The organism is Pseudomonas sp. C9-3, from assembly GCF_032392015.1.
GTDB classification, from domain to species: domain Bacteria; phylum Pseudomonadota; class Gammaproteobacteria; order Pseudomonadales; family Pseudomonadaceae; genus Pseudomonas; species Pseudomonas nitroreducens.
Genome location: NZ_CP135919.1, coordinates 2,219,008 through 2,276,678, shown reverse-complemented (window position 1 = coordinate 2,276,678; position 57,671 = coordinate 2,219,008). Strand labels below are relative to the sequence as shown.

At 66.4% G+C, this 57,671-nt stretch carries 48 protein-coding genes and 2 pseudogenes (1 of these 50 running past the window's edge); 34 read left to right on the top strand and 16 right to left on the bottom strand.

The window, feature by feature from the left end:
• Positions 1-10: 10 nt before the first annotated feature.
• From RS899_RS10265 to RS899_RS10245, 5 genes and pseudogenes are all read left to right on the top strand, one after another.
• Positions 11-1,261: pseudogene (locus RS899_RS10265) on the top strand (TolC family protein).
• Positions 1,258-2,733: an efflux RND transporter periplasmic adaptor subunit gene (locus RS899_RS10260; protein WP_315809825.1), complete on the top strand. Its 1,476-nt coding sequence runs from the start codon at positions 1,258-1,260 to the stop codon at positions 2,731-2,733. Before RS899_RS10265 ends, RS899_RS10260 begins: the two are co-directional and overlap by 4 nt.
• A complete protein-coding gene (locus tag RS899_RS10255; RefSeq protein WP_315809824.1) occupies positions 2,730-5,897 on the top strand; it encodes an efflux RND transporter permease subunit in 3,168 nt (1,055 codons plus the stop codon). The genes RS899_RS10260 and RS899_RS10255 overlap by 4 nt, the downstream gene beginning before the upstream one ends.
• Positions 5,894-6,235 (top strand): copper-binding protein, encoded by a 342-nt coding sequence (locus RS899_RS10250; RefSeq protein WP_315809823.1) that lies wholly within the window; start codon positions 5,894-5,896, stop codon positions 6,233-6,235. The genes RS899_RS10255 and RS899_RS10250 overlap by 4 nt, the downstream gene beginning before the upstream one ends.
• Positions 6,236-6,499: 264 nt before the next feature.
• Positions 6,500-7,168, top strand: a complete 669-nt coding sequence (locus tag RS899_RS10245; RefSeq protein WP_315809822.1) for a TIGR04211 family SH3 domain-containing protein — start codon at positions 6,500-6,502, stop codon at positions 7,166-7,168.
• Between the two features lie 4 nt (positions 7,169-7,172).
• Here RS899_RS10245 and RS899_RS10240 read toward each other — a convergent pair whose 3' ends face one another.
• Together RS899_RS10240 and RS899_RS10235 are read right to left on the bottom strand one after the other, a co-directional pair.
• On the bottom strand, positions 7,173-7,619 hold the full coding sequence (locus RS899_RS10240) for a GNAT family N-acetyltransferase (RefSeq protein ID WP_315809821.1): 447 nt from the start codon (positions 7,617-7,619) through the stop codon (positions 7,173-7,175).
• A gap of 80 nt (positions 7,620-7,699) precedes the next feature.
• Entirely contained in the window at positions 7,700-8,620 is a 921-nt protein-coding gene (locus tag RS899_RS10235) for a LysR family transcriptional regulator (protein ID WP_037010248.1), read from the bottom strand.
• Between the two features lie 322 nt (positions 8,621-8,942).
• Here RS899_RS10235 and RS899_RS10230 point away from each other — a divergent pair.
• From RS899_RS10230 to RS899_RS10145, 18 genes and pseudogenes are all read left to right on the top strand, one after another.
• Positions 8,943-11,310, top strand: a pseudogene (locus RS899_RS10230) (TonB-dependent receptor); the annotation flags it as partial.
• A 57-nt stretch (positions 11,311-11,367) separates the two neighbouring features.
• A complete protein-coding gene (locus RS899_RS10225) occupies positions 11,368-12,273 on the top strand; it encodes a TauD/TfdA family dioxygenase (protein WP_315809819.1) in 906 nt (301 codons plus the stop codon).
• A gap of 148 nt (positions 12,274-12,421) precedes the next feature.
• On the top strand, positions 12,422-13,312 hold the full coding sequence (locus tag RS899_RS10220) for a TauD/TfdA family dioxygenase (RefSeq protein WP_315809818.1): 891 nt from the start codon (positions 12,422-12,424) through the stop codon (positions 13,310-13,312).
• Between the two features lie 261 nt (positions 13,313-13,573).
• Positions 13,574-14,323 carry a GntR family transcriptional regulator gene (locus RS899_RS10215; protein WP_054909274.1) on the top strand — a complete coding sequence of 250 codons (750 nt, stop codon included), beginning with the start codon at positions 13,574-13,576 and terminating at the stop codon, positions 14,321-14,323.
• On the top strand, positions 14,320-16,086 hold the full coding sequence (locus RS899_RS10210; RefSeq protein WP_315809817.1) for a fumarate reductase/succinate dehydrogenase flavoprotein subunit: 1,767 nt from the start codon (positions 14,320-14,322) through the stop codon (positions 16,084-16,086). Before RS899_RS10215 ends, RS899_RS10210 begins: the two co-directional genes overlap by 4 nt.
• Positions 16,087-16,335: 249 nt before the next feature.
• A complete protein-coding gene (locus RS899_RS10205) occupies positions 16,336-16,581 on the top strand; it encodes a 4Fe-4S dicluster domain-containing protein (RefSeq protein WP_024767017.1) in 246 nt (81 codons plus the stop codon).
• A 221-nt stretch (positions 16,582-16,802) separates the two neighbouring features.
• Positions 16,803-18,209 carry an ABC transporter substrate-binding protein gene (locus RS899_RS10200; protein WP_315809816.1) on the top strand — a complete coding sequence of 469 codons (1,407 nt, stop codon included), beginning with the start codon at positions 16,803-16,805 and terminating at the stop codon, positions 18,207-18,209.
• A gap of 47 nt (positions 18,210-18,256) precedes the next feature.
• Positions 18,257-19,045, top strand: a complete 789-nt coding sequence (locus RS899_RS10195) for an ABC transporter permease (protein ID WP_315810421.1) — start codon at positions 18,257-18,259, stop codon at positions 19,043-19,045.
• The gene (locus RS899_RS10190) at positions 19,042-19,890 is read left to right on the top strand and encodes an ABC transporter ATP-binding protein (protein ID WP_315809815.1); all 849 of its coding nucleotides are present in this window, start codon (positions 19,042-19,044) and stop codon (positions 19,888-19,890) included. The genes RS899_RS10195 and RS899_RS10190 overlap by 4 nt, the downstream gene beginning before the upstream one ends.
• The gene (locus RS899_RS10185; RefSeq protein ID WP_315809814.1) at positions 19,887-20,858 is read left to right on the top strand and encodes a HEAT repeat domain-containing protein; all 972 of its coding nucleotides are present in this window, start codon (positions 19,887-19,889) and stop codon (positions 20,856-20,858) included. The genes RS899_RS10190 and RS899_RS10185 overlap by 4 nt, the downstream gene beginning before the upstream one ends.
• Positions 20,855-21,133: a DUF971 domain-containing protein gene (locus RS899_RS10180; protein ID WP_315809813.1), complete on the top strand. Its 279-nt coding sequence runs from the start codon at positions 20,855-20,857 to the stop codon at positions 21,131-21,133. Before RS899_RS10185 ends, RS899_RS10180 begins: the two co-directional genes overlap by 4 nt.
• Before the next feature lie 133 nt (positions 21,134-21,266).
• A complete protein-coding gene (locus RS899_RS10175) occupies positions 21,267-21,971 on the top strand; it encodes an SDR family NAD(P)-dependent oxidoreductase (RefSeq protein ID WP_315809812.1) in 705 nt (234 codons plus the stop codon).
• A gap of 91 nt (positions 21,972-22,062) precedes the next feature.
• Positions 22,063-23,082 (top strand): AraC family transcriptional regulator, encoded by a 1,020-nt coding sequence (locus RS899_RS10170; RefSeq protein ID WP_054909281.1) that lies wholly within the window; start codon positions 22,063-22,065, stop codon positions 23,080-23,082.
• Positions 23,083-23,339: 257 nt separating this feature from the next.
• Entirely contained in the window at positions 23,340-24,581 is a 1,242-nt protein-coding gene (locus RS899_RS10165; protein ID WP_315809811.1) for a sterol desaturase family protein, read from the top strand.
• Position 24,582: 1 nt separating this feature from the next.
• Complete coding sequence (locus tag RS899_RS10160; protein WP_315809810.1) at positions 24,583-25,140, top strand: hypothetical protein; 558 nt, start codon at positions 24,583-24,585, stop codon at positions 25,138-25,140.
• Between the two features lie 149 nt (positions 25,141-25,289).
• Complete coding sequence (locus tag RS899_RS10155) at positions 25,290-27,221, top strand: DUF1302 domain-containing protein (RefSeq protein WP_315809809.1); 1,932 nt, start codon at positions 25,290-25,292, stop codon at positions 27,219-27,221.
• A gap of 13 nt (positions 27,222-27,234) precedes the next feature.
• Entirely contained in the window at positions 27,235-28,602 is a 1,368-nt protein-coding gene (locus tag RS899_RS10150; RefSeq protein WP_315809808.1) for a DUF1329 domain-containing protein, read from the top strand.
• 55 nt (positions 28,603-28,657) lie between these two features.
• Positions 28,658-29,044, top strand: a complete 387-nt coding sequence (locus RS899_RS10145; protein WP_054911154.1) for a hypothetical protein — start codon at positions 28,658-28,660, stop codon at positions 29,042-29,044.
• Here RS899_RS10145 and RS899_RS10140 read toward each other — a convergent pair.
• Positions 29,041-29,685 carry an alpha/beta hydrolase gene (locus RS899_RS10140; RefSeq protein WP_315809807.1) on the bottom strand — a complete coding sequence of 215 codons (645 nt, stop codon included), beginning with the start codon at positions 29,683-29,685 and terminating at the stop codon, positions 29,041-29,043. The genes RS899_RS10145 and RS899_RS10140 overlap by 4 nt on opposite strands.
• A gap of 269 nt (positions 29,686-29,954) precedes the next feature.
• Positions 29,955-31,283: an OprD family porin gene (locus tag RS899_RS10135; protein ID WP_315809806.1), complete on the bottom strand. Its 1,329-nt coding sequence runs from the start codon at positions 31,281-31,283 to the stop codon at positions 29,955-29,957.
• Positions 31,284-31,918: 635 nt separating this feature from the next.
• On the opposite strand from RS899_RS10135, the gene RS899_RS10130 reads away from it, so the two are divergent.
• From RS899_RS10130 to RS899_RS10120, 3 genes are all read left to right on the top strand, one after another.
• The gene (locus RS899_RS10130; protein ID WP_315809805.1) at positions 31,919-32,398 is read left to right on the top strand and encodes a helix-turn-helix domain-containing protein; all 480 of its coding nucleotides are present in this window, start codon (positions 31,919-31,921) and stop codon (positions 32,396-32,398) included.
• 11 nt (positions 32,399-32,409) lie between these two features.
• Positions 32,410-33,537 carry an HlyD family secretion protein gene (locus RS899_RS10125; RefSeq protein WP_315809804.1) on the top strand — a complete coding sequence of 376 codons (1,128 nt, stop codon included), beginning with the start codon at positions 32,410-32,412 and terminating at the stop codon, positions 33,535-33,537.
• A gap of 71 nt (positions 33,538-33,608) precedes the next feature.
• The gene (locus RS899_RS10120; RefSeq protein ID WP_315810420.1) at positions 33,609-35,096 is read left to right on the top strand and encodes a DHA2 family efflux MFS transporter permease subunit; all 1,488 of its coding nucleotides are present in this window, start codon (positions 33,609-33,611) and stop codon (positions 35,094-35,096) included.
• 4 nt (positions 35,097-35,100) lie between these two features.
• On the opposite strand, the gene RS899_RS10115 is transcribed toward RS899_RS10120, so the two are convergent.
• Positions 35,101-36,006 carry a LysR substrate-binding domain-containing protein gene (locus tag RS899_RS10115; protein ID WP_315809803.1) on the bottom strand — a complete coding sequence of 302 codons (906 nt, stop codon included), beginning with the start codon at positions 36,004-36,006 and terminating at the stop codon, positions 35,101-35,103.
• A gap of 306 nt (positions 36,007-36,312) precedes the next feature.
• Here RS899_RS10115 and RS899_RS10110 point away from each other — a divergent pair, with 306 nt between their 5' ends.
• From RS899_RS10110 to RS899_RS10100, 3 genes are all read left to right on the top strand, one after another.
• Positions 36,313-36,570 (top strand): YjhX family toxin, encoded by a 258-nt coding sequence (locus RS899_RS10110; protein ID WP_315809802.1) that lies wholly within the window; start codon positions 36,313-36,315, stop codon positions 36,568-36,570.
• Between the two features lie 55 nt (positions 36,571-36,625).
• A complete protein-coding gene (locus RS899_RS10105) occupies positions 36,626-37,129 on the top strand; it encodes an N-acetyltransferase (protein WP_315809801.1) in 504 nt (167 codons plus the stop codon).
• 63 nt (positions 37,130-37,192) lie between these two features.
• Entirely contained in the window at positions 37,193-37,639 is a 447-nt protein-coding gene (locus tag RS899_RS10100; protein ID WP_315809800.1) for a GNAT family N-acetyltransferase, read from the top strand.
• Between the two features lie 56 nt (positions 37,640-37,695).
• Here the strand turns inward: RS899_RS10100 and RS899_RS10095 are convergent, their stop codons facing one another.
• The 8 genes from RS899_RS10095 to RS899_RS10060 all read right to left on the bottom strand — a co-directional run bounded on the left by RS899_RS10095 (position 37,696) and on the right by RS899_RS10060 (position 48,051).
• The gene (locus RS899_RS10095; protein WP_054911144.1) at positions 37,696-38,097 is read right to left on the bottom strand and encodes a DUF2501 domain-containing protein; all 402 of its coding nucleotides are present in this window, start codon (positions 38,095-38,097) and stop codon (positions 37,696-37,698) included.
• Between the two features lie 70 nt (positions 38,098-38,167).
• Positions 38,168-39,256 carry a glycerophosphodiester phosphodiesterase gene (locus RS899_RS10090; RefSeq protein ID WP_315809799.1) on the bottom strand — a complete coding sequence of 363 codons (1,089 nt, stop codon included), beginning with the start codon at positions 39,254-39,256 and terminating at the stop codon, positions 38,168-38,170.
• 129 nt (positions 39,257-39,385) lie between these two features.
• A complete protein-coding gene (katG, locus tag RS899_RS10085; RefSeq protein ID WP_064979800.1) occupies positions 39,386-41,578 on the bottom strand; it encodes a catalase/peroxidase HPI in 2,193 nt (730 codons plus the stop codon).
• Between the two features lie 330 nt (positions 41,579-41,908).
• Entirely contained in the window at positions 41,909-43,750 is a 1,842-nt protein-coding gene (locus tag RS899_RS10080; protein WP_054909337.1) for an amidohydrolase, read from the bottom strand.
• 11 nt (positions 43,751-43,761) lie between these two features.
• Complete coding sequence (locus RS899_RS10075) at positions 43,762-44,580, bottom strand: alpha/beta hydrolase (protein ID WP_315809798.1); 819 nt, start codon at positions 44,578-44,580, stop codon at positions 43,762-43,764.
• 83 nt (positions 44,581-44,663) lie between these two features.
• Entirely contained in the window at positions 44,664-45,233 is a 570-nt protein-coding gene (locus RS899_RS10070; protein WP_315809797.1) for an antibiotic biosynthesis monooxygenase, read from the bottom strand.
• Positions 45,234-45,519: 286 nt separating this feature from the next.
• Positions 45,520-46,890 (bottom strand): ATP-binding protein, encoded by a 1,371-nt coding sequence (locus RS899_RS10065; protein ID WP_315809796.1) that lies wholly within the window; start codon positions 46,888-46,890, stop codon positions 45,520-45,522.
• 204 nt (positions 46,891-47,094) lie between these two features.
• Positions 47,095-48,051, bottom strand: coding sequence for a GlxA family transcriptional regulator (locus RS899_RS10060; RefSeq protein ID WP_054909333.1), 957 nt, complete (start codon positions 48,049-48,051; stop codon positions 47,095-47,097).
• 345 nt (positions 48,052-48,396) lie between these two features.
• On the opposite strand from RS899_RS10060, the gene RS899_RS10055 reads away from it, so the two are divergent.
• From RS899_RS10055 to RS899_RS10045, 3 genes are all read left to right on the top strand, one after another.
• The gene (locus tag RS899_RS10055; RefSeq protein ID WP_315809795.1) at positions 48,397-49,053 is read left to right on the top strand and encodes a hydrolase; all 657 of its coding nucleotides are present in this window, start codon (positions 48,397-48,399) and stop codon (positions 49,051-49,053) included.
• A 61-nt stretch (positions 49,054-49,114) separates the two neighbouring features.
• Positions 49,115-49,531, top strand: coding sequence for a DoxX family protein (locus RS899_RS10050; RefSeq protein WP_315809794.1), 417 nt, complete (start codon positions 49,115-49,117; stop codon positions 49,529-49,531).
• Complete coding sequence (locus RS899_RS10045) at positions 49,528-50,793, top strand: OprD family porin (protein ID WP_409978055.1); 1,266 nt, start codon at positions 49,528-49,530, stop codon at positions 50,791-50,793. The genes RS899_RS10050 and RS899_RS10045 overlap by 4 nt, the downstream gene beginning before the upstream one ends.
• Before the next feature lie 246 nt (positions 50,794-51,039).
• Here the strand turns inward: RS899_RS10045 and RS899_RS10040 are convergent, their stop codons facing one another.
• Positions 51,040-51,951, bottom strand: a complete 912-nt coding sequence (locus RS899_RS10040; RefSeq protein ID WP_315809793.1) for a LysR substrate-binding domain-containing protein — start codon at positions 51,949-51,951, stop codon at positions 51,040-51,042.
• Positions 51,952-52,168: 217 nt separating this feature from the next.
• Between RS899_RS10040 and RS899_RS10035 the strand changes: the two genes are divergently transcribed.
• On the top strand, positions 52,169-52,720 hold the full coding sequence (locus tag RS899_RS10035) for an AraC family transcriptional regulator (protein ID WP_138525426.1): 552 nt from the start codon (positions 52,169-52,171) through the stop codon (positions 52,718-52,720).
• A gap of 412 nt (positions 52,721-53,132) precedes the next feature.
• The gene (locus RS899_RS10030) at positions 53,133-55,844 is read left to right on the top strand and encodes a cation-transporting P-type ATPase (protein ID WP_315809792.1); all 2,712 of its coding nucleotides are present in this window, start codon (positions 53,133-53,135) and stop codon (positions 55,842-55,844) included.
• Between the two features lie 234 nt (positions 55,845-56,078).
• Here the strand turns inward: RS899_RS10030 and RS899_RS10025 are convergent, their stop codons facing one another.
• The gene (locus RS899_RS10025) at positions 56,079-57,446 is read right to left on the bottom strand and encodes an OprD family porin (RefSeq protein ID WP_315809791.1); all 1,368 of its coding nucleotides are present in this window, start codon (positions 57,444-57,446) and stop codon (positions 56,079-56,081) included.
• A 161-nt stretch (positions 57,447-57,607) separates the two neighbouring features.
• Positions 57,608-57,671, bottom strand: partial view of a galactarate dehydratase gene (gene garD, locus RS899_RS10020; RefSeq protein WP_315809790.1) — the end only. 1,493 nt of this gene lie beyond the right edge of the window; the window shows 64 of its 1,557 coding nt (coding positions 1,494-1,557); its start codon lies beyond the right edge, outside the window — the gene reads right to left on this strand; the stop codon is at positions 57,608-57,610.

The following is a 57,671-nucleotide window of genomic DNA, read 5'->3' as shown; positions in this document are numbered from 1 at the left end:
AATCCCCATCGTGACCCACGTCCGACTCCACTCGGGCTGGCTGCTGCTCGCGCTGCTGTCCAGCCTGCCCGCCCAGGGTGCGTCCCTGTCGCTGGACGACGCCCTGTTGCTGGCCGAACGCAACGCCCCTTCCCTGCTCGCCGAAAGCGAAAAAGTCGCGGCGGCCAAAAACGCCGCCATTCCGGCCGGGGAATTGCCCGATCCCAAGCTCAACCTCGGCCTGCAGAACATCCCCATCGAGGGGCAGGAGCGCTGGACCACCCAGCGCGACAACATGAGCATGCAGATGGTCGGCCTAATGCAGGAGGTGCCCAATCGCGACAAGCGCAAGGCCCGCATCGAGACCGCCCAGGCCGCCGTCGAACGCGCCGACGCCGAAGCCGGCGTGGAGCGCCTGAAGGTCCGCAACGCCCTCGCGCAGGCCTGGATCGCGGCGTACACGCTGCAACGCAAGCTGGCGATGTTCGATGATTTCTACCGCGAAAACCGGCTGCTTGACGCGAGCGTCCGCGCGCGCCTGGCCAGTGGCGGCGCCAGCACCGTGGACGCAGTGCTGCCGCGCCAGGAAGCCGCGCTGCTGGACGAGCGCAAGGACGATCTGCTGAGCCAGCAGGCCCGAGCCCGCGCGACGCTCAAGCGCTGGATCGGCCAGGACGCGTCGCAGACGCTCAGCGGAGACTTCCCGCGCTGGTCGATCGAAGCCCCCCACTACCTGCAGGCGCTGCACCAGCATCCGGAACTCGCCGCCTACGGGCCGATGACCGCGAGGCCGAGGCGCTGGTCCGCGAAGCCGTGGCGGAGAAGAAGCCGGACTGGAGCTGGGAGGTGGACTACCAGCGCCGCGGCCGCGAATTCGGCGACATGATGACTCTGCAGGTCAGCTTCGACCTGCCGCTGTTCAGCGGCACCCGCCAGGACCCGAAGATCGCCGCCCGCCGCCCGCCGTGCGCAGGTTCGCCAGCTGGATGCCGAGCGCGAGGCCCTGGCCCGCGAGCATGAGCAACAACTGGAGGAGGACCTGGCCGAGTACCGGCGCCTGCAGCGCGCCGTCGAGCGCAGCAGCGGCACGCTGGTGCCGCTGGCCGAGGAGAAGGCAAGCCTGGCCACCGCCGGCTATCGCGCTGGCAAGCTCCAGCTCGACGAGGTGCTCGGTGCGCGCCAGCAACTGATCGAGGCGCGGCTCCGGCAACTCGACCTGCTGGGCTCCCTGGCGCAGGTCGCGGCACGCCTCTATTTCACCTACGAGGAGGCGCACGCATGAGCCGGCTTCCCGTGAAGACCTCCACACTGCTGCTCCTCGCACTGGCCACCGGCGCTGCTGGCGGCTACTGGTTCGCCCAGCGGTTACCGGCCCCGGCGCCAGAAACCGGCGGTGCAGCCTCGCAGCGCAAAGCGCTCTACTGGTACGACCCGATGGTCCCGCAGCAGCGCTTCGATGCGCCGGGCAAGTCGCCGTTCATGGACATGCAACTGGTGCCCCGTTACGCCGACGATGACAGCGCCAGCGGCCCGCCGGCGGTCCACCTCGAACCGGGCATCCAGCAGAACCTCGGCGTGCGCCTGGCCTCGGTGAGCCGCGGCAGGCTCGATCGAAAGCTGCAGGTCACCGGCCTGCTGACCTTCAATGACCGCGACGTGGCAGTGCTCCAGGCGCGTGCCGGCGGCTTCGTCGAACGTACCTACGCCCTGGCGCCCGGTGACGTGGTACAGGCCGGAGCGCCGGTGGCCGACATCCTGGTGCCGGAGTGGGCCGGACTGCAGGAGGAATACCTCGCCCTGCAGACCACGCCGGATCGGAGCTTGCGCGAAGCGGCGCGGCAGCGCCTGCTGCTGGCGGGAATGCCGCCCGCGCTGGTCGCCCAGGTCGCGCGCAGTGGCCGGGCACGCCCGGTGATCACGCTCGGCTCGCCCATCTCCGGGGTGATCCGCGAACTGGACGTGCGCACCGGCATGACCCTGCCCGCCGGCGCACCGCTGGCGCGGATCAACGGCCTCGGGCAGGTCTGGCTGGAAGCGGCGGTGCCGGAGACACAGGCCGCTGGCCTGAAGATCGGCCAGCCGGTCACCGCCCGCCTGCCGGCATTCCCGGATCGTCCGGTGACGGGCACCCTGGCCAGCATCCTGCCGGAGAACGACCAGCAGAGCCGCACCCTGCGCCTGCGCATCGAACTGCCCAACCCGGATGGCCAACTGCGCCCGGGGATGACCGTGGAGGTCAGCCTCGATCTCGCTGGTGAGTCCGACGTGCTGCAAATTCCCAGCGAAGCAGTGATTCGCACCGGCAAGCGCAACCTGGTGATGCTCGCCGAGGAGCAGGGTCGCTTCCGCCCGGTCGAGGTGCGCCTCGGCCAGGAGAACGCCGGCCTGGTGGCTGTGCTCCAGGGCCTGGAGGAAGGTCAGCGGGTGGTTGCTTCCGGGCAGTTCCTGATCGATTCGGAAGCCAGCCTGAAAGGCATCGAGGCCCGCACGCAAGACGTGCCCGTCACAACGGCAAGCGTGCCCGCGCTGCATGAAGCCGAAGGCCGGATCGTGGCCATCGATGCCCAGGGCATGACGATCAGCCACGGCCCCTTCAACACCCTGGGCATGCCTGGCATGACCATGACCTTCCCACTCGCCCGTGCCGGGTTGGCGGACGGGCTGAAGGTCGGCGAGCGCATCCGCTTCGGGGTCAGCCAGGGCGATTCCGGGCTGGTGATCGAACAGGTGAGCCGGCAGGAGGCGCAGCCATGATCGCGAAGCTGATCCGCTGGTCGGTGGCCAACCGCCTGCTGGTGCTGCTGGCCACCCTGTTCATCGTCGCCTGGGGCCTCTGGTCGTTGCGCAGCACGCCCATCGACGCGCTGCCGGACCTCTCCGACGTACAGGTGATCATCCGCACCAGCTATCCGGGGCAAGCGCCGCAGATCGTCGAAAACCAGGTCACCTACCCGTTGGCCACCACGATGCTGTCGGTGCCGGGAGCGAAGACCGTGCGCGGTTTTTCCTCCTTCGGCGACAGCTTCGTCTATGTGCTGTTCGACGACGGCACCGACCTCTACTGGGCCCGTTCGCGGGTGCTGGAATACCTGAACCAGGTGCAGTCGCGCCTGCCACCCACGGCAAAGGCCGCGCTTGGGCCGGACGCCACCGGCGTCGGCTGGATCTACCAGTACGCCCTGGTGGACCGTACGGGGCGGCATGACCTGGCCCAGCTTCGAGGGCTGCAGGACTGGTTCCTGAAGTACGAGCTGAAGACGGTGCCGGACGTGGCCGAAGTCGCCACCGTCGGTGGCATGGTCAAGCAGTACCAGGTGCTGCTCGACCCGGTCCGGCTGGCCAGCCTGGGCATTACCCAGGGCCAGGTGATCGAGGCCATCGGCAAGGCCAACCAGGAAACCGGCGGTGGTGTGCTGGAGCTGGGCGAGGCGGAGTTCATGGTACGCGCCTCGGGCTACCTGAAGAGCCTGGCCGACTTTCGCGCCATCCCGTTGCGCCTGTCGGGTAATGGCAGCCCGGTCACCCTGGGCGACGTCGCGAGTGTCCAGCTCGGCCCGGAAATGCGCCGCGGCATCGGCGAGCTGGACGGCGAAGGCGAAGCCGTGGGCGGAGTGATTGTCCTGCGCAGCGGCAAGAACGCCCGCGAAGCCATCACGCGGGTGAAGGACCGGCTGGAGGAACTGAAGAAGAGCCTGCCCAAAGGCGTGGAGATCGTCACCACCTATGACCGCAGCCAACTGATCGACCGCGCGGTGAGCAACCTCAGCCACAAGCTGATCGAGGAATTCCTCGTGGTAGCACTGGTGTGCGCCGCCTTCCTCTGGCATCTGCGCTCGTCACTGGTGGCCATCGTGTCGTTGCCGGTGGGTGTGCTGATCGCGCTGATCGTCATGCGTCACCAGGGGATCAACGCCAACATCATGTCGCTTGGCGGCATCGCCATCGCCATCGGTGCGATGGTCGACGCGGCGGTGGTGATGATCGAGAACGCACACAGGCGCGTCGAGGCCTGGCACCGGCAGCACCCTGGCGTTCCTCTGGTCGGCGAGCAGCACTGGAAGGTCATGACCGAGGCCGCCGTGGAAGTGGGGCCGGCGCTGTTCTTCAGCCTGCTGTTCTTCAGCCTGCTGATCATCACCCTGTCGTTCATTCCGGTGTTCACCCTGCAAGCCCAGGAGGGCCGATTGTTCGGCCCGCTGGCGTTTACCAAGACCTACGCCATGGCCGGCGCCGCCGGGCTGTCGGTGACCCTGGTGCCGGTACTGATGGGCTACTGGATTCGTGGGCGGCTGCCACCGGAGCAGCGCAACCCGCTCAATCGCTGGCTGATCCGCCTCTACCAGCCGGCCCTCGATGCGGTACTGCGCCGGCCGCGGAGCACACTGGCGGTGGCAGCGCTGGTGTTCCTCTCCGGGCTCTGGCCGCTATCCCACCTGGGCGGCGAGTTTCTCCCGCCGCTGGACGAAGGCGACCTGCTGTACATGCCCTCGGCCCTGCCCGGCCTCTCCGCGCAGAAGGCTTCGGAGTTGCTGCAGAACACCGATCGCCTGATCCGTAGCGTGCCGGAAGTCGCCAGCGTTTTCGGCAAGGCCGGGCGCGCCGAATCCGCCACCGATCCGGCGCCACTGGAGATGTTCGAAACCACCATCCGCTTCAAGCCCAGGGACCAGTGGCGCCCCGGCATGACCAGCGAAAAGCTGGTGGAGGAACTGGACCGCGTGGTGAAGGTGCCGGGCCTGACCAACATCTGGATCCCGCCGATCCGCAACCGTATCGACATGCTCGCCACCGGCATCAAGAGCCCCATCGGGGTGAAGATCGCCGGCACCGACCTGGCCGAGATCGACCGTGCGACCCAGGCCGTGGAGCGGGTGGCGAAGACGGTGCCGGGCGTCAGCTCGGCGCTGGCCGAACGCCTGACCGGCGGCCGCTACATCGACGTCGACATCGACCGCCAGGCGGCGGCGCGCTACGGCATGAACATCGCCGACGTGCAGGCCATCGTCGGCAGCGCCATCGGCGGCGAGAACATCGGTGAAACGGTGGAAGGGCTGGCCCGCTATCCGATCAACGTGCGCTACCCGCGCGAATGGCGCGACTCGGTGGATGCCCTGCGCCAGTTGCCGATCTACACCGCACAGGGCGGCCAGATCACCCTCGGCAGCGTGGCGCGGATAGGCATCAGCGAGGGGCCGCCGATGCTCAAGAGCGAGAACGCCCGGCTTTCCGGCTGGGTGTATGTCGACGTCCGCGGCCGTGACCTGGCCTCGGTCGTGGCGGACCTGCGCCAGGCGGTGGAGCGCGAGGTGAGGCTCGCTCCGGGCATGAGCCTGGGCTACTCCGGACAGTTCGAGTACCTGGAGCGCGCCAACGCCCGCCTCAAGCTGGTCGTCCCGGCGACCCTGGCGATCATCTTCGTGCTGCTCTACCTGACGTTCGGGCGCATCGACGAGGCCTTGCTGATCATGGCGACCCTGCCCTTCGCACTCACCGGCGGCGTATGGCTGCTGTACCTGATGGGTTTCAACCTGTCGGTGGCCACGGGTGTCGGTTTCATCGCCCTGGCCGGCGTGGCGGCAGAGTTCGGCGTGATCATGCTGGTCTACCTGAAGAACGCCTGGGCCGAGCATCCCCAGGCCAACCAGCCGTCCTCGCTGCTGGCGGCGATCCGCGAGGGCGCAGTCCAGCGGGTACGCCCCAAGGCCATGACCGTGGCGGTGATCGTCGCCGGCCTGCTGCCCATCCTCTGGAGCAGCGGCACCGGCAGCGAGGTCATGAGTCGCATCGCCGTGCCCATGGTCGGCGGCATGATCACCGCGCCCCTGCTTTCCCTGTTCGTCATTCCCGCCGCCTACTGGCTGATGCGTCGTCGTCAGTCGTTGGCAGCCAGCCAACCGCAACCTGGAGACATCCCATGAAAACCCCACTGATCACCCTGGGCGCCCTGTTGCTCGCCCTGTCTCATTCCGCCCTGGCCGAAGACGACGCCGGCATGAAGATGGACGGCATGAGCATGGACAGCGCCCAGCAAACGCCCATCGCGAGCGCCGAGGGCAGCGTCCGCGCCATCGACGCCGAACGCCACCTCGTCACCCTCGCCCATGGCCCGGTGGCGGCGCTGCACTGGCCACCGATGACCATGGCCTTCAAGGCCACCGCTGCACAACTCGACGGCCTGAGCGTGGGCGACAGGGTCGCCTTCGAGTTCCGCAACGCCAGTGATGGCTCCACCCTGGTCAACATCCGCAAACCTTGAAGCCAGCCCCATGGACGCCTCGCCATCACGGCGAAGCGTCCATGGGCGGCATGGGCCTTCGTATTTCCACCACTCATCCGTGCAATTTCCTACCGGTGAACTCTCGGCGTCCGACGACTGTCTGTGTGCTGTCGGCCCACCGGGTGGAGCCCCTGGCCATTGGCCACCCGGCTAGTTCTGAACCCTTCGTTTCAAATAAAACGCCCGGCCGGCGTTTTCACTCCCGCAAGGCGGGTTTCGTTTCAAGTCATGTGAAGATTGCCCATGTCCCTATCGCGTCGTTTCCCTGCACGAGTTTCTCCCCTCCAGACCCGCGCCCTCGGCGCCTGCCTGTTTGCCGGCCTGCTGGCAGCCGGCGCCCCGGCCCAGGCCGAGGAGCCCGCCAGCAACGCGCGCTGGGTGAACGACAGCCTGAGCACCTATGTGCGCAGCGGCCCCACCGATGGTTACCGCATCGTTGGCACCCTCACGTCCGGGCAGCAGGTCCAGTTGCTCAGCACTTCCGGCGACTACAGCCAGGTACGCAGCGACAGCGGCAACAGCGTGTGGATCGCCAGCAAGGACCTGCAGGAAAAACCCGGCCAGGCCGAACGTCTGCCGGCGCTGGAGCAGAAGGTCACCGAGCTGACCACGCAATTGCAGACCATCGACGACAGCTGGAAGAACCGTGTCCAGGGCATGCAGGAAACCCTGGATGCGCGCAAGAAGCTCATCGACGAACTTCAGGCCGCGCGCACCGCGCTGGATAGCGAGCTGAACGAAGCCCGCTCGCAACTGCGCGATGCCCAGGCGCAACTGGGCGACGAGAACAAGCAGGTGCTGATGCGCTACATGGCCTACGGCGGCAGCATCGCCGGCGCCGGCCTGCTCGCCGGGCTGATCCTGCCGACCATGCTGCGCGTGCGGCGCAAGCGCAGCACCGAGTGGGTCTGACGCCTCAGTCGATCAGCAATTCGTACTGCCGATAGCCCAGGGCGTCGCTGCCCCGTGGCTGGAACCCGGCGCGCTCATACAGGCGCCGCGCCGGGTTGTCGGGGCGCACACTGAGCTTGAGTCGCGTGTAGCCTTCCTGCCGGGCGTCCTCGATGTAGCGCTGCAACAACGCTGTACCGACGCCCCTGCCCCGCCACGCCGTGCTGACGCCCAGGGTGCACAGTTCCGCGCTGCCATCTTCCGGCATCCAAAAGCTATAGCCCACGCTTTCGCCGGCGTGCTCGGCAATGGTCAGACGCTCGAAGTGATCGAGCCAGCGCGCCAGATGCCGGTCGAAGCCTTCCCGCCAGCGCGCCTCATGGGCAGGCTCCCACTGACGGATATAGGCCTCTTCGCCGCGCTGGACGTAGGGGACATCGGTGATCCGGGCGGGACGGAAGGAGAAGTTCATTGCAGGCAGCCATGGACAGCGCGGTCAGCCTATCTTAGCTGCTGGCCCTACCGGTTCGCTTTGCTCCCATGCAACCCGCATCACGCCACCGCGCTCTCCACCCCAGCGTCGAGGTCCACCAGCAATTCGATCATTGCCCGCGCCGCTGCCGAGAGGCGGTCGCCGCTGCGGGTGACGATGCCGCAACGGGCCTGGAGGATGTCGACGTTGTTGGGCAGGTTGCGGAAGTGCAGGCGCACCAGTTCGCCGCGCGCCATGGGCTCGCTCAGCGCCTCCTCCACGGCGATGCCGATGGCGTCGGTCTGGCTGACGATGCGCACCAGCGAGGCCATGTCCTCGCACTGCACATTGGTGGTGATGTCGATCTTGCCGCTGAGGTTGGCGAGCATCTTCCGCGCGCTGGGGGGGATCAGCGTGGCGGCCAGCGGGTAGGCGAACATGTCGTTGGTGGAGAGGCTCTCCTTGGCCAGTAGCGGATGCCCCTGGCGGCAGAAGAACAGGCCGCTGCGCGGCTTCAACGCGCGGGTCTGGAAGTTCGGGTCGGCTTCGAAATGGCGGATGTCGGCGACGAAGAATTCGATCTCCTCGCGGCTCAGGCTGCGCGCCAGGCGCTCCCAGTTGTCCACGCCGAACTGGATGTGGATGCGCGGGTAGCGCTGGACGAAGCGCGACACCGCGTCGGACACCAGCTTCTGCGCCGGGGCCGGCCCGCTGCCGAAGCGCAACTCACCCGAATCCAGCTTGTTCAGTCTCGCGACCGCATGGCTCAGGTTGTTCGCGCCCTGCACCAGGCTCAGCGCGTGCTGCAGCACCACCTGGCCCTCGGGAGTCGGCCGCAGGTCCTTGCTGCCTCGGTCCACCAGGCGGCAGCCCAGCTCCTGCTCCAGGCCCTGGATGCTGCGGCTGAACGCCGGCTGGGTAATGCCCATGGCGTCGGCCGCGCGAACGAAGCTGCGGTGTTCGTTGAGGGCGATGAAGTAGCGGAGTTGGCGCAGATCCATGATGCATTTCCGGCATTGAAAATAGTGGGCAAAGGCATTTGCCGCTCGTTATGCGCTGGTTTTAAATGCAAGCTCTTATTCCGTCAATGAAGAATAAAACAAACATCTATTCTTTTATGAACTAAGAATATAGCTCAGACCAGGAGTCGCCCGATGCCAGCCTTGTCCCTCCTTTCCTCGCGAATGTGTCAGCCGCGCTGTCGCTGACAGCAAACGCCGCAGACCCCATAGAGAAAACGTCGCTCGCCACTTTCGTGTGGCGCGGCCCCCTTTTGCCCGCGATCGGCGCGGACAGACAAGGACACAGCATGATTTCGAGACATTCGCCCTTCCCCTTCGCCCCGCGCCGGCTGCGCGCTCCGGACTACGCAGTGGTCCTGCTGTTGGCACTGGGCGGCGCCCTGCCGGTGCTCGCCGAGGAAAGCGAGGACAGCACGACTGCCGCTCAGACCGATAAGGCCGTAAGCGCCGCGCCGGCCAAGGCCGATGCCACCCTGGGCAAGGTCACCGTCACCGCCCGCCGCCGCGAGGAGGATTCGCAAAAGGTACCCACGCCGATCACCGTGGTCGGCGGCGAAACTCTGGAAACCCAGCGCGTCTACAAGGTGCAGGACCTGCAGCAGATCCTGCCCAGCGTGAACGTCGCCTTCATCCACGCGCGGCAGTCGAGCATCGCCGTGCGCGGCATCGGCAACAACCCGGCCAGCGACGGCCTGGAAGGCAGCGCCGGGGTCTACCTGGACAACGTCTACCTGGGCCGCCCAGGCATGGCAGTGTTCGACCTGCTGGACATCGAGCAGCTGGAACTGCTGCGCGGCCCGCAAGGCACGCTGTTCGGCAAGAACACCACGGCCGGCGTGCTGAACATCAGCACCCGCGCACCGACCTTCAGCCCCGAGCGCAGCGTCGAGGTCTCCGGTGGCCAGGACGGCTACTTCCAGGGCAAGGGCACCGTCTCCGGCGCGCTGACCGACACCCTGGCCGGGCGCGTGTCCGCCTACCGCACCCGCGACGACGGCTACATCAAGAACGTCCATGACGACAACTACCTGAACGGCGGCGAGCGCCAGGGCATCCGCGGGCAATTGCTGTTCAAACCCAACGAGGACTTCGACCTGCGCTGGATCAACGACTACAACGAGGAGGATTCGAGCAACGGCAGCATGGTGGTCTATGGCGCCGCCGACCGCTTCTGGCAGCGCGCCGCCGCAGTAGGCGCTTCGCCGATCCGCGATCCGGACCGGCACAAGGTCAACATCAACAGCCGCCAGCACGTCAGCGTGCACCAGGGCGGCAGCTCGGTGGAGGCCAACTGGAACCTCAACGGCGGCTACAAGCTGACCTCCATCAGCGCCTATCGCTACTGGCACTTCACCCCGGCCAACGACGAGCAACTCAACGTCTCGGCGATCAACAACACCGGAGTGGAAGTCCACGACCGCCAGTTCTCCCAGGAAATCCGCCTGGCCTCGCCCACCGGCGGCTTCTTCGACTACGTGCTGGGCGCCTATGCGTTCAACCAGAACCTGGGCAACAAGACCTTCACCGACTACGGCCCGCTGGCCGACCCGTACCTGCTGGGGGCGAACCTCAACGCCCTGAACAACACCTACTCCAAGGCCAACGGCAAGATCGAAACCGACAGCTTCGCGCTGTTCGCCCAGGGCACCTGGCACCTCACCGACAAGCTGGACTTCACCGCCGGCCTGCGCGGCACCTACGAGGAGAAGGACGCCAAGGTCGAGCGCTTCGCTCCGATCGGCGGTGCGCCGGTCAGTGGCGTCGGCGCAGTGGTCCGCAACAACCAGCTGGGCGCCTACGACTCGGGCGACCTCAGCCTCTACAGCTTCGCGCCCTCGGCCCTGCTGAGCCTGAGCTACCAGTTCACCGATGACCTGCTCGGTTATGCCTCGCTGTCCCACGGCGAGAAGTCCGGCGGCGTGAACCTGGCCGTGGCCAGTGCGCCAACGGCCGGCGCCGACTCCCTGCTGGTCGGCCCGGAGCGCGCCAACGACGCCGAACTGGGGATCAAGACCACCCTGTTCGACAACCGCCTGCAACTCAACACCAACCTCTTCTGGACCGGCATCCACGGCTACCAGGCAACCACGCTGTACCAGCCGCCGGGTTCGACCCAGCTGGTCTCGGTGCTCTCCAACGCCGGCAGCGTGCGCTCGCGCGGCCTGGAGTTCGAGGCCACCGCGCTGCCCATTCGCGGCCTGACGCTGAACTTCAACGGCTCCTACAACGACGTCACCTACCTGTCGTTCAAGGACGCCCCATGCCCGGCGGAAATCTCTACCCAGCCCGGCGCGCCCGCCACTTGCGACCTCACCGGGCAACGCGTGGTCGGCGCCTCGAAATGGATCGCCAACCTCAATGGCGAATACGCCTGGAACCTCGACGACGGCATCCGCCCCTACGTGACCGGCAGCTACTCCTACCGCTCCGAGGCCGAGGGCACGCTGGACAACTCCGACCTCTCGAAGATCGACGGCTACGGCCTGGCGAACTTCTCCGTCGGCCTGCGCAAGGACCTCGGCGACGGCCAGCTGGACGCCTCGGTCTGGCTGAAGAACGCCTTCGACAAGGACTACTACCTGGCCGCCTTCGCCAGCATCAACGGCTCCTACACCGCCTCGGTGGGGCAGCCGCGAACCCTGGGCGCGTCGGTCCGTTACGACTTCTGATCCCCATCCGCCGCGCTCCCGGGCGCGGCGCTATTGCCACAGCAAGAGGACGATGAGATGAGCACTGCAGCACAAGCCATTCAGCAAGACCTGGTACACCTGGACATCCACCCGGTAGCCGGCCGCATCGGCGCGGAAATTCGCGGCGTGACGCTTTCCGGCGATCTCGACGCCGCCACCATCGAGGCCATCCAGGCTGCGCTGGTGCAGCACAAAGTGATCTTCTTCCGTGGCCAGACCCAGCTCGACGACCAGGACCAGGAAGCCTTCGCCAAGCTGCTCGGCGAGCCGGTGGCGCACCCCACCGTGCCGGTGCAGGAAGGCACCCATTACCTGCTGGAACTGGACGGCGCCCAGGGCCGCCGCGCCAACTCCTGGCACACCGACGTGACCTTCGTCGACGCCTATCCCAAGGCCTCGATCCTGCGCAACGTGGTAGCACCGGAGTCTGGCGGCGATACCGTCTGGGCCAATACCGCCACCGCCTACGACGACCTGACGCCGGAGCTGAAGGCACTGGCCGAGTCGCTCTGGGCCGTGCACAGCAACGAATACGACTATGCCAGCGTGCGCCCGAACGTCGACCCGGCGCGCCTGGAGGAATACCGCAAGGTGTTCACCTCCACCGTCTACGAGACCGAGCACCCGGTGGTGCGCGTGCATCCCATCAGCGGCGAGAAGACGCTGCTGCTCGGACACTTCGTCAAGCGCCTGAAGGGCCTCTCGCAGCACGACTCGGCGCACCTGTTCGCCGTGCTGCAGAGCCACGTCACCCGCCTGGAAAACACCGTGCGCTGGCGCTGGCAGCCGGGCGACGTGGCCATCTGGGACAACCGCGCGACCCAGCACTACGCCGTCGACGACTACGGCACCCAGCCGCGCATCGTGCGCCGCGTGACGCTCAGCGGCGAAGTGCCGGTGGGTATCGACGGGCAGCGCAGCCGGACGATCAAGAAGGTTTGAGCCTTTCCCCAAAGCCCCTCACCCCCGCCCTCTCCCAGGGGGAGAGGGAGTAGATCGGCGCAACGGGATGACCCGCTGCATCGGACTGCCCCCTCTCCCTCCGGGAGAGGGTTGGGGTGAGGGAAGCCCCAAACGCAGGATTCTCGAGATGACCCAATCCAACGCCGTACAACAACCCACCCCCGAACCCTTCGCCATCGTCCCCCTCGACGCCCCGCTGGGCGCCGAAGTTCACGGCCTCGACGCCCGCGAGCCGCTGACCCCGGAACAGATCCTGGCAATCAAGCAGGCCCACCGCGAACACCACATCCTGATCTTCAAGAACCAGGACCTGGACGACCAGCAGTACCTGCGCTTCGCCACGCTGTTCGGCGCGGTGTTCCAGCCGCCGGCAGATGTGCCCGTGCTGTCCTCCGGCGCCGACGGCAAGGCCCCCGAAATCGTCAAGGTGGCCAACACCGAGGACGGTGAACTGGGCAACTTCGCTCTGCCGGCCCACGTTGACCATCAATGGACGCCAGTGCCCTCTTCCGGCTCCTTCCTCTATGCCCTGGAGGTGCCCAGGACCGGTGGCGAAACCCAGTTCACCAACCTCGCCCGCGCCTACGAGACACTGGATGAGGCGACCCGCGCCGAGATCGACCCATTGCGCCTGATCAACTACAACCCGTTCATCCGCCTGAAGAGCGGTGGCTACAACGGCACATTCGTGCGCTACCGCACCCCGGACATCGAGCCCATCCAGGGCACCGAGCATCCACTGGTGCGCACCCATCCGGAAAACGGCAAGCGCGTGCTCTTCCTCTCCGTGCACACCGAGGTGGAAATCCCCGGTGCAGATCCTGTGCAAGGGGCCGCACTGATCGAGCGGCTGCGCGAACACCTGCAGAAGCCCGAGCTGATCTACAGCCACAAATGGTCGGTGGGCGACATCGTCTGGTGGGACAACCAGGCCGTGCTGCATGGGCGCAACGCCTTCCCGGCCAGCGAGAAGCGGCGCTTGAAGCGCATCAGCCTGTCTGGCAGCCGGCCGTTCTGAGGTGATGTCCGCCCTATGGGGCGGAAATCTCCGCGCGAGGGCTTTTGACCCTGTAGGAGCGAGCTTGCTCGCGAACGGATTACCCGGGCGCTCTGGCATCAGGCGGTTCGCGAGCAAGGACTGGGCGTCCCCCTCGCTCCTACAAAAAACCTGAGATACCCCTGCTGACGGCGCTTTCTATGCTTATGCGAAATCGTTTCTTGTCCTGAATCAGCTATTCCTTTTATAGTTTCGGCAACTCGTCATAACAAGTTATGAACTATGGTCGAACTACTCCCCCTCTCCCCCGTTCCCCTGTACAGCCAGCTGAAGGAAATCCTCCGCACGCGCATCCTCGACGGCACCTATCCGCCGCTCAGCCGCATGCCGTCCGAGGCCGAGCTGGGCAAGGCCTTCGAGGTCAGCCGGATTACCGTGCGCCAGGCGCTGGGCGACCTGCAGAAGGAAGGGCTGATCTTCAAGATTCACGGCAAGGGCACCTTCGTCGCCAAGCCCAAGGCCTTCCAGAACGTCAGCACCCTGCAGGGCCTGGGCGAATCCATGACCCAGCGCGGCTACGAAGTGATCAACCGCCTGCGCAGCTTCAAGACCGTGCCCGCCAACGCCCAGGTTGCCGCCCGTCTGCAAGTCGCCGAGGGCGAGAACGTGGTGCAGATCAAGCGTGCCCGCCTGGTCAACCGCGAGCTGGTGTCGCTGGAGATCACCTGGCTGCCGGAGGCCGTTGGCAAGCGGCTGGAAAAGGCCGACCTGGTCAGCCGCGACATCTTCCTGATCCTGGAGAACGACTGCGCCCTGCCCCTGGGCCATGCCGATCTCGCCATCGACGCCATCCTCGCCGATGCTGAACTGGCCCGCGCGCTGGAGGTGGAAGAAGGTTCGCCGGTGATGCGCATCGAACGCCTGACCCACACTGCCGACGGCGCGCCGCTGGACTACGAACACCTCTACTACCGCGGCGACGCCTTCCAGTACCGCCTGCGCATCGACCGCCACAAGGGACAGCACCAATGACCCAGTTCGATCTCTCCCAGATCCCCGAGGACAAGGAACTCGCCTACGACATCGTGGTGATCGGCGGCGGCACCGCCGGCCCCATGGCGGCGATCAAGGCCAAGGAAGCCAACCGCGAGCTGCGCGTGCTGCTGGTGGACAAGGCCAACGTCAAGCGCAGCGGCGCCATCAGCATGGGCATGGACGGGCTGAACAACGCCATCATTCCCGGCCACGCCACGCCCGAGCAGTACACCAAGGAAATCACCGTCGCCAACGACGGCATCGTCAACCAGGCGGCGGTCTACGCCTACGCCACCCACAGCTTCGAGACCCTGCAGCAACTGGACCGCTGGGGCGTGAAATTCGAGAAGGACGAGGTCGGCGACTACGCGGTGAAGAAGGTCCACCACATGGGCGCCTACGTGCTGCCCATGCCCGAGGGCCACGACATCAAGAAGGTGCTGTACCGCCAGCTCAAGCGCGCGCGCATCGAGATCACCAACCGCTTGGTGGTGACCCGCCTGCTCACCGATGAAGAAGGCGCGGTCAACGGCCTGCTCGGCTTCGACTGCCGTACCGCGCAGTTCCAGGTGATCCGCGCCAAGGCGGTGGTCCTCGCCTGCGGCGCCGCCGGCCGCCTGGGCCTGCCCTCGTCCGGCTACCTGATGGGCACCTACGAGAACCCCACCAATGCCGGCGACGGCTACGCCATGGCCTACCACGCGGGCGCGGAGCTCTCGAACCTTGAGTGCTTCCAGATCAACCCGCTGATCAAGGACTACAACGGCCCGGCCTGCGCCTACGTCACCGGCCCGCTGGGCGGCTACACCGCCAACAGCAAGGGCGAGCGCTTCATCGAGTGCGACTACTGGAGCGGCCAGATGATGTGGGAGTTCCACCAGGAACTCGAAGGCGGCAACGGCCCGGTGTTCCTCAAGCTCGACCACCTGGCCGAGGAAACCATCCAGACCATCGAGGAAATCCTCCACAGCAACGAACGCCCCAGCCGCGGCCAGTTCCACGCCAACCGCGGCACCGACTACCGCCAGCAGATGGTCGAGATGCACATCTCCGAGATCGGTTTCTGCTCCGGCCATTCGGCCTCGGGCGTGTGGGTCAACGAGAAGGCCGAGACCAGCGTCAAGGGCCTGTACTCGGCCGGCGACATGGCTGCCGTGCCGCACAACTACATGCTTGGTGCCTTCACCTACGGCTGGTTCGCCGGGGCCAATGCCGCGCAATACGTGGCCGGCCGCGAGTTCAGCGAGGTCGATAGCGCCCAGGTGGAGCGTGAGCGTGAACGCGTCTTCGCCCCTTTGAAACGCGAGCACGGCCTGCCGCCAGCACAGGTGGAGTACAAGCTGCGGCGCATGGTCAACGACTACCTGCAGCCGCCCAAGGTGACCAGGAAGATGGAGATCGGCCTGCAGCGCTTCGCCGAGATCACCCGCGACCTCGACCAGCTCAAGGCCAACAACCCCCACGAGCTGATGCGCGCCATGGAAGTCAGCGTGATCCGCGACTGCGCCGAAATGGCCGCCCGCGCCTCGCTGTTCCGTACCGAGAGCCGCTGGGGCCTGTACCACCATCGCGTCGACTACCCGCTGCGCAACGACGCCGACTGGTTCTGCCATGCGCACCTGAAGAAGGGCGACGACGGCGAGATGACCAGCTTCAAGAAGCCCATCGAGCCCTATGTGATCGCGCTCGATGAAGACGAGCAGCAGGCTTACGAAAAACTGCGGGTAAAGAGCGAGGCGGCTTTAATTCTTGCGCCCTGAAGAGCCCCTCACCCTAACCCTGGCTACGCGCCCCGCTCCTGATGGAGAGGCGACTGTCCTGAGCGGCGAATGAATCGGCGCTCGCCGGCTGACTCGGTGCTTTCCAGACCCACCGAACGGCCCCCTCTCCCCCTGGGAGAGGGCTGGGGTGAGGGATGGGCCCTAGCACCAGTACCACCCCGGAACCACCGAACAGAATCAGCCCGCCGCCACGACGGCCGGCAAGCAACACGATGAGGACCGCGTGCAATGGCCTACCAACCCCAGGAAATCTTCTTCCGCTCCAGCGCCCCGGTGACGGTGGACGAGGACAAGTGCATCGCCGACAAGGGCTGCACCGTCTGCGTCGAGGTCTGCCCGATGGACCTGCTGGCGATCAACCCCGCCACCCAGAAGGCCTACATGGCCTTCGACGAATGCTGGTACTGCATGCCCTGCGAGAAGGACTGCCCGACCGGTGCGGTGCGCGTGGAGATTCCGTACCTCCTGCGCTGAGCTCCCGCAACGAAGTTCCCCTGTAGGAGCGAGCTTGCTCGCGAACCAACTCCTGCAGCAGGGCTGTTCGCGAGCAAGCTCGCTCCTACGAAAAGCCCGAACAAGCCATAAGAAACGCCATCCGGCCCCACCGCCGGACGCCTGATGCACCGCCCCTCGTTTCCCACCGCAAGGCCTGCGGCGGAGACGATTCCAACACTCATGATTCGAGGGGAACACCCATGACCTTGCGCACCACCCTGGCCGGCCTCGCGCTCGCCATTGCCAGTATCACCGCCCACGGCGAGACCATCCGCGTCGCCATCGGCACCCAGGACACCACCATCAACTGCGCCGCCGGCGGCCTGTTGATCCGCGAACTCGGCCTGCTCGACAAGTACCTGCCGCACGACGGCAAGTACAAGGACGCGCAGTACGACGTGCAGTGGAAGAACTTCACCAGCGGCGCGCCGCTGACCAACGAGATGCTCGCCGGCAAGCTCGACTTCGGCGCCATGGCCGACTTCCCCGGCTCGCTCAACGGCGTCGCCCACGAGGCGGCCGGCAAGCGCAGCCTGTTCATCAGCGTGCTCTCGGGGAGCATCGAGGGCAGCGGTAACGGCATCGTCGTGCCCGCCTCGTCCAAGGTGCAGTCGCTGGCCGAACTCAAGGGCCAGACCATCTCCGTGCCCTTCGCCTCCACCGCCCACGGCCTGCTGCTGCGCGCCATCGCCGCGCAGGGCTGGGACCCGGAGAAGGACGTCACCATCATCGCGCAACCGCCGGAAGTCGCCGGCTCCGCGCTGCAGGCCAACAAGATCGCCGCCCATGCCGACTTCGTGCCCTTCGCCGAGTTGTTCGAGAGCCGTGGCATCGCCCGCAAGATCTACGACGGCTCCCAGGCCAAGGCACCGACCTTCCACGGCGCGCTGGTGGAAGCCGACTACGCGCAGCAGTACCCGGAAATCGTCGAGGCCTACCTGCGCGCCACCTACGAAGCCAACCAACTGCTGGCGAAAGACCCGGAGAAATACAGCGAGCTGATCGAGAAGGTCGCCGGCATTCCCGCCGAAGTGAACTACCTGTTCCACGGCCCGCTCGGCCTGCAGACCCGCGACCTGACCTGGAAGCCCGAATACCGCCAGGCCGTCACCACCGCCATCGACACCCTGAAGCTGCTGAAGAAGGCCGACCGCGGCCTGAACGTCGAGCAGTTCGTCGACGACCGCTACATCCGCGCCGCCTTCAAGGCCTCCGACGCCGACTACGACGCCGCGCTGAAGAACTACGCGCAGCAGCCACTGCTGGGTAACGACATTCTGACCAACAAGCCGATCAGCGATACGCGCAAGGTCGCGCAGATCTGGGTGCGCGGCGAACCGAAGGTGCGCAGCTACGCGACCGCCAGTGAAGCGCTGGGGCAACTCGCCGAGCTGAAGAAGCAGGGCAAGGACATCCGCGCCGTCTACGCCCAGGCCAGCGACAGCGGCATCAAGCTGCTGGCCAGCCAGGCCTGGTTCGTGCGTGGCAAGGACGGCGCGCTGGACGCCTTCCTGCTGCGCGAACAGGCCGACGCCTTCGCCCGCCAGCACGGCGGGGAAGTCGCCGACTTCGCCGCTGCCAGCCAGCAGGCGGTCGCCAGCCGCTGAGGTGCAGCCCCGGTGCCGCGCGCACCGGGGCTCGACGGAGAACGATGATGAACACCACCACCCTCACCCGCTGGAGCCTGCGCCTGGCCTCGCTGCTGGTCTGCCTGGCGCTGTGGCAGGTGCTCAGCGCACGGCACGTGAACCTCGGCGTGGTCACCTTCGCCAACGTGCCCGGCCCGCATGATGTGCTGGAAGCGGCCTGGAACCTGGCGCAATCGAGCAAGCTCGGCCGCCACCTCGGCAGCAGCCTGCTGCGGGTACTCGCCGGCTACCTGCTGGCGGCCTTCGCCGGCATCGCCCTGGGGTTGCTCATCGGCCGTGGCCGCTGGGCCCGCGACAGCCTGCTGCCGCCGCTGGAAGTGCTGCGGCCGATCCCGGCGGTGGCGTGGATTCCGCTGGCGATCCTGATGTTCCCCAGCTCCGAGCTGTCGATGATTTTCATCACCTTCACCGGCGCGCTGTTCCCCATCCTGCTCAACACCATCCACGGCGTGGAAGCGGTGGACCCGCGCCTGCTCGCCTCCGCCCGCAGCCTCGGGGCCGGGCGCCTGGCGCTGCTGCGCGAGGTGGTGCTGCCGGGTGCCGCGCCGAGCATCGTCACCGGTCTTGCCATCGGCATGGGCACCTCGTGGTTCTGCCTGGTGACCGCCGAAATGATCTCCGGCCAATGGGGCATCGGCTACTACACCTGGGAGTCCTACACCTTGCAGAACTACCCCGACATCGTCGTCGGCATGCTGCTGATCGGCGTGCTCGGCATGGCCAGCAGCCTGCTGGTGCGCCAGCTCGGCAGCCTCGTCACACCCTGGCAGCGCCAGGCCGGAGGCAAGCCATGAGCCTGCCCGCCAGCGCACCGGGGCGCGTGCGCGTCGACGGCCTGTCCATCCACCTTGGCAGCGGCCGCGACGCCTTCGAGGCCGTGCAGTCCCTGAGCTTCTCCATCGAGCCCGGCGAATTCGTCTGCGTGCTCGGCCCGTCCGGCTGCGGCAAGTCCACCCTGCTCGGTGCCCTTGCCGGCCACCTGGCGCCCAGTGCCGGCAAGCTGGAAGTGGACGGTGGTCCTGTCGCCGGCCCCTCGCCCGAGCGCGGCATGGTGTTCCAGCACCACACCCTGCTGCCCTGGCGGCGCGTGCGCGACAACGTCGCCTTCGGCCTGAAGATGCGCGGCGTGCCCTGCGCAGAACGCCATCGTCAGGCCGACGAGATGCTCCAGTTGGTCGGTCTGAACGGCTTCGCCAATCGCTGGCCGTCGCAGCTCTCCGGCGGCATGCAGCAACGCGTGGAAATCGCCCGCGTGCTGATCAACCAGCCACGCCTGCTGCTGATGGACGAACCCTTCGGCGCCCTCGACGCGCAGACGCGGATGATGATGCAGGAACTGCTGCTGGACATCTGGACGCGCCTGCGCACCAGCGTGCTGTTCATAACCCACGACATCGACGAGGCGCTGTTCCTTGCCGACCGCATCCTGGTGATGAGCCCGCGCCCCGGGCGCATCCTCGAAGACATTCGCCTCGACTTCCCGCGCCCACGCCACACCGACCTGCTCACCAGCCCGGAATTCTCCCGCCTCAAGCGCCACTGCCTGGAACTGCTGCGCCACGAAGACGGCCGCCAGCTGCCGCGCCTGACGCCGCTGGGGCTGCCCACTCCACAACGGATACCGCGATTCGCCATATGACCGACTTCAGCCTGACTACCGATAATCCTGACATCCTCGACCTGCAACCGCGTCTGCAGGACGCCGACGCCGGCGTGCGCCGCATCGCCCTGATCGAACTGGCCGACCTTGAAGACCCTGACGGCCTCCCCTGGCTCGCCCACGCGCTGACCCATGATGACGCCGCCAGCGTGCGTGCCGAAGCCGCACGCCTGCTGGAAGCCTGGGAAGAGCCCGACGTGGTGGACGCGCTCTGCCAGGCCCTTGCCGACCACGCCGAGGACGTGCGCGAAGCCGCCGCCCAGAGCCTCAGCGAGCTGAAGACCGCCGAGGCCGGCGTACGCCTGCTGCCCTGGGCTGCGCACAGCGATATCTTCGTCCGCCGCAGCGCCCTGCGCGCCTTGCGCGAACTGCGCCTGGAAGCCGCCGCCGAACCGGCGCTCACCGCGCTGCAGGACACCGATGCCGGCGTGCGCCGCGAAGCCGTGGGCATCCTCGGTTGGCTCAAACGCACCGACGCCCTGCCACACCTGGCTCGGCTGACCCGCGATGATCCGGACGCCGAAGTCCGCCGCGCCGCCGCCGGCGCGCTGGGCCTGGCCATCGACGCCAGCGTGCTGCCGGCCTTGCAGGCCGCCCTGGCCGATCCGGCCTGGCAAGTGCGCGAGGAAGCCGCCGGTACCCTCGGCAAACTGGCCCTGCCCGAAGCCGGCGAAGCGCTGGTGCAGGCGCTGGAAGACGACTTCTGGCAGGTTCGCCTGCGCGCCGCCCGTTCGCTGGGCAAGCTGCGCTACCTGCCGGCGCTGGAGGGGTTGACGGTCGTGCTCGGGCACGGCATCAGCAACCTGCGCAAGGAAGCCGCGCTGGCCCTGGGCGAACTGGGCAGCGGCGATGCCATCGAGGCACTGCGCAACGCCGAGCAGGACGGCGATCCGGAAGTCCGCAAGGCCGTGCGCATCGCCCTGAATCAGTTGGGCCAGTCGACATGAACACGCCGGTCGCGCTGCATCGCTCCAGCACAGACGGCGAACTGCGCATCCGCTGGGACGACGGCGTCGAGCAGTGCATTGCCTTCACCCGCCTGCGCGGCGCCTGCCCCTGTTCGCAATGCCGGGCAGCGCGGCTGCAAGGTCGCATCGAGCTGGTGAAGGCCGGCGTAGTCGTGCAACAGCTGAACCTGCAGGGCTACGGCGTGCAATTGGTGTTCGACGACGGCCATGACCGCGGGATCTATCCCTGGGACTACCTCCGCAACCTGGCCTGAACCTGCAATGCCCGGCAAGCAGATGACGCGCTGCCGCATCCAATCTGGCGCGCAGGAACATGCCGCGCGGCGGCAGGGTGATTAGCGTTCGCAGCATACCCACAAGAACGTCAACCACCGAGCGCCATTCATCATGCCTTCATCGCTTTCCCAACACGTCATCGCCATCACCGGAGCCTTCGGCAACCTCGGTGCGGCGCTGGCCATCCAGGCCGCCGAAGCCGGCGCACTGCTTGTTCTGATCGACCGGGCCGAAGCGCCGCCCGCGGACTTCCATACGCCCGAGGGCGCCCTGCTGCTGACCGGTATCGACCTCGCCTCGCTGGCCGACGCCCAGGCCGCAGCGCGCCGGATCGACGAACGCTTCGGCCGGCTCGACGCGCTGGTGAACGTCGCCGGCGGCTTTGCCTGGCAGACCCTGGCCGAAGGCGAGGTCGAGTGCTGGGACCGCCTCTACACCCTCAACCTGCGCACGGCCCTGTGCGCCTGCCAGGCGCTGCTGCCGCTGATTCGCCAGTCCGCCACCGGGCGCATCGTCAACCTGGGCGCCGGCGCAGCCAGCCGGGCCGGCTTCGGCATGGGCGCCTACGCCGCCTCCAAGGCCGGCGTGCTGCGCCTGACCGAAAGCCTCGCCGAGGAGCTCAAGGACCAGGGCGTCACGGTCAACGCGGTGCTGCCGAGCATCATCGACACGCCGCAGAACCGCGCGGCCATGCCGGAGGCGGACTTCGGCCGCTGGGTCACGGCCGAACAGCTGGCGGGGGTGATTCTCTTCCTGCTCGGTGATGCGGCCGCCGCCATCACCGGCGCCGGGATTCCGGTCAGCGGCCGCGTCTGAACGTGCCGACGGACGCCGCTGGCCTCGGCGGCGCCCGACTTGCTAGATTGCACCCGCTCTCCAACCGGACCACCGGATCGCCCCACACGCCATGCACCCCGCCACCGCCAGCGCCGCCTTCGTCAACCACGTGCTGAACACCGCCGAGCAATACGGCTGTGACGGCGAACTGTTGCTGAACGAAATCGGCCTGCAGCGCGAGCGCCTCGCCGACCCGATCCTGCGTATCCCCATGCACCAGCTGCGGGCCCTGCTGGAGCTGGCGGTACGCATGAGCGGCCTGCCGCACTTCGGCCTGCTGGTGGGCGCGGCGGTACGCCCCGGCAGCTACGGCGTGCTGGGGGCGGTGTCGATGACCAGCGCCACGCTGGGCGAGTCCATGAGCATGATCCGGCGCTTCGGCAAGATCGTCTTCGACAGCCCGTCGAGCCAGACGCACATCGTCATCGGGGACGGCCGGGTACTGCTCGAAGACCAGCGCATCACCGAGCTGGAGCCCTACTGCGCCTGCCAGCAGGACGCCGTGCTGGCGGGCTGGACGGCTTTCGGCCGCTGGCTGATCGGCAGCAGCGCGCCGCTGCTGGAAGTGCAGATGATTCACGCCGCGCAGGGCGACGCCGCACTCTACGACGAGTTCTTCGGCTGCCCCGTCCAGTTCAACGCCCCGCGCAACGCACTGGTTTTCCCCGAGGCGATGCTCGCCGCGCGAATCCAGGGCGCCGACCCGCGCACCCACAAGAGCCTGCTACTGGAGGCGGACCTGCAGCTGGGTCGCTCCTACGCGCCGCTCTCGGTGATCGGGCGGCTGCGGGCACTGCTGATCGAGCACATGCCCGGCGGCGAAGTCAGCCTGGATGGGCTGGCCAGCGAACTGGCCATGTCACCGCGCACCCTGCAGCGCAAGCTGGCCGCCGAAGGCGAAAGTTTCTCCCAGGTGCTGGAAACCATGCGCATGGAACTGGCCGACCACTACCTGCGGCGTACCGACTCCAGCGTCATGGAGATAGCCCTGATGCTCGGTTTTTCCCAGGCCAGCGCCTTCAGCCATGCCTTCCGCCAGTCACGCGGCATCTCCCCGGCAGATTTCCGCAAGACCCTGCGCAGCGCCTGACCTCCGGCGCGGGGGCCCTTGTAGGAGCGAGCTTGCTCGCGAACCGCATTCCCCCGAAATGTCCGCGTCAGGCTGGCCTTGTTCGCGAGCAAGCTCGCTCCTACAGGTAATGCCGCTCCTGGCGTCTATGGGTCGCCATCACCCAATCGAATGCGCCGCCGATTGACGTCGCGCGACATGCGCACTGGCGCCCTGCATCACGCCCGCCCTGGCGCATCGCGTTAGCCTCCGTGCAACAAAAAAAAGGAGGCAGAAACATGCCCAACATGATCGTCTACGCCGTGCCGGCATTCCTCGTGCTGCTGCTGGTCGAACTGCTCTGGAGCTTCTGGCGGCGGCGCCAGACCTTCGCCCTCTCCGACAGCCTGTCGAGCGCGTCACTGGGGCTCAGCGGCCAGGTGATCAACCTGTTCGTCCGCGCCCTGAACTTCGGCGTCTACCTGCTGGCCTACCAGTACCTGGCGCTGTTCGACCTCTCGACCTCGCATTGGTGGGTCTGGGTCATCGGCCTGCTCGGCTACGACTTCTGCTACTACTGGCACCACCGCATGGGCCATGAAGTGAACCTGGTCTGGGCGTCCCACGTGGTGCACCACTCCAGCGAGGAATTCAACTACTCCACGGCGCTGCGGCAGACCAGCACGGGCTTCCTCACCAACTGGTTCTTCTATTGGCCGCTGGCGCTGATCGGCATTCCGCCGACCGTGTTCATCGTCGCCGGGGCGGTGATCCTCGGTTACCAGTTCTGGATTCACACCCGCCACATCGGCAGCCTGGGCTGGTTCGACTACTGCTTCGCCTCGCCGTCCAACCACCGCGTGCACCACGGCCAGAATGCCTACTGCGTGGACAAGAATTACGGCGGCGTGCTGATGCTCTGGGACCACCTGTTCGGCACCTTCGCCAAGGAGCGCCCGGCGTCGGAAGAGCCGATCATCTACGGCATCCACGGCCAGCTGAAGACCTTCGATCCGCTCAAGGCGAACTTCCACAAGTACCGCGACCTGCTTGCCGACGCCCGCCTGGCCGACAGCTGGGGGGACAGAATTCGCGTCTGGTTCGCCCGCCCCGGCTGGCGCCCGGCCGCCGCCGAGCGGCTCGATCCGAAACCGCCCCACGACATCACCGCGTTCCGTATCTACCGCCCACGCATTTCCGCCGCAACGGCCTTCTACTGCCTGCTGCAGATGCTCCTGCTGATGGTGCTGGGCATGGGCTTCCTGGCCTTCGCCTACCAGCTGCCGCTGGCCTGGAAGGTGGTCGGAGCGCTGTGGATCATAGCCTCGCTGTGGGTACTCGGCCGCAGCCTGGAAGGCGCGCCCGGCAATGGCCGCTGGCAGTTGCTGTGGCTGTGTTCGCTGGCGATTCCGGCGGCCATCGGCCACCTGCAATGGGGCCTGCCGGTAGCCTGGGCAGTAGCACTGTTCTTCGCCGCGACACTGACCCTGTTCGGCATGCTGCTGCGTTCGCTGCGCCAGCCGCAATCGCTGGAGGTCTGAGATGAATTCCAGCGTGCTCTGCGAACTGTTGCTGTGCGCCGCGAGCGTCTGGGCAGCGGCGGACAGCCTGAAGAATGGGCAAGGCTGGCGCGTGGCCGGATTCGCCCTGATCACCTTCACTGCGTTGCTCGGCGCGCTGGTCTATGGCGGCCTGGAGACGGCGCGACCGGCGCACCAGACCATGACTGGCATCTCCGGGCGCATCAGCCTGCTGCTGATCGCCGTCGGCAGCCTGCACGGTGCCACCCGCCATCTGCTGCTCGCCGCCCTCGCCGCGCTGATGCTCTGGTTGCCGAACAACCTGGCGCTGGCCGGCAACCTGCTGGCGCTGATCGCCATCGCCTGGCCCGGCCGCTCGCAGCGCTGGCCGCTGGCAATCGCCGGCGCCTTGTTGTTCGTCCTCGCCGGGCTGGGTATCGCCGGGCGAGGCGACTGGTGGGGCATCCCGCGCGTGGACCTCTACCACCTCACGCTGATGCTGGCGACGCTGTGCTGGACGCTGGCACGGCTGCGCGGCACGCGCTGGCTGCTTGGCACGCCAGCTTCCCTCGCCCGCTGAATGCGGGCGCCACCGACCACCGGAGACCAGCACCCGGCGTGAACCCAACACGTCCGTTTGCCTTCGCAGAGCACTATCCGAAGGGGCGCCGCCACGCGGCCCCATCTGATGACACACACAATAAGAACCAGTCGTTGGAGTAGCCTCACATGACCACCAGATCCCGCAAGCGTCGCTTGCAGACCGGGTCCGCCTTTGCCTGCGTTTTACCCCTGATGCTCAGCGGCCAGTCGAAGGCCGTCGAATTCAGTTTCCTCGACAACCAGCTCAGCGGTTCGCTGGACACCACCGTGTCCTACGGCGCGCTGTGGCGCGTGCAAGGTCAGGACAAGACCAACAACGACGTCAACAGCAACGACGGCAACCGCAACTTCAGCACGGGCCTGGCCTCGGAGGTGTACAAGATCACCTCGGACCTGGAGGCGACCTACCAGAATTACGGCCTGTTCATGCGCGGCTCGGCGTTCTACGACACGCAGATCATGGACAAGCGCAACGACTACTACGACCACAACGACCCGCCGCAGCCCAGCCAGAGCTACCCGCACAACGACCACTTCACCGACGCCACCCGCGACACCGCCGGGCACCGCGCGGAAATCCTCGACGCCTACCTCTACGGTAACTGGGATATCGCCGACCATCCGCTGAGCGCGCGCCTGGGCAACCAGGTCTTCAACTGGGGCGAAGGCGTGTTCTACCGGGGCGGCATCAACACCACCAACCCGGTGGATGCTGCCAAATTCCGCCTGCCCGGCTCGGAGCTCAAGGAAGTGCTGATGCCGGTGGAGGCGGTCAGCTTCAACGTCGGCCTCACCGACAACCTGTCGATGGACGCCTTCTACCAGTGGAACTGGAAGGAAACCCGCCTCGACCCGGCCGGCACCTTCTTCTCCGAAACCGACCTTTTCGCCGATGGCGGCAACACTGGCTACACGCGGGTGAAGGCGCTGTCCGACCCGCTGTTCCAGACCCTCTACCCGCAGCTCTCGGCCAGCCACTTTGCCGGCCTGCAGGGCACCGACTACCTGGACAGCAACGGCTACTTCAAGGTGTCGCACATCGGCCAGGACATCAACGCGAAGAACGACGGCCAGTTCGGCGTGGCCTTCCACTATATCGCCGAGCAGCTCAACTCCACCGAATTCGGCTTCTACTTCGTCAACTACCACGCCAAGGACCCGGTGATCTATGCCGACCTGAACAAGAGCTACGCCGGGCTGGACATGGATCAGCTGGCACAGCTGGTCGGCTCGCCGTCCTACGATGCGCTGGTGCAGAGCGGTGGGCAGATGCTCGGCCTGGTCAACGCCGCCGCGGCGGTGGACATGGCCAACCAGGCCAACGCCCGCCGCGAGTACGTCGAGAACATCCGCATGTACGGCCTGAGCTTCAACACCACGCTGGGCGACGCCTCGCTGTTCGGCGAGATCGCCTACCGGCCCAACCTGCCAATCGGCGTGGCGACCACCAACGACCTGCTCGGCGACATGCTCGCCCAGGCCGGCAAGATCGCCGACGGGCAGAAGGTCAATGTCGGCGGGCAGATGGTCGGCCTGGGCGGTGCGGTGCATGACTACGAGCGCGTCGAGTCCTTCAACAGCTCGCTGGGGACGATCTACAACTTCGGCCCGTCGCTGTCCTTCGACTCCTTCATGGGCGTGTTCGAAGTGGCCGCCGAACAACTGCGCGGCAGCAGCCTGCAATACACCGCCTATGACGGCAGCACCCGCTACTACTCCGGCCGCAGCAACGGCGCGTACGTCTCCGGCTTCGACCGCGGGGACCAGGTCAACCGCAATGCCTACGGCGCCACCCTGCTGCTGACCGGTACCTGGAACGACGTGTTCGCCGGGGTCAACCTCTCGCCCTACGGCGTCTACAAGGACGACTTCAGCGGCAACTCGCAGCAGGCCGGCAACTTCATCGCCGGGCGCAAGGCCTACACCCTGGGCCTCAAGGCCACCTACCTGAACAGCCTGGAAGCCGAGCTGCAGTACACCGAGTTCTACGGCGCGGGGCAGGAAAACGCCGCCCGCGACCGCGACAACGTCGGCTTCAACGTCAAGTACTCCTTCTGAGCGGAGATTCACCATGGGCAACATCCGTACCCTGATCAGCGCCGCTGTCGCGCTGGCCCTGTCTGCCGGCAGTGCGCTGGCGGCGGTTTCCCCGCAGGACGCAGCCAGGCTGCAATCCACCCTCACGCCGCTGGGCGCGGAAAAGGCCGGCAACGCCGCCGGCACCATCCCCGCCTGGACCGGTGGCATCACCCAGGCCCCGGCCGGCTTCAAACCCGGCCAGCACCCCATCGACCCTTACGCGGCGGACAAGCCGCTGTTCACCATCACCAAGGCCAACCTCGACCAGTACAAGGCCAACCTCACGCCCGGCCAACTGGCGATGTTCAACAACAACCCGGACACCTTCCAGATTCCGGTCTACCCGACCCGGCGCAGCGGCTCGGCGCCGCAGTGGGTCTACGACAACACCTTGAAGAACGCCACCACGGCGAAACTGGCGGAGAACGGCAATGGCTTCGTCGATGCCTTCGGCGGCATTCCCTTCCCGATTCCGCAGAGCGGCGTGGAAGCGGTGTGGAACCACATCGCCCGTTACCGTGGCACCTTCATCGTGCGCCGCTCCGCCGAGGCTGCCGTGCAGCGCAACGGCGACTACTCGCCGGTGGTCACTCAGCAGGAAGCGCTGTTCAAGTACTACCAGCCGGGCGGCAATTTCGAAGGTCTGGGCAACCGCATGTTCTACTTCCTCGCCTTCACCAAGAGCCCGGCGCGCCTGGCCGGCAGCGCCGCGCTGGTGCACGAGACGCTGGACCAGGTGAAGGAGCCGCGCCAGGCCTGGGCCTACAACGCCGGCCAGCGCCGCGTGCGTCGTGCGCCAAGCCTGGCGTATGACACGCCCATCGCCTCCTCCGATGGCCTGCGCACCGCCGACGACACCGATCTGTACAACGGCGCGCCGAACCGCTACGACTGGAAGCTGCTGGGCAAGAAGGAGATCTACATCCCTTACAACAACTTCCGCCTGGCCAGCGCCGAGGTGAAGTACAAGGACCTGCTCACGCCCAACCACCTCAACCCGCAGTACACCCGTTACGAACTGCACCGCGTGTGGGTGGTGGAAGGCACGCTGAAGCCGGGCGCGCGGCATATCTACTCCAAGCGCGTGCTGTTCCTCGACGAGGACAGCTGGGGCGCCGCCGAAGTCGACCAGTACGACGGCCGTGGCGAACTGTGGCGCGTATCGATGGCCTACCTGCGCAGCTACTACGAGCTGCCCACCACCTGGACCTCCATCGACGTCTTCCACGACCTGCAGGCGCGCCGCTACGTGGCGATGAACCTGGACAACGAAGAGCCGGCCAGCATCGACTTCACCCAGGCGCTGCCGGACGGCGAGTACTTCAGCCCGTCGGCCCTGCGTCGGCGCGGCACCCGCTGACCCTCAGCCCATCGCGGGGCGCTCGGCCCCGCTTCCCCGCAAGGAAACCTGCACGATGTCCAGACCCGCCCTCACCCTCAAATGGTTCGGTTGCTACCTGATGCTGCTGGGCCTGGCGCTGATGCTGGTGCCCAACCTGCTGCTCGGCCTGTTCCACGTCGCCACCACGTCGGAGGTGTGGATACGGGTCGTCGGCGTGCTGGCGTTCAACATCGGCGTCTACTACCTCGCCGCCGCCCGCAGCGAATCCCGGCCGCTGTTCCTCGCCTCGGTGTATACCCGCGCCCTGGTGCTGGCCAGCTTCGCCGCCTTTGCCCTGCTGCAATTGTGCGAACCGATAGTGGTGCTGTTCGGCGCCGTGGACTTCTGCGGCGGCCTCTGGACGCTGCACGCCCTGCGTGCGGAGAACAGCGCTCACGCCATCAGCAACCAGTCTTGCTAGGACACTGTGCGCTGCAGGTGCTGGAGCACCCTCTCCACTGCCTGTTCCAGGCAGCCCTTGAAGAAGTGGTCGGCGCCGGTATAGAGCACCACTTCGCGCTGCTGCGGCCGCGCCCAGTCCAGCAGGTTGGCCAGCGGCGCCATTTCGTCCGCCTCGCCGTGCAACAGCAGGCAGTCGGCCGGCACCGCCTGTGCTTCGTAGTCGCGGCCGCCGGGGACCGTTCCCACCGGCAAGCCCATCAGCGCCACCGCATCCGCCACTGGTGACAGCTCGCTGGCAACGCGGGCGAACACATAGGCGCCGAAGGAAAAGCCCACCAGCGCCAACGGCAGATCGGGATACTCGCTACGCAGATGCTCGATCACCGCCAGCATGTCCTGCGCCTCGCCGATACCTTCGGCGTAGTCGCCTTCACTGCCATCCACGCCACGGAAGCTCGGCCGCACGGTCAGCCAGCCGGCGCCGCAGAGCTTGCGCGAAAGGGTCAGCGGCACGCGGTGCCTCGGGCTGCCACCGAGCAAAGGCTGCGGATGGCTGATCAGCGCAATGCCCTGCGGCGGCACACCCGGCCGGTCGATCAGCAATTGCAGCTTGCCCACCGGGCCATCGATCAGTTGCGTGCGGCGCTCTTCTTCGGACATCGACTCTTCTCGCGGGACGGGAACGGAGCGCCGATTGTAGCGCCCCGCCCGCACTCCAGGCTCGCAGAAGACCGCCCTCGCCGGGCGGATGACGCTGGCGCGTTATGCGCCCTGCGAACCGGGAATATCTGCGCGTGACGTCGGGTCCTGTAGGAGCGAGCTTGCTCGCGAACCGCTTGACGCTGGAGCGGCCGGGTAATCCATTCGCGAGCAAGCTCGCTCCTACGAAGAGCCCCCACTGCAGCACCCAGCAAGGTGCTGCAGTGGCGTTACAGGATCGACAGCGGGTAGTCGACGATCAGGCGGAACTCGTTGACGTCACCCTCGGCCTGGTCGGCATTGCCGCGGTGGATCGCCTCGCGCAGGCGCAAGGACAGGTCCTTCGCCGGCCCGGACTGCACCACGTACTTGGCTTCCAGGTTGGTCTCGTGGTGCTTGCCGTCATCGCCGTAACCGTAGCCGCGGTAGGGGCTGTCGGCGGCCATCTTGCTGCCGTCGATGCCATGGCCGTTGACATAGCGGGCCATGAAGCTCAGGCCGGGAATGCCGTAGGTCGCCATCGCCAGGTCATAGCGCAACTGCCAGGACTTCTCTTCCGGGCCGTTGAAGTCCGAGTACTGGATGGAGTTGGCGAGGAAGATCGAGTCGCCGGTGTCGCCGGGGCCGTTGACGCCGAACGCCACGTAGTCGAACGGCGTGTCGCCGTGGACCTTCTGGTAGGCCAGCGTCAGGGTGTGGGCGGTGAGGAAGGTGTACGCGGCGGCGGCCGACCACGTGGTGTTGCTGATCTCGCCGGCCTTGGCGCTGCCGTCGTCGTTGGTGCGGTAGATATTGAAATCGAAGTTCAGCGACTGGTCGTCCGCCAGCGGCAGCGTGTAGTTGGCGTTGCCGTAGTACTGGCGCCACACGTCCTCCAGCTTGGAGGCGTAGAGCGAGAAATTCAGCGCGTCGTTGACCGCGTACTTGCCGCCCACGTAGTCGATGCTGCTTGCCTCGACGTTGGCGTAGGAGGCCCAGATGCCATGGTCGCCGTTGGTGGTCACCGGGCCATTGCCGCCGGTGAAGTGACCGCCGTCCAGGTCCAACCCCTCGATCTCGCTGCTGAGCACGTTGAAGCCGGTGGCGGTCTGCGGGAACAGCCGCGTGCCGCCGGCGGCAAATACCGGCGCGGTGGGCTGCAGGTCGCCCCAGCGCAGCTCGGTTCTGGAGACGCGCAGCTTCACGGCGCCGCCGGCACGGCCGTATTCGCTTTCCGGCGAGCCATCGTCACGCACTGGCAGGTTGCCGGTGCCGGAGGTTCCGGCGCCGCCATCCAGGCGGATACCCCAGTTGCCGAAGGCTTCCACGCCGAAGCCGACGGTGCCCTGGGTGAAGCCGGAGCTGTAGTTCAGCGTGAAACCCTGGGTCCAGTCCTTGCGGTCCCCGGCGCCGGACTTGCGGTCGCTGTTGTAGTAGTAGTTGCGCATCAGCAGCGAAGCCGTGCTGCCTTCGATGAAGCCGGTGGCTTCGGACTGATCGGCAACGACGGCGGCATGCGCCAGCTGGAACGGAATGCCGGCGACGATCGCCCCCAGCATGGAAAGACGGAAAACAGACATCTTCTACCCCTTTGTTGGACTTGTCTTGGCAGGCGTATCGATTGAATCCTGAATAACTTTCTTATGTTTCCCCGCCATAGGCAGAGCGAGCGAAGAGATAACAATCCGCCGCCTCGCCCTCCAACCAGCCTTGTCGATAGTCGATATCGAGACGAATGATTAAGCATTTGTCGCTATCGCCATTAAGCTTGCGCCCCGATGAAGAACATGAGTCCCGGATGCCCGCTCCAGAGCGTCCGGAGGATTGCTCCACTTCATCATCCTTTGGTTTGGCCGCCTCCCCAGGCGGCCTTTTTTTGCCTGCAGGAAAGTTATGGAACAAGTGTTCCAGGCCATTCCCGGATAATTCTCCTGGCCAATTTTCAATTCATCCAAAGATGGTTTCAGGGCAACTTCCCAGAACTTCTCCAGTCAACTTCCGCAGAATTGGGCAACTCTTTGCGCAGCGGTGATATCACCTCGGTATACCGCTCATCCCCACGCCCGTTTCCCCTTCGATGAGTCACTTGCGCAAAGCAAGCGACCCAATTAGATTACAACCATAATCTTTCCAGCCGCCTTTGGCCTGACGCCCTGCCAGGCCCGTAGCAAGGCGGCCTTATTAGATGACGACATTCATGTAAAGAGAGGCCGCCATGCGCAGATCCAACTTCGAAAACCTCCCCTGCCCCGTGGCCCAGGCGCTGGACCTGATCGGTGACAGCTGGAACGTGCTGATCCTTCGCGAAGCCTTCTACGGCTCCACGCGCTTCGACCAGTTCCTCGCACGATTGGGCATCGCCAGCAACGTCCTCACCCGTCGGCTGCGCGCACTGGTGGACAGCGGCCTGCTGCAACGCCGCCAGTACAACGACCATCCGCCGCGCTTCGAATACCTGCTCACCGATCGCGGCCGAGACCTGCGCCCGGTTCTGCTCACGCTGTTGCAGTGGGGCAAGCGCCACGCCGGCATGGCCAGCGCCGCCGAACTGGTGGACACCCGCACGGGCCAGCCAGTGCGTATCGCCCTGGTGGACGCCGACAGCGGCGAAACCATCGGCCCGCAGCACCAGATCCATCGCCGCGAGGGCGACCAGCTCGTCCCCGTCCACATCCCACAAGCCGATCACGCCTGAGCGAGGCCGCCATGAACCAGCCCGTCACCCTTCCAGCCACGCCAGCCGTCGACACGGCAAAACCGAAGTCGCGCAAGGCCCTCAAGCTCGCTGTCGCAGCGGCAGCCGTTCTCGGCGCGGGCGCTTACGCCGGGCACTGGTGGCTCGACGGTCGCTTCCTGGAGAAGACCGACGATGCCTACGTTGGCGGCGACGTGACGGTGATCAGCCCGCGCGTGGCCGGCTATATCGCCGAATTGAAGGTGAGCGACAACCAGCTGGTGCATGCCGGCGACCTGTTGGCGCGCATCGATGACCGCGATTACCGCGCCGCGCTGGCCAAGGCGGACGGCGCCGTGCATGCCGAGGAAGCGGCGCTGACCAATGTCGATGCCCAGGCCTCGCTGCAGGATGCGCTGATTCGCCAGAGCCAGGCGGAGATCGACGCGGCGGCCGCCGAAGAAGTACGCACCCGCGACGACCAGCACCGCTACGCCACCCTGGTGCGGACCAACGCCGTTTCCGTGGAAGCCGCGCAGCGCGCCGACGCCAGCTTCAAATCCGCCCGCGCCAACAGCGACAAGGCTCGCGCCAGCCTGCTCGCCGCGCGGCGCCAGCTCGACGTGATCCAGAGCCAGCGGCAACAGGCCCAGGCCGCGCTGGAGCAGGCCATCGCCGCCCGCGACCTGGCACGCCTGGACCTCGGCTACACCGAGCTGCGTGCCCCGGTAGACGGCTACATCGGCAACCGCCGCGCACGGGTCGGCAGCTACGTCGCCGCCGGCACCCAATTGCTGGCCGTGGTCCCCGCACAAGGCCTGTGGGTGGACGCCAACTTCAAGGAAGACCAACTGGCCCGCATGCAACCTGGCCAGGCGGTGACCATCGAGGCCGACATCCTTCCCGGCAAGGTCTTCCACGGCCACCTGGACAGCCTCGCCCCGGCCACCGGCGCGCAGTTCAGCATCCTGCCGCCGGAGAACGCCACCGGCAACTTCACCAAGATCGTCCAGCGCGTGCCGGTGCGCGTGCACCTGGACGACGCCGACGGTCGCCTCGGCAACCTGCGCCCCGGCCTGTCCGTGCTGGTGGAAGTGGACACCCGCGCCCATGACCATGGCGATGCCGACCAGCGCGTCGCCCAGGGCAGCCGGCCGTGAACTTCTGGAGCAACGAGGTGGTGCCGGTGGAAAGCCTTTCCACCGGGCGCAAGGTGATCTCATTCGCCTGCATGTGCCTGGGAATGTTCATCGCCCTGCTGGACATCCAGATCGTCTCCGCCTCGCTGCGCGACATCGGTGGTGGACTATCGGCCGGCGCCGATGAACTCGCCTGGGTGCAGACCAGCTACCTGATCACCGAGATCATCGTCATCCCGCTCTCGGGCTGGCTGTCCAAGGTGCTCTCGACACGCTGGCTGTTCGCCGCCTCGGCGCTGGGTTTCACCCTTACCAGCCTGCTCTGCGCCATGGCCTGGAATATCCAGAGCATGATCGCCTTCCGCGCGCTGCAGGGCTTTCTCGGCGGCTCGATGATCCCCATGGTGTTCACCACCGGCTTTCTCTACTTCGACGGCAAGCAGCGGGTGATTGTCGCCGCCACCATCGGCGCCATCGCCTCCCTCGCGCCGACCCTCGGCCCGGTGGTCGGCGGCTGGATCACCGATATTTCCTCCTGGCCCTGGCTGTTCTACATCAACCTGGTGCCGGGGTTGTTCGTCGCCATCGTAGTGCCGATCATGGTGCGCATCGACAAGCCCGACCTGTCGCTGCTCAAGGGCGCCGACTACCCGGCGATCCTGCTGATGGCGCTGTTCCTCGGCTGCCTGGAGTACACCATGGAGGAAGGCCCGCGCTGGAACTGGTTCAGCGACGACACCATCCTCGCCACCGCCTGGATTTCCGCGCTGTGCGGCGTCGCCTTCATCTACCGCAGCCTGACCGCGGCGCACCCCATCGTCGACCTGCGCGCCCTGAAGGAACGCAACTTCGCCCTCGGCTGCCTGTTCAGCTTCGTCACCGGCATCGGCATCTTCGCCACCATCTACCTGACCCCGCTGTTCCTTGGCCGTGTGCGCGGCTATGGCGCGCTGGACATCGGCCTGGCGATCTTCTCCACCGGCATCTTCCAGATCATGAGCATCCCGCTCTACGCCGCGCTAGCCCGGCGCGTCGACCTGCGCTGGATCCTGCTGCTGGGCATGGTGATGTTCACCCTGTCGATGGTTGAGTTCGCCCCGCTGACCCACGACTGGGGCGCCGCGCAGCTGATGTTCCCGCAGGCCCTGCGTGGCATGGCCCAGCAGTTCTGCGTAGCACCCACCGTGACGCTTGCGCTCGGCTCGCTGCCGCCCGAGCGCCTGAAGCTCGCCTCCGGGCTGTTCAACCTGATGCGCAACCTCGGTGGCGCCATCGGCATCGCCGCCTGCGCCACGGTGCTCAACGACCGCGCCAACCTGCACTTCCTGCGCCTGGCGGAGCACCTGAACAGCAGCAACGAGGCGCTTAACCAATGGCTGGCGCCGTCACTGGAGTTCAATGGCGAACCGAGCCAGCAGGCGCTCAGGCACCTGTGGGACCTGACCTGGCGCGAGGCGCAGACGCTGACCTTCGCCGACGCCTTCCTGCTGGTCGGTGCGTGCTTCGCGGTGACGCTGCTGCTGGTGCCGCTGATGAAGAAGATCGCGCCGCCCGCGCAACCCAGCGCGGACAGCCACTGAGCCATCAGACCATGTCGCTTTCACCGAACTCCTCGGCGAGGAAATCGATCAGCGTGCGTACCGAGGGCAGCAGGCCGCGGCGTGACGGGAAGATCGCGTGGACGATGCCGCACTTGGGCGACCAGCCCGGCAGCAATTCCACCACCCGGCCGGCGGCCAGGTCCTCGCGTACCGCCACGCGGGGCAAGTGGGCGATGCCGACGCCGGCCAGCACGGCGTTGCGCAGGGCCAGCAGGTCGTCGGTCACCATGCGCGGCTTGTGCGAGATCAGCAGGCGCTCGCCTTCTTCGTTGAACAGCTCCCACTGGTATTCGCGCTGCATGCCGCCCCAGTGCAGGCTGGGCAGCTGGCCCAGGCCCATGGGGGAACTGTCGCCGGGCATGCGCTCCAGCAATTGCGGGCTGCCCACCAGGCACTGGGTGCTGTTGGCCAGCACCTTCATCACCATGTCGGTGTTTTCCAGCGGCGGGAAGCGCACCCGCAGGGCAATGTCGAAGCCCTCGTGGAGCAGGTCGACACGGCGGTTGGTGCTCTCGATGAACAGCTCCACCAGCGGGTACTTGAGCAGGTAGCGGGTGAGCATCGGCCCGACCCAGGAGTTGAGCAGCGTCGTCGGACAGGCCAGCCGCACCAGGCCGCGCGGTTCGGCGCGGTTGCGCTCGATCACCTCGGAAGCGCCTTCCGCCTCGATGCGCATGGCGACGCAACGCTGGTAGTACTCCTGGCCGATCTCGGTCAGCGAGCAGTGCCGGCTGGTGCGGTGCAGCAGGCGCACGCCCAGGCGCTCCTCCAGTTGGGCGATGCGCCGGCTGAGCTTGGACTTGGGGATGTCCAGCGCGCGGCCGGCAGCGGCGAAACCACCCTGCTCCACCACCTGGGTGAAGTAATAGAGGGTGTTGAGGTCTTCCATGGATCGTTCTCCGGATGGAACGCTGGGCAAGGCCTGGCAGCTTACCGTATCGGCCGGGAGCAGACGAAAGACACGGCAACAACCTGCGGGTTGATCGCCCTCCTGCCTGGCGCCTAGAATTGCCGCGCCCACTTCCGGGCATTCTCACTGATCCGTTGAGACAGGTTTCATGTTGGAGATAGCAGTAGTCCGATAACCCTCCGGCGCCTTGCCACGAGGCGGGACGGTTATCGATGCGCACAAACGCTGGCGGACACAACCTTGTGTCTGCGGTTTTTTCGCACCTACTGCATACAGGTTTCCACCGTGAACATTTCCAGACCGGAACAACGGACCCTGCACGTCCTGGCCAAGGGCGGCCGCATTTCCTTCCAGCGCGACGACTCCGGGCGCGTCGTCTTCGTCGAGTGCTATACCCGTGACGGGTACGTACTGGCCGACTGCACCCTGGCAGTCTTCAAAAAGCTCAGGAACAAGCGCCTGATCGTCTCTCGCGGCGGTGCGCCCTATCGCATCAACCCCACCGGGCTGGGCGCCGTGCGCCCACAACTGGACAACCGCTGACGCTCGCCGGCCGGGTCGCCGTTGCGCCCCGGCCGCACACCAGAGGAATTGCAGCATGCATTACGACATCGAACCCGAACGGCCTGGGGACGCGGGCAGCATCCGCCAGGTAACCGAAGCGGCCTTCGCCGTGGCTGAACACAGCGACGGCACCGAAGGCGCCATTGTCGACGCCTTGCGTGCCGCCGGCGCGCTGAGCGTGTCGCTGGTCGCCCGGCGTGGCGACGAACTGGTTGGCCATGCGGCCTTCTCGCCCATCACGCTCGACGGCGAAGCCCTCGGCTGGTACGGCCTGGGCCCGGTTTCCGTGCGCCCTGACCTGCATGCCCAGGGCGTAGGCGCAGCACTGATCCGCACCGGACTGGAACAGCTGAAGGCGCTCGGCGCCCAGGGCTGCGTGGTACTCGGCGACCCGCGCTACTACCGCCGCTTCGGCTTTGTCGTGGACCCGGCGATCCGCTACGAAGGCATTCCGCCGGAGTACTTCATGGCACTTCAATTGGGCGACATTCCGGCAACCGGCAAGGTCGCCTACCACCCGGCCTTTTCCGCATCCTGATGCGGAAGCGGCGGCACCGCCCGAAAGGTGTCGCCGCTGTGGCCACCGATGCAAGGAAGACACATGACACCCAGGATTCGTCGCGCGACTGTCGCCGACACCGACACCCTCTTCGACATCCGCACCAGCGTGCGGCAGAACCACCTGAGCCGTGAGCAGATGGCCGAATTGGGCATTACACCGGCAGTGCTGGAGGAGGCGCTGGAGGCAGGCCCCTGCGCCTGGATTGCCGAAGTGGACGGCAGCGCCGGGGGCTTCGCCATGGTGGATAGGGCATCGGCAGAAGTCTTCGCCCTGTTCGTGCGGCCCGAATGGGAAGGCCGCGGGCTGGGCAGCGTGCTACTGAGGGCTGCAGAGGCCGAGCTCTTCCGCGAACACGAGCGGATCTGTCTGCTGACGGATGGCGGCGACGAGATTCGCGCCAACGGGTTCTACCTGAAACAGGGCTGGGAACTGGTCACGCGCGTGGACGAGCGCGACGTGCGTTATGAAAAATCTCGGCCCGCGTAGAAAGAAGCGATCGCGGACGAAGTCCGCGATGATTTCCGTGCAGTGCGCAGGCCTTGTCAGAGCAGCGACTTGCCCTGGCTGAGGACCTTGTCGCACACCTGCTTGGTGACCTTCTCCTTGATGCCGCTGCCAGAGAGGTCGAGGCTCTTGCCGTCGCTACCGGTGAGGATACCCTTGGCACCGTCCTTGTAGCCGCTGTCGCTGGTGGTGGTGTTGCCCGGCAGCTTGCCCAGCAGCTTGTCCTTCACCTGGGTCGCCGCATCGGCATTGAGGTAATTGTTCTTCGCGCAGTACTCCAGCAGGCCGGCAACGTTGCCACTGCTACTGGAGGAAACCGACGACAGGTTGCCGAGGCCGCCCAGGCTACCGGCAACATCGCCGAGGGACGCAGCCTGCACCAGCGGCCAGGGCAGCAAGGCGACAGTAAGGACGGCGGGGATCAGTTTGCGGGCGTTCATGGAGTACTCCTTGATACGAACCAGACGTGAAGGACCACTGCGAGTGTAGCCCTCGACTGCTCATCGCTATTCAATAACCGACCGATTTCAGTACCTCATCCACATCCTGGCTCGGCGGGCGCCCGAGGAACTTCAGCAACTGGTCGGTGCGGTTGGTGAAGAAGCCGTCCACCCCGGCCTTGCTGAACTTGTCGAAGTCCACCGAGTCGTCGACGGTGTAGGCATGCACGAACAGGCCTCGTTCATGGGCGGCCTGGTTCATCCAGGGCTGGACGAGGTCCATGTAGCTCTGGTCGCCTCGCGCGGTCAGGGTCGCCGATGGCCCGGTGCCCAGCGCACCGTGGGCCTTGGCCCAGTCGAGCCAGGCGAAGAGCTCCTCCTTGGATTTCACTTCCTGCTGCGCATAGAAGTCCGCCTTGATCTTCTCGCCGGACTGCGCAAATGAGGTTGGCTTCTTCGCCGCCATATAGCCATCACCGACCCACAGCAGCAGGACCTTGGGCACCTTCGGCATGCTCTTGTGCAACAGCTCCAGGCTGCTCTTCTCGAAGGTCTGCAGCACGATTCGGCCCTGGGGCTCACCGTCTGCATTGAGCCAGCCGCGATTTTCCAGGACCTTGCGCAGGTCTTCCTCGATACCGGGGAACTGCCCCGGTGCCTTGGTTTCCAGGTACAGGCCGGGCGTCTCGCCGCCGCCTTCGGCGATATCGATCAGCTCGTCGAGCGTGAGAATGCGCGCACCCGCGTACTTGGAGCGGGCGCGCTCGGGATAGGTGGTGTTGAACCAGCTGCCGGCGTCCAGGCGCTTGAGCTCGGCCAGGGTGAACTGGCTCACCGGAGCCTTTTCGCGGCCGGGGAAGACCTTGGCGACATCGGTGGTGCGCTCCAGGGTGTCATCGTGCACCGCCACCAGCACGCCATCCTTGGTCCGCTGCAGGTCCGCTTCCAGATAGTCCGCGCCCAGGTCACGGGCGGCGAGATAGGCCGGCGCCGTTTCCTCCGGGGCATCGTGGGAGGCGCCGCGGTGGGCGATCACCGTCGGCCAGGGAACGCCGGCGGCCTCGCTCAGGGCGCGGCCGGGCGACTCCTCGGCGCTGGCGGTGAAGCTGGCGACAGCCAGCGCGAAGGTGCCCAATACAGCGATGAGTCGACGGCGCATAGGCGAAAGCCCCCCTTTCCCGGTTAAGCGGCCCAGTCTGCCGGCGGCCTGTGAACATCCTGCGACGGCTGGAACGACAAGGCCCGCGGACGATCGCTCGTCCGCGGGCCTTTGCTCTTCCCTGCCCGATCAGCGCGGCAGGTCGAAGCGGTCGAGGTTCATCACCTTGGTCCAGGCCTTGACGAAGTCATTGACGAACCTGCGTTCGCCATCCGAGCAACCATAGACCTCCGACAACGCCCGCAGCTGGGAGTTTGATCCCAGTAGCAGGTCGATACGGCTGCCGGTCCACTTCGCTTCGCCGGTCTTGCGATCGCGGCCCTCGAACTGGTCATTGGCGTCCGACGTCGGTTTCCACACCGTGCCCATGTCCAGCAGGTTGACGAAGAAGTCATTGCTCAAGGTGCCGGGACGCGAGGTGAACACGCCGTTCTGCGAGCCACCGGTGTTGGCGCCCAGCACGCGCAGGCCGCCGATCAGCGCGGTGACCTCCGGCGCGGTCAGGGTCAGCAGTTGCGCCTTGTCGATCAGCAGCGCTTCGGCCGGAACCGAGAACTTCGACTTCTGGAAGTTGCGGAAGCCGTCAGCCGCCGGCTCCAGCATGCCCACCGAGTGCACGTCGGTCTGCTCCTGGCTGGCGTCCATGCGGCCGGGCGCGAACGGTACGCTGACGCTGTGGCCACCCTTGCGCGCGGCCTCTTCCACAGCGGCATCGCCGGCGAGGACGATCAGGTCCGCCAGGGAAATCTTCTTGCCGCCACCGGCCGAGGCGTTGAACTCGGACTGGATTTCACCCAGCACGCCCAGCACTTTGGCCAGCTGTTCCGGCTGGTTCACCGGCCAGTCCTTCTGCGGTGCCAGGCGAATGCGCGCGCCGTTGGCACCGCCGCGCTTGTCGGAGCCACGGAAGGTGGAGGCCGACGCCCAGGCAGTGGACACCAGTTCGGAGACCGACAGGCCCGAGGCCAGTACCTTGGCCTTGAGCGCGGTGATGTCCTTCTCGTCCACCAGCGGGTGGTCGACCGCCGGAATCGGATCCTGCCAGATCAGCTCCTCTTTCGGCACTTCCGGCCCCAGGTAGCGGGCCAGCGGGCCCATGTCGCGGTGGGTCAGCTTGAACCAGGCGCGGGCGAAAGCGTCGGCGAATGCCTCGGGATCTTCGTAGAAACGACGGGAAATCTTCTCGTAGGCCGGGTCTACGCGCAGGGAAATGTCGGTGGTGAGCATCGACGGTGCACGGCGCTTGGACTTGTCGTGCGCATCGGGAATGCTGCCGGCACCGGCGCCGTTCTTCGGCTGCCACTGGTGCGCGCCGGCCGGGCTCTTGGTCAGTTCCCACTCGTAGCCGAACAGGTTCCAGAAGAAGTTGTTGCTCCAGCGCGTCGGCGTCGACGTCCAGGTGACCTCCAGGCCGCTGGTGATGGCATCGCCACCGGAGCCGCTGCCGAACTTGCTGACCCAGCCCAGGCCCTGGTTCTCCAGGCCGCCGGCTTCCGGGTCGACCCCGACGTTATCCGCCGGGCCCGCGCCGTGGGTCTTGCCGAAAGTGTGGCCGCCGGCGATCAGGGCGACAGTTTCCTCGTCGTCCATGGCCATGCGGGCGAAGGTCTCGCGGATGTCGCGGGCGGCAGCCACCGGGTCGGGGTTGCCGTTGGGGCCTTCCGGGTTCACGTAGATCAGGCCCATCTGTACCGCGGCCAGCGGGTTCTCCAGGTCGCGGTCGCCGGTGTAGCGCTTGTCGCCACCCAGCCAGGTGGTCTCTTCGCCCCAGTACACGTCCATGTCCGGTTCCCAGACATCCTCGCGGCCGCCGGCGAAGCCGAAGGTCTTGAAGCCCATGGACTCCAGGGCGACGTTGCCGGTGAGGACGATCAGGTCGGCCCAGGACAGCTTGGCGCCGTACTTCTGCTTGATCGGCCAGATCAGCCGACGGGCCTTGTCCAGGCTGACGTTGTCCGGCCAGCTGTTGAGCGGAGCGAAGCGTTGCTGGCCACGGCCGGCACCGCCACGGCCATCGCCGATGCGGTAGGTACCGGCGGCGTGCCAGGCCATGCGGATGAACAGTGGGCCGTAGTGGCCGAAGTCGGCGGGCCACCAGTCCTGGGAGTCGGTCATCACGGCGCGCAGGTCGGCCTTCACCGCTTCCAGGTCGAGGGTCTTGAAGGCCTCGGCATAGTTGAAGTCCTCGCCCATGGGGTTGGACTTGGAAGAATGCTGGTGCAGCAGGTCCAGCCTCAGCTGGTTGGGCCACCAGTCACGGTTGGAAGTACCACCACCAGCGGTCTGGTGGAACGGGCAGCTACCTTTCTTTTCTTCACTCATTGCAGGCTCCTTGGGGGCGCCTATCGTTGGCGCCTTGTATTCGCACAACCCATCAGAAGATAGATCAAACGGGGCGGGCTGCTATTGCAGTTTTCGATTGGCTGAAGCGGTAAAAGGCTATCGATGGCGGGTGGCCAAAGGCCTCATCGCGGGAGACGGCAACGGACGCAGTTGTCATCGATGGTGCAGGAGCGAGCTTGCTCGCGAACCCGCTTCACGTCGGCTTGATCCGGTACAGGGCGGTTCGCGGGCAAGCTCGCTCCTACAAGGAACCTCGCCCATTGGATGAACGATTACAATCCGGCCCTCGCGGGCCGGACTCTCACACCGTCAGAATGCGAAGCAGGAACAGCCGAACGCGCCCCAGAAGCCGGCGAAGTCGCTCACCGGCACGTCCTTCGTCCGCGCACGCTCATGGCCGTGCCCATGCACGCCGCAGGAACCAACGCACTGGTGCACGGCCTGCTGCAACGGTGCCTGCGGGCGCCAGTGGCCGGGGACCATGGCCACCGGGGACCACTCCGGCACCACCGGGATGCTCGGCGGGGCCAGCTTGTCGAACTCGCGGTCGCCATGGACGATCTTGCCGCCGACGACGGTGAGCACAGACTCGATGGTCTTGATCGCCTCTTCCTCGACGCTGAAGAAGTCCTCCGACAGCACTGCCAGGTCAGCCAGCTGGCCGGCCTTGAGCATGCCCTTCTTGCCCTGCTCGCTGGAGAACCAGGCGCTGCCGTGGGTGAACAGCTGGATCGCCACTTCGCGCGACAGCCCTTCCGGATAAAGGCTCAGGCCGCCCACGGTCTTGCCGCTGACCATCCAGTACAGCGAGGTCCAGGGGTTGTAGCTGGAGACACGGGTGGCGTCGGTGCCGGCGCCAACGGGAACGCCTTCGGCCAGCATGCGCTTGATCGGCGGCGTGGCCTCGGCGGCCTGCCTGCCATAACGGTCGACGAAATACTCGCCCTGGAAGGCCATGCGGTCCTGGATGGCGATGCCGCCACCCAGCGCCCTCACCCGCTCGATGTTCTTCGGCGTGATGGTCTCGGCATGGTCGAAGAACCACGGCAGGCCATTGAACGGGATATCGCGGTCGACCTTCTCGAACACGTCGAGCATGCGCGAAATGGACTCGTCGTAGGTGGCATGCAGGCGGAACGGCCAGCGTTGCTCAACCAGGTGGCGCACCACCGGTTCCAGCTCGGCTTCCATGGTGCCGGGCAGGTCCGGGCGCGGTTCGAGGAAGTCCTCGAAGTCGGCCGCCGAGAACACCAGCATCTCGCCCGCACCGTTATGGCGCAGGAAGTCGGTGCCCTGGCCGTAGGTCACGCTGGAGGTCCAGTTCCGGAAGTCCGCCAGCTCTTCCTTGGGCTTCTGGGTGAACAGGTTGTAGGCGATGCGCACGGTCAGCTGGTCGGCGTCGGCCAGTTGCTGGATCACCTGGTAGTCGTCCGGGTAGTTCTGGAAGCCGCCGCCGGCATCGATCACGCTGGTCAGGCCCAGGCGGTTCAGCTCGCGCATGAACTGGCGGGTGGAGTTGACCTGGTATTCCAGCGGCAGCTTCGGCCCCTTGGCCAGGGTCGCGTAGAGGATCATCGCGTTGGGGCGGGCAATCAGCATGCCGGTGGGCTCGCCGTTGCTGTCACGGACGATCTCGCCGCCGGGCGGATTCGGCGTGTCCTTCGTATAGCCGACGACGCGCAGCGCGGCGCGGTTGAGCAGCGCGCGGTCATAGAGGTGCAGGACGAACACCGGGGTATCCGGCGCCGCCTGGTTCAGCTCCGAGAGGGTCGGCATGCGCTTCTCGGCGAACTGGAACTCGTTCCAGCCGCCGACCACCCTCACCCACTGCGGCGACGGCGTGCGCTGGGCCTGCAGACGCAGCATTTCCAGGGCGTCGTGCAGCGACGGCACGCCTTCCCAGCGCAGCTCCAGGTTGTAGTTCAGGCCGCCGCGGATCAGGTGCAGGTGCGAGTCGTTGAGGCCGGGGATGACGGTGCGGCGATTGAGGTCGACCAGCTTCGTCGAGGCGTCACGGTAGGCCATCGCCTGGGCGTCAGTGCCCACGACGAGAAACTTGCCATCGGCAATGGCCACGGCGGTGGCGTGCGGGCGCTCAGGGTCGACGGTGTGCAGTTTGCCGTTGAACAGGATCAGCTCTGCGTTGCTCATGTTCGGCTACCTCAGCGTTGCAGGAAGGCCAGCAGGTCTTCGTTGAGTTGCTGCGTGTGGGTGACGGCAAAACCGTGGGGCGCACCGGCATAGACCTTCAATTCGGCGCCCGGAATCTGCTCGGCAGCCAGCTTGCCGGTGGTCTCGAACGGCACGATCTGGTCGTCATCGCCGTGGATCACCAGGGTCGGCACGTCGACCTTGGCGAGGTCCGCGCGGAAGTCGGTCTCGGAGAAGGCAGTGACGCAGTCCACGGTGCCCTTGAGCGACGCCAGCAGGGCGATGTTGAGGGTCTGGGTCAGCACGCCCTCGGAGACCTTCTGGCCATGGTTGGTGCCATAGAACGGCGCGGTGAAGTCCGCGATGAACTGTGCGCGATCCTGCAGCAGGCCGGCCTTGATGCCGTCGAACACGCCCTTCTCCACCCCCTGGGGGAAGTCCGCGGACTGGCCGAAGATCGGGGTGACGGCGCCCAGCAGCACCAGACCGGCGACGCGTGAGGTGCCGTGGCGGCCGATGTAGCGACTGACGTCGCCGCCGCCCATGGAGAAGCCCACCAGCGTCACCTCGCGCAGGTCCAGGTGCTCGATCAGGCCGGCGATGTCATCGGCGAAGGTGTCGTAGTCGTAGCCGCTCCACGGCTGGCTGGAACGACCGAAACCACGGCGGTCGAAGGCGATGGTGCGATAGCCGCGGCTGCTCAGGTACTGCATCTGGTATTCCCACATGTCGCCGTCCAGCGGCCAGCCGTGGCTGAACAGCACGGGTTTGCCGCTGCCCCAGTCCTTGTAATAGATCTCGGTGCCGTCGCGGGTGACGAAAGTGCTCATGGAAACTCCTCTGCCTGCCATGCAGGACAATGTGGGGACGGGCACCACGCGGGCGCCGCGGGAGGGAAAAGTCAGGGGAAAGCTCAGTCGGCGTTGAGCCAGCCGGCGCAACGCCGGGTCACCCAGGGCATGATCAGGTAGACCACCAGAAGGACGATGCACAGGGTCACCAGCAGGTTGCTCGGCACCACGCCGGCCAGCAGCGGAAAGCGCTCGAACGCGGGCGCCCAGAGCGGTGGAATGACCATGGTCAGCGGGCTGATCACCAGATAGGTGAGCAACGCCTGCTTCCATTTCGGTGGCTGGCGCACGCTGCCGTGCTCGGGGGTGAACCAGAACTCGGCGTCGTTGTGGATCAGCGGGTGGTCACCCTCTTCCAGCAGCGGCAGGACCTCGGCGACCAGCTCGGCGCGCTCGCGGGAGTCGATCCAGGCCTGCAGCTGGCCGGCGCGGGCGAAGCGCACCACGGTGGTGAACATCGCGCCCTCGCCGTCCGGGCGGATCACGTTGACGCCCAGGTGCCCCGGCTGCCGCCGCGCGGCGGCGACGGTGCGGCGCAACCAGGCCTCGTAGCTGGGCAGCGCTTCGCAACGCACCTTGTGGTGAACCACCAGCGTCACCACGCTGTTCAGATCGATGGCATCGGCGCTCATGGGTGTTCCGGGTTCGGGGTTGAGGTCCGGTCACTATGGCCTCGGCCGCAGCTGGCCTATTGGACGCATGTGCTGGGTTGGCGCTTTTGCTTTCGCAGGACACATAACCCGGCACGGGTCATCCGCCCAACAGTGGTGATGGGGCGACCTGTAGGAGCGAGCTTGCTCGCGAACGCTCTTCCTGGCCGTTCCGGCGCTGGGCGGTTCGCGAGCAAGCTCGCTCCTACGAAAAGCGTCAACGTGCGCGACGTGAAGAACGGGATGGCGGGCTTTTGCAGGAGCGCGTTCAGGCCGCAGTACTGGCCATGTCGACCTGCCGCATGTAAGCCCGCGCCGTGTTAGGCACGCGGTAGCGCACTTCACACTCACCTTGTTCGACCCACAGCAGCGACTTGTCCGCCAGTTGGCGGACGGTCGCGAACGCGCAGTCGCGGCACAGGCGGTCGCCGTCGAGCGAAGCCACCGCCGTGTCAAGGGTGAAGTCCTCGCCCAGTTGCGCGAGCAGACGCAGGCAGCGCTGCTCGGCAACGTCCAGCAGGCCGTAGCTCCAGTCATAGGTCGCACGCAGGCTCTGCTGCCGCGCCGGCGCGGTGCGGCGGCCGGGCATCAGCAGCTGCATCGGGGTATCCAGCAGGGCCGGCAGCCCGGCGAGACCGAGGATGCCCACCTGCCGCGCCGCCATCTCGATAGCCAGGGGAATGCCGTCCAGGCGCCGGCAGACGTCGATGATCGCGCGCACCTGGCCCGGCTTGAGTTCGAAGCGGTCGCAGACTTCCCGCGCGCGCATCACGAACAGCTGCACCGCCGAACTGCACATGGCCAGTGCCAGCGGCGCGTCGTCCTGCGCGGGCACCTCCAGCGGCGGCAGGCGCAACACGTGTTCGCCCTCGGCGCGCAACGGCTCGCGGCTGGTGGCGAGAATGCTCAGCGCCGGATGCAGGCGCAACAGGTGCTCCACCGCCTCGGCGCAGCGCTCGGCGAGGTGCTCGCAGTTGTCCAGCAACAGCAGGGTCGGCTCCTGCGCCGGCTCGCGCAGGAGGACGGCGAGGTTCTGGCTGAGGGAGATGCCGTCCGGGTCGATGGACAGGTCGAGGAAGCGCACCTGGCTGAAATGCTTGTGCAGCAACTCGGCGCAATGGATCGCCAGCGAGGTCTTGCCCATGCCGCCAGGGCCGACCAGGGTCAGCAGGCGCGTCGCGGGCAACTGCTTCACCACCCGTTCGAGCAGCGCCTGGCGGCCGACCAGGCCCATCAGCAGCACCGGCAGGTTGCTGGCGCGCACCTCGCACGGCAGTGCAGCGGCCTGCAGCGGAGCGATGACGGTTTCCACCACGCCGACGAAGCCATAGCCGCGCAGTGGCACGTTGGCGATGTAGCGTTCGCCGGTGCGGCCTTCGCCGAGGGCGCGACGCAGGGCGGCGATGTGTACGCGCAGGTTGATCTCTTCGACCACGGTATCGCCCCAGACCTGGGCGATGATCCTGTCCTTGCCGATGATCTCGCCGGGCTGGCGGATCAGCACCTGGAGAATGTCCAGCGCCCGGCTGCCGATGCGTACCGGGCGATCCCCCTGCAGCAGCTGGCGCTTGTAGGGGTGGAACTGGAAGCGACCGAACTGCAGGACGGTCTCGGTGCGGTTTTCCGTGCTTGCGCTCATGTCCTGCTCACGTCTGCGGATCTGACGGATCGCTCTACTACGGGTCCTCCAGGCGATCTGGCCAGTACCGAGGTGACGCGCCCCTGATTGATGGTCAGGGTATTTTCCCGTCCTCGTGTGACAGCGCAATTCCCGCAGGGGGAAGGATTCGGCCAATCAGGGTGCGCCGGACGGTCAACCGGCGTGAAATGCGGCGTACTGCCATCAGGCGAAGCCGAACTGCTCGCGGTACTGGCTCGGCGTCATGCCGATGCGTTCGCCGAAGACCGTGCGCATGTGCCGGGGGCTGCCGAACCCGCTGCGGCAGGCCACCTGCTTGAGCGGCAGGTCGCTGCTTTCCAGCAGCTTGCGCGCGTGGTCGATGCGCGCGCTCTGCACGTACTGCATGGGCGTCATGCTGGTCTCGCGCTGGAAGGCGCGGGCGAAGTTGCGCGGGCTCATGGCCACCTGCTCGGCCAGGCGATTCACCGTCAGTGGCTCGTCGATGTGGTCCACCACGTAGGCCTGTGCGCGGGCGATCACCGAGCCGTCGCGCACCACCGACACCAGCAGCGGGCCGAACGGCGTCTGCCCGCCCTGGCGCTTGAGCACCACCAGCAACACCTTGGCGACTTCCAGTGCGACATCCTTGCCGTGGTCCTCGGCGACGACCGCCAGTGCCATGTCGATGCCGGCGGTGACACCACCAGAGGTAATCAGGTTGCGGTCGATGACGTAGATACGCTCGGCCTGCACCTGGGTGCGCGGGTACAGCTGTGCCAGGCGCTCCAGGTAATTCCAGTGGGTGGTGCAGCGGTAGCCGTCAAGCAACCCGGCCGCGCCGAGCAGGAAGGCTCCGGTGCACACCGCGCCATAGCGTTTCGCCGCGCGCGCCGCTGCCGGCAGCCAGGCAGTCAGCGCGTCGTTGCGACCGTTGTAGGCGCCCGGCCCGCCGGGCACCAGCAGCAGGTCGACGCCCGCGAGCAGCGCTTCCAGCGGCAGGTCGGCGCTCATCTTCAGGCCGCTGGAGGCGCGCACGCCCTCGGGCTTCGCCGCCACCGTCAGTAACCGGTAGTGCTGCTCCGGCGGCAGGTAGCGGTTGGCCATGGAGAACACCTCCATCGGCCCCGTTACATCCAGCGCCAGCACATCGTCGTACAGCACCATGGCCACTGTTTTCATTCTTCTACTCGCACGCAAACGGGGCTTGGCGGTCTCGCGTGCCCCGGTATGGAAAAAACCACTGTACCGATTCGCCACGACGGCGAATCGCACGTTTGCATCATTCTCCGCCAGGCGGGCCGAGCACACAGGTCCAATAATTGGCGGGTCGGCGGAACCATAGTCTGCCCATCAACGCCCTCGGGCGGGCCTTGCAGAACTGCAAAGTGGCCGTGCAAGGCTGTCTGTTCCGCGCCTTTCGCCGATCGGCAAAGATGCGTCCACGGTTCGGCACTGGCTACGGCAGTCCGGGCCCACCGACCACTCGAACCTCATCCACCCACGCCATCCACAAGGACCATCGCCATGACCGCCATCGCCAAAGCCGTTCCCGGCAAGACCCTGCTCAACCCCTCCGATCACACCCTGATCATGATCGACCACCAGTCGCAGATGGCTTTCGCCACCAAGTCCATCGACGCAGTGACCCTGCGCAACAACGCAGCCCTGGTGTCCAAGGCGGCCAAGGAATTCGGCGTCTCCACCATCCTCACCACCGTCGCCGAGAAGAGCTTCTCCGGCCCGATGTTCGACGAGATCAAGTCGGTCTTCCCCGACCACAACGTCATCGACCGCACCAGCATGAACACCTGGGAAGACCCGCGCATCGCCGTGGAAGTGAACAAGTTCGGCAAGCAGAAGATCGTCCTCGCCGGCCTCTGGACCTCCGTGTGCATCGTCGGCCCAGCCCTGTCGGCCATTGACCAGGGCTTCGAGGTCTACGTGATCGCCGACGCCTGCGGCGATGTCTCCACCGAGGCCCACGAGATGGCGATGCAACGAATGATCCAACTGGGCGCCCGCCCCATGACCTCCGTGCAATACCTGCTGGAACTGCAACGCGACTGGGCCCGCGGCGAGACCTACGATGCCACCGTGAAGACCTCCATCGAGCATGGCGGCGCCTACGGCCTGGGCCTGATCTACGCCAAGACCATGTTCAACGCCAGCGAAGGCCACTGAGCCCGGGCACCGGAAAGGGGCGGCAGTGCCGCCCCTTTTCATTCGCAGGATTGAAGACACCATGCCGACCTACGACCGCTCCGGCGCGCTAGCGCTACTGTTCATGCGCATTGCTGCCGCCCTGCTGCTGCTCCAGGTACACGGGCTGCCCAAGCTGCTGCACTGGCACAGCGAGCTGCAGCGCATCGAAGACCCCTTCGGCCTCGGCGCTGTGCCAACCCTGGCGCTGGCGGTGTTCGCCGAAGTGCTCTGCCCGATCCTGCTGATCCTCGGCGTGTTCGCCCGCCTCGCCTGCCTGCCGGTGATCGCCGTGCTGCTGGTGGCACTGGTGTTCGTGCACCCGCAGTGGTCGCTGGAAGAAGGCCAGTTCGCCTGGTGGATGCTGATTCTCTTCGCCGGCCTGGCGATCGCCGGCCCCGGCGCTTATCGCCTTCCCCTGCCCCGTTTCGTGACAGCCCTGATGGAGCCGCGCCCGTGAAAAGCCCACTGATACCCTGCCTCCTGGCGCTGGCCTGCACCCAGGCCCAGGCCGCCGACTGGTCGCTGCTGTCGCGCAACTACTTCCTCGACAACGACTACCGCAGCCCCGGCCCCAACGGCCAGAGCCTGCGGCGCGAATGGGCGCAGGGTTTCATCGGCAGTTTCAGCAGCGATGTCACGCCCGGCACCATCGGCCTGGGCGTCGATGCCCACGCCTTCCTTGGCCTGAAGCTCGACGGTGGCCGAGGTCACGCCGGCACCGGTTTGCTGCCGCTGGACAGCGACGGCCGCAGCGAGAGCGAGTACTCCGATGCCGGCGGCGCGCTGCGCCTGGTGCACGAGAAAACCAGCCTCGCCTGGGGTGAGATGGAAGTGGCAACCCCGGTGTTCGACACCGGTGACAAGCGCCTGCAACCCGAATACGCCACCGGCTGGTTTCTCGACGACCGGAGCCTGCCGGGCCTGCGCCTGCAAGCCGGGCGCTTCACCGCCTTCAAGAACCAGAATTCCAGCTCCAGCCACGGCGAGTTCGAAGGCTACGGCGCCAGCACCCGCTTCGGCGGCCTGAGCCTGGCCGGCGCCACCTGGAGCGCGCCGGATGCCACCTGGGGCGGCGCGCTCTACGCCAGCCAGCTGGACGACGTCTGGCACCAGGCCTATGCCAACCTCAACGGCCGCTTCGGTCGCTGGTCGGTGGACGCCAACCTCTACAAGACCGGCGACACCGGCAGCGCCCGTGCCGGGGACATCGACACCCTGGCCTGGAGCCTGCTGGGCAAGGTCGCACTGGGTAGTCACGCGTTGAGCCTGGGCTACCAGCAGATCGACGGCGACACACCCTTCGACTTCGTCGGCAGCGACTCCATCTACCTCGCTAACTCCATCAAGTACGCCGACTTCAACGGCCCCGGCGAGCGCTCCTGGCAGGCCCGCTACCAGTGGGACGGCGCCAGCTCCGGCCTTGCCGGGCTGACCCTCTCGGCGCGCTATGTGCGCGGCAGTGACATCGACGGCACCCATGCCCCTTGCGGCGGCGCCTACAACCCCATGGAAGGCGCCGCCTGCCAGCCCGCCTACGGTGATGGCGGTAAGCACTGGGAGCGCGACCTGGATGTGCGCTACGTAGTGCAGTCCGGCCCGGCCAAGGACCTGGCGCTGAGCGTCGCGCAAGTCTCCCACCGCGCCAACGACGCCCAGGGTGGCGCGGATATCGATCGTATCTACGTTATCATCGAGTACCCGATCAAGGGCGTGTTCTGAGCCTGCGGCCCCACCTGCGCAGGGCGGATAACGCGCCAGCGTTACTCGCCACAACTGAACCGGCGAATAACCTGTTCCAGGTTATTCGCCTCACGATTCTGAGCCGTTTACGGGTAAGGCCCGCTCGAGGATTCCACTGGAAAAGCACGTCGCAGGATGGAGTGGAGCGATACCCATCATTACCCTGCTCCATCGGCATGGGTATCGCTGCGCTCCACCCATCCTACAAATGCCGATGAATTCCGTTCACGGCACCGGCGCGCTCATGTACTCGACCATCCGTTCGCGCAGCCAGCGTTCGGCCGGGTCGTTGTCGTGGGCGGCGCTCCAGACCAGGGAGAGCTCAGCCGGCTTGATCTCCAGCGGCGGGTCTTCGGCGCGCAGGCAGCTGTCTTCCACCAGCGCGCAGGCCGCGTAGTCAGGGACGGTGGCGATCATCTCGGTGTTGCGCAGCAGCGCGCGCAGGCTGCCGAACTGCGGCACGGCGAGCGCCACGCGACGACGGCGATCGATGCGCTCCAGGTCCAGATCGATGGCGCCGTTCAGGTCGCCGGAGAACGACACCATCACGTGCGGCCGCGAGCAGTATTCGTCCAGGCTCAGCGGGCCGGGTCGGCTGTCACCGCGCAGCACCTTCACGCCGATATCGCGCAGCTTGCGACGCTTGGCGTTGGCCGGCAGATCAGTGGTGTAGCTGACTCCGGCAGTGATCTCGCCGGAAGACAGCAGCGCCGGCATCAACAGGAAGTTGGCGCGGCGCACCACCACCGTGATGTTCGGCGCATCCTGCTGCAGGCGCGCCAGCAGCGCGGGGAACAGGCCGAATTCGGCATCGTCGGAGAGGCCCAGGCGGAAGACGTTGCAGCTGCTCTCAGGCTCGAAGGTCTTGGCGCGGCTGACCGCAGCGGAGATCACATCCATCGCCGGGCGCAGTTCCTCGAAGATGTGCAGCGCCCGACTGGTAGGCTCCATGGCGCGGCCGGCGCGCACCAGCAGCGGGTCGTCGAACAGGTCGCGCAGGCGCGCCAGGGCGGCGCTGACGGTGGACTGGGTGATGAACAGCTTCTCGCCGACGCGGGTGAGGTTCCGCTCCAGCATCAGGGATTCGAAGATCACCAGCAGGTTCATGTCCAGGCGGCGCAGGTCGTTTCGGTTCATGGCTGGTCGCTCGGGGCTGTGGGAGTGGGCATCTTTGCACAAGACGAGGGCCTCGCCAGTCGACCACGTAACACAGCGATCTTATTGGACGCATGTGCTTGATGGCGGCCTCTGAGCGCAATTCGATTGAGCATCGGATCACCTTGATTTACCTTGTGTTTTTCCTTAATCGAAGCCGCTTTACGCCGCCGCTGGAAGCTAACAGAAGAGAGACGCCATGCCCGCACCTGCCCACCAGGTAGCGACCATGCTCGCCCCCCAGACCCACCGCCTGGTCCGGCAGCTCATGGAGGAGCTGGAAAGCCAGGGAGACGGCCTCCACCAGGCCAGCCAGCGCCTTTGCCAGCACCTGCTGGAACACTACCGGCTGCCTGAGCCCCGCAACGATGGAGCAGATACCGGCGAACGCCTCGCCCTGGCCCCCTGGCAGGAGCGCAAGGCCAAGGACATCCTCGCCGGCAGCCTGCTCAGCCGCCTGTACATTGCCGATGTCGCCGAGCAGTGCGGCCTGTCGCGCAGCCACTTTTCCCGCGCCTTCAAACAGGCCACCGGGCTCGCGCCACGGGAATGGGCGCTGCGCCTGCGCATCGACCGTGCCCGCGAGTTGCTGGCCAGCGGCGACGCGCCAATCTCCCAGGTCGGCCAGGAATGCGGCTTCGCCGATCAGTCCCACTTCTGCCGCAGCTTTCGCAAGCTGGCGGGCTGTACGCCGAACCGCTGGCGGCAGGCCAGTCGGGTGGGCGGGACACAGGAATTGGCCTCTTCGTAGGAGCGGACTCCGTCCGCGATGTTTTCATCCAACTCCGGATGGGTCCGAGCGGACATGAGTTTCGTAGGGTGCATAACCTGGAACAGGTTATCCGCCAGACGCGCCACCGGCGGATAACGCTGGCGCGTTATGCGCCCTATCATCTGTTCGCGAGCAAGCTCGCTCCTACAGGGTTGGCATGAAGGGATAACCCTGAGCTCGCCGATGCGCTCTTCGTAGGAGCGGGCCACTCCCGCGATCGCGGACAAGGTCCGCATCTTCAGATGCAAATCTTCCATTCAGCTTCGTTCAGCCATGGTTCAGCGAGGATCGGCCGAATCTTGAGGTATGACAGTCCTACAGCGATTTCCTAGGTCTACGCTTCCCTGCAGTTAATCACCTTTCCCACTTGGCAGGAGCCGGGAGTCAGAGCATGACTGCACAGCAAACCACCGACGGCAAACCACAAACCACCGACTGGTACCGCAAGAGCGTCGACCAGACCCTGGCCGATCTGCAGACCAGCGCGGAAGGCCTCTCCCCCGACGAAGCCGAGGCGAGGCTGCTGCGCGTCGGCCCCAACGCTTTGCCGGCCAAGGACGTCGACCCACTCTGGCTGCGCTTCGCCCGGCACTTCAACGACGTGCTGATCTACATCCTCCTGGCCGCCGCCGTGGCCACCGCGCTGATGGGCCACTGGACCGACACCATCGTCATCCTGCTGGTGGCAGTGATCAACGCCGGCATCGGCTTCTTCCAGGAGAACAAGGCGGAGAAATCCCTCGCTGCCCTGCGCGGCATGCTCAGCAGCACCGCCCACGTGGTGCGCAACGGCAAGAAGATCGAACTGGACGCCAGCCAGCTGGTACCCGGCGACATCGTCATCCTGCGCCCCGGAGACAAGATTCCCGCCGACGTGCGCCTGTTCGACGTGCACCACCTGCAGGTCGAAGAGTCCATGCTCACCGGCGAATCACTCACCGTCGGCAAGCAGGCCGACGCGCTGGACACCGAAGCGCTGCTGGCCGACCGCCTGAACCTCGGCTTCTCCGGCACCAACGTCAGCGCCGGCAACGCCCGCGGCGTGGTGATCGAGACCGGCGGCAATACCGAACTGGGCCGCATCAACAAGCTGATCGCCAACGTCGACGAAAGCGAAACCCCGCTGCTGCGGCAGATCGCCGAGCTGGGCAAACGCATCTTCCAGCTGATCATCGGCATGATGGTGGCGCTGTTCATCATTGGCTTCTTCTGGCACGACTACCCGTTCGGCGAACTGCTGCTGTCGCTGATCAGCCTGGCCGTGGCCTCGGTCCCCGAGGGCCTGCCGGCCATCGTCTCGATCATCCTGTCGCTGGGCGTGCAACGCATGGCGCAGAACAAGGCGATCATCCGCAAGCTGCCGACCGTGGAAACCCTGGGCGCCATGAGCGTGATCTGCTCGGACAAGACCGGCACCCTGACCATGAACGAGATGACCGTGAAGAGCGTGCTGCTCGCCAACGGTCTCTACAGCGTCGAAGGCCAGAGCTACGAGCCCAAGGGCCGCATCACCTTCGGCGGTACCAGCGACGAGCTCGACTGGTCGCAGCACGGTGCGCTGGATGCCTTCATCCGCGCGGTGGACATCTGCAACGACAGCAGCCTGCAACTCAATGACGAAGGGCGCTGGGGCGTGGTCGGCGGCCCCACCGAGGGCGCGCTGAAAGTCCTGGCGCGCAAGGCGGACCTGCCGGAGATCGAGTTCCAGAAGTTCGGCAAGATTCCCTTCGACTCCGCCTACAAGTACATGGCGCGCCGTTGCGACGTTGCCGGCCAGAGCCTGATCTACCTCAAGGGCGCGCCCGACGTGCTGCTGCGCATGTGCCAACAGCAACTCGGTGCCAACGGCGTGGAGCCGCTGGACCGCGAGTACTGGGAGCGCGAGATGAGCTTCATCGCCGGGCAAGGCCTGCGCATGCTCGCCGCCGCCTACAAGCCGGTACAGCCCGATGACGGCGTGATCGACCACGAGGACGTGCAGGACGGCATGATCTTCCTCGGCGTTGCCGGCCTGCTCGACCCGCCGCGCCCGGAAGCCATCGAGGCCATCGCGCTGTGCAAGCGCGCCGGCATCCAGGTGAAGATGATCACTGGCGACCACCCGGACACCGCCGTGGCCATCGCCGGCATGCTCGGCATGGGCAACGACCTGCGCGCCATGACCGGCCAGGAGCTGGAACAGGCCGATGATACCCAGCTGAAATCCCTCGCCATGCAGTACTCGGTGTTCGCCCGCACCAGCCCCGAGCACAAGCTGCGCCTGGTGCGTGCACTGCAGGCCAACGAGGAAGTGGTCGGCATGACCGGCGACGGGGTCAACGACGCCCCGGCGCTGAAACAGGCCGACGTCGGCATCGCCATGGGCATCAAGGGCACCGAGGTGACCAAGGAAGCCGCCGACATGGTGCTCACCGACGACAACTTCTCCACCATCGCCGGCGCCGTGCGCGAGGGCCGCCGGGTCTACGACAACCTGAAGAAGACCGTGCTGTTCATCCTGCCGACCAACATGGCCCAGGGCCTGCTGATCGTCATGGCGATCCTCGCCGGCGCGGTGATCCCGCTGGCGCCGCTGCAGATTCTCTGGATGAACATGGCGACCTCCACCACCTTGTCCTTCGCCCTGGCCTTCGAGCCCGGCGAGCCGGGGATGATGCGTCGGCCGCCGCGCAACGCGAAGGAATCGATCCTCAACGGCTTCGCGGTCTGGCGGGTGCTCTATGTGGGCGGCCTGCTCACCGCCGCGGCCTTCCTGCTGGAAGCCTGGATGGTCAGCAACGGCCAGGACACCGACCACATCCGCACCATGATCCTGCACACCCTGGTCACCGCGCAGTGGGCCTACCTGTTCAACTGCCGGCTGCAGGAAGAGTTCTCGCTGAACACGGCGCTGCTGCGTAACGGCGCGCTGCTCACCGTGACCCTGGCGCTGATCCTGCTGCAGTGCTTCGTGATCTACGTGCCCTTCATGCAGACCGCCTTCCACACCGTCGCCCTGCCCTTCAGCGGCTGGCTGATCTCGCTGGGCATCGGCATCGCGGTGTTCTTCGCGGTGGAACTGGAGAAACTGGTGATCCGCCGCTGGAAAGCCTCGCGCGGTTGACATGCTTCTCGTAGGAGCGAGCTTGCTCGCGAACAGCCCCAAGCCCCTCCCTCGCCGGAGGGGCTTTTTTTGGCCAGCGCTTACTGCCCCGCGCGATCCTGCAGGCATACCCGGCGTCAGGCCGTTCGCGAGCAAGCTCGCTCCTGCAGATCGGCGCCAGTGTGTGAGTCCATCTTCCGCCCCGTAGGGTGCATAACGCGCCAGCGTTATCCGCCCTACGGTCTGTAGGAGCGGTCAGAACAACGGCAAGGTGTAGCTGACGATCAGGCGATTCTCGTCCTGGTCGCGCTGGGTCGGCGTGCCGGAGCCGCTGGCGGGCAGGCCGCTGCGCAGCATGGCGTTGCGCCAGGAGAAGCCCAGTCCCTTGAAGCTGCCCTCGGGGATCACATAGGACAGCGTCAGGTCGCGCTCCCACTCGCCCTCGTCGCCGCTGGCGGTCTTCACGTCGTCGCCCTTGAGGTAGATCGCCGCGAAGGTCAGGCCCGGCAGGCCGGCCTGGGCGAAGTCGTAGCCGTAGCGCGCCACCCAGGTTCGCTCGCCGGCATGCAGGAACTTGCCGATCTGCACGTCGGTGATCAGGTAGGCGCTGCCGCTGGCACCGTCGCCCCGGTTCAGGTACGGGAAATCGCTGTCACCGTTCATGACCTGATAGCCGGCACCGAAGCTGTGGCCGGACAGGCTGTAGGTGAACATTCCGCTGTAGGTGCGATTGTCCACCTCGCCCTTGGTCACCCGGTTACCGTAGTAGCCGCTGGAGAGGTAGCCGTCGGCTCGCCCTGAGGTGCTGCCGTTCTTGCCATCGGAATCGCTGTCGAAGGCGCGCAGGTCGGTCTTCAGCACACCGGGGCCGAGGTTCAGGCTGTGTTGCAGGCCGAGGAAGTGCTGCTGGTAGAACTCGCTGAGCTGGCCGTAGTAGTACTGCAGCGTCAGGTCCTTGCTCAGCTTGTAGTCGCCGCCGGCATAGTAGAACTCGTTGCTGTCGCGGGCCGTCGCGCCGCTGTTGGCGCCCTGGATCGACAGGCCGCGCCAGTCGCTGGAGTTACGCCCGCGGGTGTGTTCCAGCTTGCCGGCCACCAGGCTCAGGTTGTCGATGTCGGCACTGGTCACCTGCCCGCCCTCGAAGGTGCCGGGCAGCAGGCGACCGTCGTTGTAGGTCACCACCGGCAGCTTGGGCATCAGGGTGCCGTAGCGCAGTTCGGTGCTGGAAATCTTCGCCTTGAGGGTCGGACCGAAGCTGCTGAAATCGTTCACCGCCTCGCCGTTGCTTTTCGACGGGAACACGGTGCCGGCCTGCTGACTGGCGGATTCGTAGTGGGTGCCGCCGCCACTGTCCAGCCGGACGCCGAGCAGTCCGATGGCGTCGACGCCCACCCCCACGGTGCCCTGGGTGTAGCCCGAGGCATAGTTGAGGATGAAACCCTGGCCCCACTCTTCCTGGCGGCTCGGTTCGGCAGTGCCGTTGCGGTTGTCACTGTTGATGTAGAAGTTGCGCAGGGTCAGGCTGGCCTTGCTGTCTTCGAGGAAGCCGGCAGCCTGGGCGGCAGGCACGAGCAGGCCGAGGGCGGCGCAGGCGATGGCGGCGCCCAGGGTGGAGTTTTTCATTGTTGTCTCCGGATCGTGGATTTCAGAGTGAGCGCCGCCCGTCCCAGCAGAGCGGGCAGACGCGAGGTTTCTAGCTTTTTGTAGGAGCGAGCTTGCTCGCGAACGGGCAAGCTCAGGGCTACCCGCAGCGTCTGGCGGCGCTGCGGGCGTTCAGGCGCGGATCAGGTCACCGGAGCCGGATTGAACAGCACCAGGTCGTTGTGCAGGCGGTGGCGTTCAGCCCAG

Excerpts from the sequence above, each read along its gene's own strand:
- RS899_RS10050 (WP_315809794.1), top strand. The coding sequence starts at position 49,115 with ATGCCGACCTACGACCGCTCCGGCGCGCTAGCGCTACTGTTCATGCGC.
- RS899_RS10070 (WP_315809797.1), bottom strand. The coding sequence starts at position 45,233 with ATGAGCGCCGATGCCATCGATCTGAACAGCGTGGTGACGCTGGTGGTT.
- RS899_RS10055 (WP_315809795.1), top strand. The coding sequence starts at position 48,397 with ATGACCGCCATCGCCAAAGCCGTTCCCGGCAAGACCCTGCTCAACCCC.
- RS899_RS10125 (WP_315809804.1), top strand. The coding sequence starts at position 32,410 with ATGAACCAGCCCGTCACCCTTCCAGCCACGCCAGCCGTCGACACGGCA.
- RS899_RS10255 (WP_315809824.1), top strand. The coding sequence starts at position 2,730 with ATGATCGCGAAGCTGATCCGCTGGTCGGTGGCCAACCGCCTGCTGGTG.
- RS899_RS10205 (WP_024767017.1), top strand. The coding sequence starts at position 16,336 with ATGGCCTACCAACCCCAGGAAATCTTCTTCCGCTCCAGCGCCCCGGTG.
- RS899_RS10035 (WP_138525426.1), top strand. The coding sequence starts at position 52,169 with ATGCCCGCACCTGCCCACCAGGTAGCGACCATGCTCGCCCCCCAGACC.
- RS899_RS10090 (WP_315809799.1), bottom strand. The coding sequence starts at position 39,256 with ATGCGCCGTCGACTCATCGCTGTATTGGGCACCTTCGCGCTGGCTGTC.
- RS899_RS10220 (WP_315809818.1), top strand. The coding sequence starts at position 12,422 with ATGACCCAATCCAACGCCGTACAACAACCCACCCCCGAACCCTTCGCC.
- RS899_RS10130 (WP_315809805.1), top strand. The coding sequence starts at position 31,919 with ATGCGCAGATCCAACTTCGAAAACCTCCCCTGCCCCGTGGCCCAGGCG.
- RS899_RS10210 (WP_315809817.1), top strand. The coding sequence starts at position 14,320 with ATGACCCAGTTCGATCTCTCCCAGATCCCCGAGGACAAGGAACTCGCC.
- RS899_RS10235 (WP_037010248.1), bottom strand. The coding sequence starts at position 8,620 with ATGGATCTGCGCCAACTCCGCTACTTCATCGCCCTCAACGAACACCGC.
- RS899_RS10120 (WP_315810420.1), top strand. The coding sequence starts at position 33,609 with ATGTGCCTGGGAATGTTCATCGCCCTGCTGGACATCCAGATCGTCTCC.
- RS899_RS10200 (WP_315809816.1), top strand. The coding sequence starts at position 16,803 with ATGACCTTGCGCACCACCCTGGCCGGCCTCGCGCTCGCCATTGCCAGT.
- RS899_RS10165 (WP_315809811.1), top strand. The coding sequence starts at position 23,340 with ATGCCCAACATGATCGTCTACGCCGTGCCGGCATTCCTCGTGCTGCTG.
- RS899_RS10190 (WP_315809815.1), top strand. The coding sequence starts at position 19,042 with ATGAGCCTGCCCGCCAGCGCACCGGGGCGCGTGCGCGTCGACGGCCTG.
- RS899_RS10140 (WP_315809807.1), bottom strand. The coding sequence starts at position 29,685 with ATGTCCGAAGAAGAGCGCCGCACGCAACTGATCGATGGCCCGGTGGGC.
- katG (WP_064979800.1), bottom strand. The coding sequence starts at position 41,578 with ATGAGTGAAGAAAAGAAAGGTAGCTGCCCGTTCCACCAGACCGCTGGT.
- RS899_RS10195 (WP_315810421.1), top strand. The coding sequence starts at position 18,257 with ATGAACACCACCACCCTCACCCGCTGGAGCCTGCGCCTGGCCTCGCTG.
- RS899_RS10100 (WP_315809800.1), top strand. The coding sequence starts at position 37,193 with ATGACACCCAGGATTCGTCGCGCGACTGTCGCCGACACCGACACCCTC.
- RS899_RS10150 (WP_315809808.1), top strand. The coding sequence starts at position 27,235 with ATGGGCAACATCCGTACCCTGATCAGCGCCGCTGTCGCGCTGGCCCTG.
- RS899_RS10250 (WP_315809823.1), top strand. The coding sequence starts at position 5,894 with ATGAAAACCCCACTGATCACCCTGGGCGCCCTGTTGCTCGCCCTGTCT.
- RS899_RS10135 (WP_315809806.1), bottom strand. The coding sequence starts at position 31,283 with ATGTCTGTTTTCCGTCTTTCCATGCTGGGGGCGATCGTCGCCGGCATT.
- RS899_RS10170 (WP_054909281.1), top strand. The coding sequence starts at position 22,063 with ATGCACCCCGCCACCGCCAGCGCCGCCTTCGTCAACCACGTGCTGAAC.
- RS899_RS10030 (WP_315809792.1), top strand. The coding sequence starts at position 53,133 with ATGACTGCACAGCAAACCACCGACGGCAAACCACAAACCACCGACTGG.
- RS899_RS10155 (WP_315809809.1), top strand. The coding sequence starts at position 25,290 with ATGACCACCAGATCCCGCAAGCGTCGCTTGCAGACCGGGTCCGCCTTT.
- RS899_RS10060 (WP_054909333.1), bottom strand. The coding sequence starts at position 48,051 with ATGAAAACAGTGGCCATGGTGCTGTACGACGATGTGCTGGCGCTGGAT.
- RS899_RS10240 (WP_315809821.1), bottom strand. The coding sequence starts at position 7,619 with ATGAACTTCTCCTTCCGTCCCGCCCGGATCACCGATGTCCCCTACGTC.
- RS899_RS10180 (WP_315809813.1), top strand. The coding sequence starts at position 20,855 with ATGAACACGCCGGTCGCGCTGCATCGCTCCAGCACAGACGGCGAACTG.
- RS899_RS10215 (WP_054909274.1), top strand. The coding sequence starts at position 13,574 with ATGGTCGAACTACTCCCCCTCTCCCCCGTTCCCCTGTACAGCCAGCTG.
- RS899_RS10160 (WP_315809810.1), top strand. The coding sequence starts at position 24,583 with ATGAATTCCAGCGTGCTCTGCGAACTGTTGCTGTGCGCCGCGAGCGTC.
- RS899_RS10105 (WP_315809801.1), top strand. The coding sequence starts at position 36,626 with ATGCATTACGACATCGAACCCGAACGGCCTGGGGACGCGGGCAGCATC.
- RS899_RS10245 (WP_315809822.1), top strand. The coding sequence starts at position 6,500 with ATGTCCCTATCGCGTCGTTTCCCTGCACGAGTTTCTCCCCTCCAGACC.
- RS899_RS10225 (WP_315809819.1), top strand. The coding sequence starts at position 11,368 with ATGAGCACTGCAGCACAAGCCATTCAGCAAGACCTGGTACACCTGGAC.
- RS899_RS10095 (WP_054911144.1), bottom strand. The coding sequence starts at position 38,097 with ATGAACGCCCGCAAACTGATCCCCGCCGTCCTTACTGTCGCCTTGCTG.
- RS899_RS10145 (WP_054911154.1), top strand. The coding sequence starts at position 28,658 with ATGTCCAGACCCGCCCTCACCCTCAAATGGTTCGGTTGCTACCTGATG.
- RS899_RS10115 (WP_315809803.1), bottom strand. The coding sequence starts at position 36,006 with ATGGAAGACCTCAACACCCTCTATTACTTCACCCAGGTGGTGGAGCAG.
- RS899_RS10065 (WP_315809796.1), bottom strand. The coding sequence starts at position 46,890 with ATGAGCGCAAGCACGGAAAACCGCACCGAGACCGTCCTGCAGTTCGGT.
- RS899_RS10075 (WP_315809798.1), bottom strand. The coding sequence starts at position 44,580 with ATGAGCACTTTCGTCACCCGCGACGGCACCGAGATCTATTACAAGGAC.
- RS899_RS10260 (WP_315809825.1), top strand. The coding sequence starts at position 1,258 with ATGAGCCGGCTTCCCGTGAAGACCTCCACACTGCTGCTCCTCGCACTG.
- RS899_RS10175 (WP_315809812.1), top strand. The coding sequence starts at position 21,267 with ATGCCTTCATCGCTTTCCCAACACGTCATCGCCATCACCGGAGCCTTC.
- RS899_RS10080 (WP_054909337.1), bottom strand. The coding sequence starts at position 43,750 with ATGAGCAACGCAGAGCTGATCCTGTTCAACGGCAAACTGCACACCGTC.
- RS899_RS10040 (WP_315809793.1), bottom strand. The coding sequence starts at position 51,951 with ATGAACCGAAACGACCTGCGCCGCCTGGACATGAACCTGCTGGTGATC.
- RS899_RS10025 (WP_315809791.1), bottom strand. The coding sequence starts at position 57,446 with ATGAAAAACTCCACCCTGGGCGCCGCCATCGCCTGCGCCGCCCTCGGC.
- RS899_RS10185 (WP_315809814.1), top strand. The coding sequence starts at position 19,887 with ATGACCGACTTCAGCCTGACTACCGATAATCCTGACATCCTCGACCTG.